This window comes from Xylanibacillus composti (assembly GCF_018403685.1).
Classification (GTDB): Bacteria; Bacillota; Bacilli; order Paenibacillales; family K13; genus Xylanibacillus; species Xylanibacillus composti.
This window is the reverse complement of the sequence record NZ_BOVK01000064.1, coordinates 1-56,604: the sequence shown is the minus strand read 5'-3', so window position 1 is coordinate 56,604 and position 56,604 is coordinate 1. Positions and strand designations below refer to the sequence as shown.

At 53.4% G+C, this 56,604-nt stretch carries 61 protein-coding genes, 1 pseudogene and 2 other annotated features (1 of these 64 only partly in view); of the genes and pseudogenes, 13 read left to right on the top strand and 49 right to left on the bottom strand.

Features of this window, described 5'->3' with window-relative positions; genetic code table 11:
- Positions 1-429, bottom strand: the 5' end (the start) of a protein-coding gene (locus XYCOK13_RS18820; RefSeq protein WP_213413781.1) for an HRDC domain-containing protein. The gene continues 573 nt to the left of window position 1, outside the view; 429 of the gene's 1,002 nt are visible here — the first part of the coding sequence; the start codon lies at positions 427-429; its stop codon lies beyond the left edge, outside the window.
- Between the two features lie 225 nt (positions 430-654).
- Between XYCOK13_RS18820 and XYCOK13_RS18815 the strand changes: the two genes are divergently transcribed.
- Both XYCOK13_RS18815 and XYCOK13_RS18810 read left to right on the top strand, forming a co-directional pair.
- Entirely contained in the window at positions 655-951 is a 297-nt protein-coding gene (locus tag XYCOK13_RS18815) for a DUF3055 domain-containing protein (RefSeq protein WP_213413780.1), read from the top strand.
- Positions 952-1,072: 121 nt separating this feature from the next.
- The gene (locus XYCOK13_RS18810) at positions 1,073-1,366 is read left to right on the top strand and encodes a hypothetical protein (RefSeq protein ID WP_213413779.1); all 294 of its coding nucleotides are present in this window, start codon (positions 1,073-1,075) and stop codon (positions 1,364-1,366) included.
- A gap of 7 nt (positions 1,367-1,373) precedes the next feature.
- Here XYCOK13_RS18810 and XYCOK13_RS18805 read toward each other — a convergent pair whose 3' ends face one another.
- The 12 genes from XYCOK13_RS18805 to XYCOK13_RS18750 all read right to left on the bottom strand — a co-directional run bounded on the left by XYCOK13_RS18805 (position 1,374) and on the right by XYCOK13_RS18750 (position 12,506).
- On the bottom strand, positions 1,374-2,267 hold the full coding sequence (locus tag XYCOK13_RS18805) for a 5'-3' exonuclease (RefSeq protein ID WP_213413778.1): 894 nt from the start codon (positions 2,265-2,267) through the stop codon (positions 1,374-1,376).
- 15 nt (positions 2,268-2,282) lie between these two features.
- Positions 2,283-3,464 carry an aminotransferase class I/II-fold pyridoxal phosphate-dependent enzyme gene (locus tag XYCOK13_RS18800; RefSeq protein WP_213413777.1) on the bottom strand — a complete coding sequence of 394 codons (1,182 nt, stop codon included), beginning with the start codon at positions 3,462-3,464 and terminating at the stop codon, positions 2,283-2,285.
- Positions 3,464-3,829 (bottom strand): arsenate reductase family protein, encoded by a 366-nt coding sequence (locus tag XYCOK13_RS18795; RefSeq protein WP_213413776.1) that lies wholly within the window; start codon positions 3,827-3,829, stop codon positions 3,464-3,466. The genes XYCOK13_RS18800 and XYCOK13_RS18795 overlap by 1 nt, the downstream gene beginning before the upstream one ends.
- A 44-nt stretch (positions 3,830-3,873) precedes the next feature.
- Complete coding sequence (locus tag XYCOK13_RS18790) at positions 3,874-4,851, bottom strand: RluA family pseudouridine synthase (RefSeq protein WP_213413775.1); 978 nt, start codon at positions 4,849-4,851, stop codon at positions 3,874-3,876.
- Complete coding sequence (locus XYCOK13_RS18785) at positions 4,848-5,411, bottom strand: cob(I)yrinic acid a,c-diamide adenosyltransferase (protein ID WP_213413774.1); 564 nt, start codon at positions 5,409-5,411, stop codon at positions 4,848-4,850. The genes XYCOK13_RS18790 and XYCOK13_RS18785 overlap by 4 nt, the downstream gene beginning before the upstream one ends.
- An 80-nt stretch (positions 5,412-5,491) precedes the next feature.
- Positions 5,492-5,752, bottom strand: coding sequence for an aspartyl-phosphate phosphatase Spo0E family protein (locus XYCOK13_RS18780; RefSeq protein WP_244865263.1), 261 nt, complete (start codon positions 5,750-5,752; stop codon positions 5,492-5,494).
- A gap of 83 nt (positions 5,753-5,835) precedes the next feature.
- Complete coding sequence (locus tag XYCOK13_RS18775; protein ID WP_280520919.1) at positions 5,836-7,032, bottom strand: aminotransferase class I/II-fold pyridoxal phosphate-dependent enzyme; 1,197 nt, start codon at positions 7,030-7,032, stop codon at positions 5,836-5,838.
- Between the two features lie 14 nt (positions 7,033-7,046).
- Entirely contained in the window at positions 7,047-7,538 is a 492-nt protein-coding gene (locus XYCOK13_RS18770) for an Lrp/AsnC family transcriptional regulator (protein ID WP_213413773.1), read from the bottom strand.
- An 86-nt stretch (positions 7,539-7,624) separates the two neighbouring features.
- Entirely contained in the window at positions 7,625-8,944 is a 1,320-nt protein-coding gene (locus tag XYCOK13_RS18765) for an MFS transporter (RefSeq protein WP_213413772.1), read from the bottom strand.
- A 147-nt stretch (positions 8,945-9,091) separates the two neighbouring features.
- Positions 9,092-9,571 carry a hypothetical protein gene (locus tag XYCOK13_RS18760; protein WP_213413771.1) on the bottom strand — a complete coding sequence of 160 codons (480 nt, stop codon included), beginning with the start codon at positions 9,569-9,571 and terminating at the stop codon, positions 9,092-9,094.
- Positions 9,572-9,701: 130 nt separating this feature from the next.
- Positions 9,702-10,127 (bottom strand): DUF350 domain-containing protein, encoded by a 426-nt coding sequence (locus tag XYCOK13_RS18755; RefSeq protein ID WP_213413770.1) that lies wholly within the window; start codon positions 10,125-10,127, stop codon positions 9,702-9,704.
- A gap of 15 nt (positions 10,128-10,142) precedes the next feature.
- On the bottom strand, positions 10,143-12,506 hold the full coding sequence (locus XYCOK13_RS18750) for an endonuclease MutS2 (RefSeq protein ID WP_213413769.1): 2,364 nt from the start codon (positions 12,504-12,506) through the stop codon (positions 10,143-10,145).
- A 215-nt stretch (positions 12,507-12,721) separates the two neighbouring features.
- On the opposite strand from XYCOK13_RS18750, the gene XYCOK13_RS18745 reads away from it, so the two are divergent.
- A complete protein-coding gene (locus tag XYCOK13_RS18745) occupies positions 12,722-13,102 on the top strand; it encodes a phage holin family protein (protein WP_213413768.1) in 381 nt (126 codons plus the stop codon).
- 99 nt (positions 13,103-13,201) lie between these two features.
- Here the strand turns inward: XYCOK13_RS18745 and XYCOK13_RS18740 are convergent, their stop codons facing one another.
- Positions 13,202-14,122 carry a hypothetical protein gene (locus XYCOK13_RS18740; protein WP_213413767.1) on the bottom strand — a complete coding sequence of 307 codons (921 nt, stop codon included), beginning with the start codon at positions 14,120-14,122 and terminating at the stop codon, positions 13,202-13,204.
- Between the two features lie 330 nt (positions 14,123-14,452).
- Between XYCOK13_RS18740 and XYCOK13_RS18735 the strand changes: the two genes are divergently transcribed.
- Positions 14,453-14,827 (top strand): cupredoxin domain-containing protein, encoded by a 375-nt coding sequence (locus XYCOK13_RS18735; RefSeq protein WP_213413766.1) that lies wholly within the window; start codon positions 14,453-14,455, stop codon positions 14,825-14,827.
- A 104-nt stretch (positions 14,828-14,931) separates the two neighbouring features.
- Here the strand turns inward: XYCOK13_RS18735 and XYCOK13_RS18730 are convergent, their stop codons facing one another.
- The 5 genes from XYCOK13_RS18730 to XYCOK13_RS18710 form a co-directional block, all read right to left on the bottom strand.
- Positions 14,932-15,495, bottom strand: a complete 564-nt coding sequence (locus XYCOK13_RS18730; RefSeq protein ID WP_213413765.1) for a CvpA family protein — start codon at positions 15,493-15,495, stop codon at positions 14,932-14,934.
- Positions 15,492-16,154: a cell division protein ZapA gene (gene zapA, locus XYCOK13_RS18725; RefSeq protein ID WP_213413764.1), complete on the bottom strand. Its 663-nt coding sequence runs from the start codon at positions 16,152-16,154 to the stop codon at positions 15,492-15,494. Before zapA ends, XYCOK13_RS18730 begins: the two co-directional genes overlap by 4 nt.
- A 104-nt stretch (positions 16,155-16,258) precedes the next feature.
- Entirely contained in the window at positions 16,259-18,703 is a 2,445-nt protein-coding gene (gene pheT / locus XYCOK13_RS18720) for a phenylalanine--tRNA ligase subunit beta (RefSeq protein ID WP_213413763.1), read from the bottom strand.
- Between the two features lie 94 nt (positions 18,704-18,797).
- A complete protein-coding gene (gene pheS / locus XYCOK13_RS18715; protein ID WP_213413762.1) occupies positions 18,798-19,832 on the bottom strand; it encodes a phenylalanine--tRNA ligase subunit alpha in 1,035 nt (344 codons plus the stop codon).
- A gap of 414 nt (positions 19,833-20,246) precedes the next feature.
- Entirely contained in the window at positions 20,247-20,468 is a 222-nt protein-coding gene (locus tag XYCOK13_RS18710) for a hypothetical protein (protein WP_213413761.1), read from the bottom strand.
- 31 nt (positions 20,469-20,499) lie between these two features.
- On the opposite strand from XYCOK13_RS18710, the gene XYCOK13_RS18705 reads away from it, so the two are divergent.
- Entirely contained in the window at positions 20,500-21,423 is a 924-nt protein-coding gene (locus tag XYCOK13_RS18705; protein ID WP_213413760.1) for an aldo/keto reductase, read from the top strand.
- 229 nt (positions 21,424-21,652) lie between these two features.
- The gene (locus XYCOK13_RS18700) at positions 21,653-22,066 is read left to right on the top strand and encodes a hypothetical protein (protein WP_213413759.1); all 414 of its coding nucleotides are present in this window, start codon (positions 21,653-21,655) and stop codon (positions 22,064-22,066) included.
- A gap of 119 nt (positions 22,067-22,185) precedes the next feature.
- Here XYCOK13_RS18700 and XYCOK13_RS18695 read toward each other — a convergent pair whose 3' ends face one another.
- From XYCOK13_RS18695 to pxpB, 6 genes and pseudogenes are all read right to left on the bottom strand, one after another.
- Positions 22,186-22,287: a YjcZ family sporulation protein gene (locus tag XYCOK13_RS18695; RefSeq protein ID WP_213413758.1), complete on the bottom strand. Its 102-nt coding sequence runs from the start codon at positions 22,285-22,287 to the stop codon at positions 22,186-22,188.
- A gap of 110 nt (positions 22,288-22,397) precedes the next feature.
- Positions 22,398-22,784 (bottom strand): DUF2203 domain-containing protein, encoded by a 387-nt coding sequence (locus XYCOK13_RS18690; protein WP_213413757.1) that lies wholly within the window; start codon positions 22,782-22,784, stop codon positions 22,398-22,400.
- 598 nt (positions 22,785-23,382) lie between these two features.
- A complete protein-coding gene (locus XYCOK13_RS18685; RefSeq protein WP_213413756.1) occupies positions 23,383-23,610 on the bottom strand; it encodes a hypothetical protein in 228 nt (75 codons plus the stop codon).
- Between the two features lie 103 nt (positions 23,611-23,713).
- Positions 23,714-24,512 (bottom strand): annotated as a pseudogene (locus tag XYCOK13_RS18680) (LamB/YcsF family protein).
- A 37-nt stretch (positions 24,513-24,549) separates the two neighbouring features.
- Positions 24,550-25,548, bottom strand: a complete 999-nt coding sequence (locus tag XYCOK13_RS18675; RefSeq protein WP_213413755.1) for a 5-oxoprolinase subunit C family protein — start codon at positions 25,546-25,548, stop codon at positions 24,550-24,552.
- Complete coding sequence (gene pxpB / locus XYCOK13_RS18670) at positions 25,538-26,275, bottom strand: 5-oxoprolinase subunit PxpB (protein WP_213413754.1); 738 nt, start codon at positions 26,273-26,275, stop codon at positions 25,538-25,540. The genes XYCOK13_RS18675 and pxpB overlap by 11 nt, the downstream gene beginning before the upstream one ends.
- Positions 26,276-26,436: 161 nt before the next feature.
- Between pxpB and XYCOK13_RS18665 the strand changes: the two genes are divergently transcribed.
- The 4 genes from XYCOK13_RS18665 to XYCOK13_RS18650 all read left to right on the top strand — a co-directional run bounded on the left by XYCOK13_RS18665 (position 26,437) and on the right by XYCOK13_RS18650 (position 30,370).
- Positions 26,437-27,201: a YheC/YheD family protein gene (locus XYCOK13_RS18665; protein WP_213413753.1), complete on the top strand. Its 765-nt coding sequence runs from the start codon at positions 26,437-26,439 to the stop codon at positions 27,199-27,201.
- 64 nt (positions 27,202-27,265) lie between these two features.
- Positions 27,266-28,066: a DUF2935 domain-containing protein gene (locus XYCOK13_RS18660; RefSeq protein ID WP_213413752.1), complete on the top strand. Its 801-nt coding sequence runs from the start codon at positions 27,266-27,268 to the stop codon at positions 28,064-28,066.
- A 98-nt stretch (positions 28,067-28,164) separates the two neighbouring features.
- Complete coding sequence (locus XYCOK13_RS18655; protein WP_280520918.1) at positions 28,165-29,937, top strand: ABC transporter ATP-binding protein; 1,773 nt, start codon at positions 28,165-28,167, stop codon at positions 29,935-29,937.
- A 115-nt stretch (positions 29,938-30,052) separates the two neighbouring features.
- Positions 30,053-30,370, top strand: a complete 318-nt coding sequence (locus XYCOK13_RS18650; RefSeq protein WP_213413751.1) for a hypothetical protein — start codon at positions 30,053-30,055, stop codon at positions 30,368-30,370.
- A gap of 77 nt (positions 30,371-30,447) precedes the next feature.
- Here the strand turns inward: XYCOK13_RS18650 and XYCOK13_RS18645 are convergent, their stop codons facing one another.
- The 10 genes from XYCOK13_RS18645 to XYCOK13_RS18600 all read right to left on the bottom strand — a co-directional run bounded on the left by XYCOK13_RS18645 (position 30,448) and on the right by XYCOK13_RS18600 (position 39,396).
- Entirely contained in the window at positions 30,448-31,041 is a 594-nt protein-coding gene (locus tag XYCOK13_RS18645; protein ID WP_213413750.1) for a sulfite oxidase-like oxidoreductase, read from the bottom strand.
- Positions 31,042-31,135: 94 nt separating this feature from the next.
- Positions 31,136-32,389, bottom strand: coding sequence for an MFS transporter (locus XYCOK13_RS18640; protein WP_213413749.1), 1,254 nt, complete (start codon positions 32,387-32,389; stop codon positions 31,136-31,138).
- A gap of 64 nt (positions 32,390-32,453) precedes the next feature.
- Positions 32,454-33,866, bottom strand: a complete 1,413-nt coding sequence (locus XYCOK13_RS18635; RefSeq protein WP_244865262.1) for an ATP-binding protein — start codon at positions 33,864-33,866, stop codon at positions 32,454-32,456.
- Positions 33,859-34,452, bottom strand: a complete 594-nt coding sequence (locus tag XYCOK13_RS18630) for a SpoIIE family protein phosphatase (protein WP_213413748.1) — start codon at positions 34,450-34,452, stop codon at positions 33,859-33,861. Before XYCOK13_RS18630 ends, XYCOK13_RS18635 begins: the two co-directional genes overlap by 8 nt.
- Positions 34,453-34,509: 57 nt before the next feature.
- A complete protein-coding gene (locus tag XYCOK13_RS18625; protein WP_213413747.1) occupies positions 34,510-34,911 on the bottom strand; it encodes an anti-sigma regulatory factor in 402 nt (133 codons plus the stop codon).
- Positions 34,904-35,281: an STAS domain-containing protein gene (locus tag XYCOK13_RS18620; RefSeq protein ID WP_213413746.1), complete on the bottom strand. Its 378-nt coding sequence runs from the start codon at positions 35,279-35,281 to the stop codon at positions 34,904-34,906. Before XYCOK13_RS18620 ends, XYCOK13_RS18625 begins: the two co-directional genes overlap by 8 nt.
- 16 nt (positions 35,282-35,297) lie before the next feature.
- Complete coding sequence (locus tag XYCOK13_RS18615; protein ID WP_213413745.1) at positions 35,298-36,173, bottom strand: STAS domain-containing protein; 876 nt, start codon at positions 36,171-36,173, stop codon at positions 35,298-35,300.
- Between the two features lie 184 nt (positions 36,174-36,357).
- Entirely contained in the window at positions 36,358-38,040 is a 1,683-nt protein-coding gene (locus XYCOK13_RS18610) for an anti-sigma-I factor RsgI family protein (protein ID WP_213413744.1), read from the bottom strand.
- 2 nt (positions 38,041-38,042) lie between these two features.
- On the bottom strand, positions 38,043-38,840 hold the full coding sequence (sigI, locus tag XYCOK13_RS18605) for an RNA polymerase sigma factor SigI (protein WP_244865264.1): 798 nt from the start codon (positions 38,838-38,840) through the stop codon (positions 38,043-38,045).
- A gap of 133 nt (positions 38,841-38,973) precedes the next feature.
- On the bottom strand, positions 38,974-39,396 hold the full coding sequence (locus XYCOK13_RS18600) for a hypothetical protein (protein ID WP_213413742.1): 423 nt from the start codon (positions 39,394-39,396) through the stop codon (positions 38,974-38,976).
- Positions 39,397-39,626: 230 nt separating this feature from the next.
- Between XYCOK13_RS18600 and XYCOK13_RS18595 the strand changes: the two genes are divergently transcribed.
- Positions 39,627-39,950, top strand: coding sequence for a YbjQ family protein (locus XYCOK13_RS18595; RefSeq protein ID WP_213413741.1), 324 nt, complete (start codon positions 39,627-39,629; stop codon positions 39,948-39,950).
- A gap of 21 nt (positions 39,951-39,971) precedes the next feature.
- Positions 39,972-40,223: an HD family phosphohydrolase gene (locus XYCOK13_RS18590; protein ID WP_213413740.1), complete on the top strand. Its 252-nt coding sequence runs from the start codon at positions 39,972-39,974 to the stop codon at positions 40,221-40,223.
- Positions 40,224-40,272: 49 nt separating this feature from the next.
- Here the strand turns inward: XYCOK13_RS18590 and XYCOK13_RS18585 are convergent, their stop codons facing one another.
- The 14 genes from XYCOK13_RS18585 to XYCOK13_RS18520 form a co-directional block, all read right to left on the bottom strand.
- A complete protein-coding gene (locus tag XYCOK13_RS18585) occupies positions 40,273-42,114 on the bottom strand; it encodes a monovalent cation:proton antiporter family protein (RefSeq protein ID WP_244865261.1) in 1,842 nt (613 codons plus the stop codon).
- A gap of 96 nt (positions 42,115-42,210) precedes the next feature.
- Positions 42,211-42,594, bottom strand: coding sequence for a glycine cleavage system protein GcvH (gene gcvH / locus XYCOK13_RS18580; protein WP_213413739.1), 384 nt, complete (start codon positions 42,592-42,594; stop codon positions 42,211-42,213).
- A gap of 1 nt (position 42,595) precedes the next feature.
- A complete protein-coding gene (locus tag XYCOK13_RS18575; RefSeq protein ID WP_213413789.1) occupies positions 42,596-43,057 on the bottom strand; it encodes a redoxin domain-containing protein in 462 nt (153 codons plus the stop codon).
- 175 nt (positions 43,058-43,232) lie between these two features.
- Positions 43,233-43,781, bottom strand: a complete 549-nt coding sequence (locus XYCOK13_RS18570) for a peroxiredoxin (RefSeq protein ID WP_213413738.1) — start codon at positions 43,779-43,781, stop codon at positions 43,233-43,235.
- A gap of 162 nt (positions 43,782-43,943) precedes the next feature.
- Positions 43,944-45,023 (bottom strand): 3-isopropylmalate dehydrogenase, encoded by a 1,080-nt coding sequence (leuB, locus tag XYCOK13_RS18565; protein ID WP_213413737.1) that lies wholly within the window; start codon positions 45,021-45,023, stop codon positions 43,944-43,946.
- Between the two features lie 138 nt (positions 45,024-45,161).
- Positions 45,162-46,877, bottom strand: coding sequence for an ABC transporter ATP-binding protein (locus tag XYCOK13_RS18560; protein WP_213413736.1), 1,716 nt, complete (start codon positions 46,875-46,877; stop codon positions 45,162-45,164).
- Positions 46,878-47,118: 241 nt separating this feature from the next.
- Positions 47,119-48,786, bottom strand: coding sequence for a 2-isopropylmalate synthase (locus XYCOK13_RS18555; RefSeq protein ID WP_213413735.1), 1,668 nt, complete (start codon positions 48,784-48,786; stop codon positions 47,119-47,121).
- Positions 48,787-48,880: 94 nt separating this feature from the next.
- Positions 48,881-49,154: a binding site (T-box leader), on the bottom strand.
- Positions 49,155-49,196: 42 nt separating this feature from the next.
- Entirely contained in the window at positions 49,197-50,198 is a 1,002-nt protein-coding gene (ilvC, locus tag XYCOK13_RS18550; protein WP_373314452.1) for a ketol-acid reductoisomerase, read from the bottom strand.
- 127 nt (positions 50,199-50,325) lie between these two features.
- Entirely contained in the window at positions 50,326-50,820 is a 495-nt protein-coding gene (gene ilvN, locus XYCOK13_RS18545) for an acetolactate synthase small subunit (protein WP_213413733.1), read from the bottom strand.
- The gene (gene ilvB / locus XYCOK13_RS18540; RefSeq protein WP_213413732.1) at positions 50,817-52,556 is read right to left on the bottom strand and encodes a biosynthetic-type acetolactate synthase large subunit; all 1,740 of its coding nucleotides are present in this window, start codon (positions 52,554-52,556) and stop codon (positions 50,817-50,819) included. Before ilvB ends, ilvN begins: the two co-directional genes overlap by 4 nt.
- A gap of 700 nt (positions 52,557-53,256) precedes the next feature.
- Positions 53,257-53,616 carry a 50S ribosomal protein L20 gene (gene rplT / locus XYCOK13_RS18535; RefSeq protein WP_213413731.1) on the bottom strand — a complete coding sequence of 120 codons (360 nt, stop codon included), beginning with the start codon at positions 53,614-53,616 and terminating at the stop codon, positions 53,257-53,259.
- A gap of 73 nt (positions 53,617-53,689) precedes the next feature.
- Positions 53,690-53,890, bottom strand: coding sequence for a 50S ribosomal protein L35 (rpmI, locus tag XYCOK13_RS18530; protein WP_213413730.1), 201 nt, complete (start codon positions 53,888-53,890; stop codon positions 53,690-53,692).
- Positions 53,891-53,944: 54 nt separating this feature from the next.
- A complete protein-coding gene (infC, locus tag XYCOK13_RS18525) occupies positions 53,945-54,457 on the bottom strand; it encodes a translation initiation factor IF-3 (RefSeq protein WP_213413788.1) in 513 nt (170 codons plus the stop codon).
- Positions 54,458-54,501: 44 nt separating this feature from the next.
- Positions 54,502-54,635 (bottom strand) — a sequence feature (ribosomal protein L20 leader region).
- A gap of 26 nt (positions 54,636-54,661) precedes the next feature.
- Positions 54,662-55,846 (bottom strand): glycosyltransferase family 4 protein, encoded by a 1,185-nt coding sequence (locus XYCOK13_RS18520; RefSeq protein ID WP_213413729.1) that lies wholly within the window; start codon positions 55,844-55,846, stop codon positions 54,662-54,664.
- 204 nt (positions 55,847-56,050) lie between these two features.
- On the opposite strand from XYCOK13_RS18520, the gene XYCOK13_RS18515 reads away from it, so the two are divergent.
- A complete protein-coding gene (locus XYCOK13_RS18515; protein WP_213413728.1) occupies positions 56,051-56,578 on the top strand; it encodes a phosphatase PAP2 family protein in 528 nt (175 codons plus the stop codon).
- Positions 56,579-56,604: the final 26 nt, after the last annotated feature.

The following is a 56,604-nucleotide window of genomic DNA, read 5'->3' as shown; positions in this document are numbered from 1 at the left end:
CGCGAGCAGGTGCAGCAGCTTGTTCGTCGCAACCACGAATGGCGCTCTGCCCAGCTGTCCGGCCTTCTCTCTTCTCCAAGCACGCAGCCTGTCAAACAAAGCTTTGTTCGGATAGCGCTCCGCATAAAAAACAAGCATCTGCGACAAGGAGGCTCGATTGCTGACCGGCACGGATTCTTCGAGCAGTCCTTCCACCACTGGCAAAAACCCTTCTCCCATCTTGCCGGCCAGACGATATTGAAGAATCGCCTTCATCTCTTCCTGCTCCGGCCCTTCATACCAGTCCTCCTGCTTGGACGGATGATCCATCCGATCTTCCGTCCAGACGATTCTCCAATGATCCTCGTCCATTCCGACGCAGATACGCGCCGTGCATAGGATGTCCTGCCCCTCCTCTCTTTGCAAGCTGTTCATGAATAAAATATTCATGTCTTACACCTCCAGATCTACTGTTTTTTTAAAAAAAGAAAAGCACCTCACCAACCCAATACGGTTAGTGAGGTGCTTCCTCCACAATTTTATCGCTACCACGAGATTACCACAAATCGCCAAATGACGCAACCCTTTTTTTTTACATCTGCTGCGCCGCCCTTCCTCATTGACCCGCCAGCATGTATAATGGGTGAAAGCAGCAAGTGAAAGGAGTGGACACCATTGGCCGAGGACTTTGATTTTTTGTCAGACAGCAATGAAGAAACAACAACGCGATATGTTTGTTTTATAGGTCCTTCCATGCATCGATTCGATTTGGCCATTACGACCACGAACCGATTTTACGGGAAGAAGCTGGTGACCGATCTGCAATCCGGCGTCACCGCCATTATTGGACCGGATGATTTGGACGAAGAAGGCTATTTGGAGCATGTCTTCCGCTTGAATGAAGAACAAGCCGAAGACCTGCACAGCTTCCTGCTTCAAGTAGTTGGCGCGATACACTTCTCGGATACCTGACTTGGAGCACCCGCGCATAAGATTCGTCCCCATAGTGAACGATAAGTCTGACCGACGCTTGCATCAAGCACCCCTGAGCGGCGGTTGGACTTATTCTATTTTCGGGGAGGAGTGAAACAGCATGGCTGATGCCAAAGACGGGTTTATCCAAGAGCGCCGCAGCGATTATACAGACGTCTCCACTGTGGAATCCCAGCGGAACGACCTCACCGCAGAGGAATTTCCCGAAGGACCGTACGGTTCTCCGCTGCTTAGCGAGAGTCTCGGCAAGAGCACCCCTTGGCGGGAAGATCAGCGGCCACCCAATCGATTTTCTTATGAAAATCGTGCGCTGCACGAAGGACTGCCGCGCCATGATCCGCCTGAACATCTGACTCATGACGAAAAAGTCGATGAATTTCCCGTAGAAAGATAACCGTTCCTTATCCCGCAGCGAATTGACGAATGAACGATTTGAATTCCAACTCTTCCAGCTTGGCGAGAAGCTTGGGCACATCGATCTTGTATTCGCAAGCGGATAACGAACAGTCGATCTCTACATCGACTTGAATCGTAGCCAACTCGTGGGACAAGTGGATCAGTTCGCGATTTTCGATGAGCCGATCCTTCAGCTTGCCTTTTATTTGACCGATATTCGCAAATACCCCTTCTACCGACCCGAATTCGGCGATCAGCTTCTGCGCCGTCTTCGGTCCTACATTCGGGCATCCCGGAATATTGTCGGACGCGTCGCCCATAAGCGCCTTCATTTCGATCACTTGGGACGGATGGGCAATTCCTTTAAGCTCCTGCAAATTATGCAGGCCAATCACCTCATAATTGCCGAAGCCTTTTTTCATCATCGCCACCTGGACATCTTCTTGTATCAGCTGCAGAGAGTCGCCATCTCCAGTCAGAATCGTAACCTGTATCCCTTCAGCAGCGTAGCGCTTCGCCAGCGAACCAATCACGTCGTCCGCCTCATATCCTGCTTTCCCTACACATGGAATACTGAAAGCTTCGACAAGCTCCCACAATTGGTCGAACTGCGGGACAAGCTCTTCGGGCGGAGCCGCACGATTCGCCTTATAGTCCGGATAACGCTCATTGCGAAAAGTCTTGGCGCCCATGTCAAATGCGCAGGCGACATGGGTCGCCTTAAAGGTGTCAATTGCATGCAGCATATATTTCGTGAACTGATAGAGGCCATTCGTGTACAATCCCGAGGAATTGCGCATATAGTTGCCGCTCATTGCCATTGCAAAAAAACCGCGGAACAATAAGGCAAAGCTGTCTACGATAAGCAGGTGTTGCTTGTTTTCTGTGGTTTCATTCATCGATTCAGAACTCCTTTACCGTTTCCAATTCTCGCTCATAAACTTCCCTATTCGTGCTGCCGCTTCCAATAAACGGTCATCAGATTGGACGAGCGCCATCCGTACATATCCTTCTCCTTCTTTGCCGAACGCATCGCCAGGTATGACAGATACACCGGTTCTCAGCAGCATTTCCCGGGAAATTTGTCGAGATGTCCAGCCCTGCGGGATACGTGCCCATACGAACATTGTCGCTTTGGGCTTGGGCAGCTGCCAGCCCTCCTTAGCCAGCGCATCGATAAACAAGTCTCTCCTGTGTTGGTAGTGCGCGGCGACTGACGGCTTCCCCTCCATATCTTCCTCCAAGGCAGCGATCCCTGCTTCCTGCACAGGTTGAAACACGCCATAATCAATATTGGCCTTCAACACTTGAAGCGCATGAACAGCTTCTGCATTTCCAACAGCAAAGCCGATCCGGCATCCTGCCATGTGAAAGCTCTTCGAAAGCGAATGAAACTCAATCGCTACTTCCTTTGCTCCGGGAATTTCGAGGATGCTCATTGGCCGAAATCCGTCGAACGCCATTTCGGAATATGCCGCATCATGGACGATGAGGATTCCCGAGCGCTCGGCGTACCGAACGGCTTCCTCGAAGAATGCCCTTTCGGCTACTGCTGAAAGCGGATTGCTTGGATAATTCAATATCATCAGCTTTGCTTTTTGGGCGACATCTTCTGGAATGCTCTCGAAATTCGGGAGATAGTCCCCGCTTTCTGTTAATGGCATAAAATATGGATGGAGCCCCGCCATCTCCACGCCTGCCAAATAGACAGGATAACCCGGATCGGGCAATAGCGCAATATCTCCAGGGTCTGCGATGGCGGAAGGCAGATGTGCAAGTCCGTCCTGCGACCCCATGAGCGCCAGCGCTTCCCGTTCAGCATCCAATTGAACGCCGAAGCGATGCGCATACCAGCGGCAGACCGTTTGCCGAAATTGCTCGTTCCCCTTTGACAGCGGATATCCATAACTATCGTCAGCAGAGATGCTGCTTGTGAGCACGTCCCGCACTCGTGGCGAAGGCGGCAGATCGGGGCTCCCGATTCCCAGATCAATCAAATCCCGGCCCAATGCCTGTGCCTCCGCTTTCCAGCCGGCAACTTCCGCGAATATGGCAGAGCCCATTCGGGCAACCCGTTGCGAGAGGGAAAAGCGCATTAAGCGTTCCCCCATCTCTCTGCAAAAAACGCCTCGCGAAAGCCTGCTGTCACATCTGTGCCGTCCGTCACAATCGGCCGCTTGATCAACTTGCCGTTCGAGGAAAGCAGCCGAATTTGTTCTTCTCTAGTCATGCCAGGCAGCTTGTCCTTCAACTGCTGCTCCTTGTACACCTGCCCGGAGGTATTGAAGAATGCCTTCAATTCCAGTCCGCTCTTCGCGATGAGATCCGTCAGCTCTTCCACGGATGGCGGATGTTCGACAATATCGATCGATTCTACTTCATACCCGTGTTCCTTTAGCCATTTCAATGCGTTCCGGCAAGTGCTGCATTTCGGATATTGGTACACCGTCAGTTTTTTCATACATCTTCACCTTTCTATTTATTCGATTCGTATTTGCCTGCTATCTATTTCCCATCCATCGGTTCCGTGAGAGTGCTTGAGGCATAATCCAACAGAGCTTGCATATCGGCAGGCAGCGGCGCCTCGTATGTGACTTCCCGTCCATCTTCCGGGTGGAGGAAGGAGAGTGTGGCTGCATGAAGCGCGTGCCTTTCAATCGGATAGCCCATTCCCCAATCGTCCTTGCTTCTTTCGCCATTCGCTAGCTCCATGCAATCGAAGCCATAGAGCTTGTCTCCCACAATCGGACAGCCGATATGCCGCATATGCACGCGAATTTGATGGGTCCGTCCAGTTTGTGGCTTGACTTCGACCAGACTAAATGCGCCAATGGTGACCATGACGCGGTACCCCGTCACTGCAGGAGCGCCATCCGGCCGGACAATGCGCACATAATCCCCAGGAGCGCGTCTGTCGATGGGTCCGTCAATCGATCCTTCCTGCGGATGCGGAACACCATGAACGATTGCCCTGTAAGACTTCTTCACGCGCCGCTCCTGAAACTGGATGGACAATTGCTGATGGGCATACGGATTTTTGGCAACGGCCAGCACACCCGAGGTTTCCTGATCCAGCCGATGAACGGGGCGGAAGCGATGCTGCTTCCCCAGCTGTTGCCAATAATAGGCGACCGCATTGGCCAATGTATTCACGTAGTGTCCATGCGTCGGATGAACAATGATGTTGGGAGGCTTGTTCAAGATAAGTAAATGGTCGTCTTCGTGCAGGATCTCAATCGGAATATTCTGAGGCAATATGTCGTCGGAAGTTTCTTCCTGCATGCGAACCTCGACTACATCCCCGGCACGCAGCTTCACATTGACCGGACACCGCTCGCCGTTGACGGTAATCCCTTGCGGCGTCCATTTCAGCCGGGAAAGCAGCTTCTTCGAGAGGGACATCCGACCGCGCAGGACGGTCCGCAGCAGCCAGCCGTCCTCGCTGTCCGGCACGATATATTGTAATGGTTTATAGTAGCTCATGAGCGCGTGCGAAACACTTGGCCTCCCCGTACATAATGAATGTCCTCCACCCCTTCGCGGGCATTGGCGGCACGGGCCAGCATAAACAGAAAATCGCTTAACCGGTTTAAGTACGTCCGTACTTCGATATTGATTTCCTCTTGCAGAGCCAGCTCAACCACTCGCCGCTCGGCCCGTCTGCACACCGTTCTGCTGATATGCAGGTGAGCTGCCGCGGCACTGCCGCCGGGCAAGACAAAATGCGAAAGCGCTGAAGTCTCCTTCTCATAACGGTCAATCGCCGCTTCCAGCCGATCAGTCATAGACGCTTCAACCTTGTATGAGCGCGCATGCAAGGTTGCCAAATCAGCCCCGCAGTCAAACAGCTCGTGCTGGATTTCCAACAAATCTGCACGCATATCGCTGTAGCGATCTTCTGCCATAGAGGACACGGCCAAACCGATAAAGCTGTTCAGCTCATCCACCGTTCCGTAAGCCTCGACACGCACACTGTTTTTCGGCACACGTCCGCCGATCACTCCCGTTTCGCCTTGATCACCAGTTCGCGTATAGATTTTCATATGATTCCCCCCATTGTTGCATCCGATCATGATAATGAAGTTTTGGCCTGCCTACACAGTCGCTAAAAAAGAGCTGGGCATTAATCCCCGGCTCTTCTTCGCAACGTCATATATTCATTGATCTTTTCATCCAACCTCATGCTGATCTCGATAACCAGCTCCGAGGAGAGATTCCCCTCATCACCGGCCGCCTTCTCCATCAGTAAGCGCAATTTCTGAATCTCCTCAACCAAAGGTAAACAGGATGCATGTCTTGCTTTCGGAACATCGTAACGCTTGGGCTCTTCCTGGATTAACAGAACGCCTGCTTGTGACAAACGATTAAATTCCAATGCAGTCAAATGACCATCCCTCCCTCAAAATAGCTTGCGAGATTCATACCTATACAACTTAAGTATAACAAAATGTCGAGAAAATACCAATTTTAAATAGGCGCTTTCTCAAATTTGCTTACAAAGCTGCCAATTCGGTCCAGCGCTTCATTTAATTGTGATATCGATGTTGCATACGAGCATCTGACAAAGCCTTCCCCGCCTTTGCCGAATACATGTCCGGGAACGACAGCAACCCTTCCCTCTTGCAGCAGCCGCTGGGCGAACTCCTCCGAACTCAAGCCCGTGGACTGAATCGAAGGAAAGGCGTAGAATGCCCCTTGAGGCTCATGGCATTCGAGGCCGATTTCCCGGAAGCCCTTGACTACCAACCGCCTTCGTTGATTGTAGGATTCGACCATCTGGTCCTTCTCTTCCAATCCGTTGCGCAGCGCTTCGATTGCCGCAATCTGTCCCATAACCGGGGCGCACATGACCGTATACTGATGAATTTTCAGCATCGCTGCAATCAGATCGGGATGCCCGCACGCATATCCGAGCCGCCATCCGGTCATCGCGAACGCCTTGGAAAAGCCGCTGACCAAAATCGTTCTGTCCTTCATTCCAGGCATGGCGGCAAAGCTTACATGCTTATGGCCATACGTCAGCTCGGCATAAATTTCATCGGAGATGACGATAAGGTCATTCTCCTCGACTACCTTGGCAATCGGCAGCCAATCCTCATAAGTCATCGCGCCGCCCGTCGGATTGCTCGGATAGCATAAAATCAGCACCTTGGACTTCGGTGTAATGTGCTGCTTCAGCTGCTCGGCTTGCAGCTTGAATTGGTGCTTGGCGGACGTTTCAATGCCCACAGCCTTGCCGCCCGACAACGTTGCAATCGGCGAATACGAAATATAGCTTGGTTCCGGGACCAGCACTTCGTCGCCAGGACTCACCAAAGCACGCAAAGCCAAGTCGATAGCCTCACTGCCGCCGATCGTCACCATCACTTGATTCGATGGTTCATAAGTGACAGCAAAGCTCTTGTGCAAATAGGAGGCAATCTCCTCGCGCAGCTCGAGCAAGCCGCTGTTTGGCGTGTAGGTTGTCTTGCCCTGTTCCAGCCCATAAACGCAAGCTTCCCGCACACGCCAAGGCGTAATAAAGTCCGGTTCGCCAACACCAAGTGAAATAATATCCTTGCTCGCGCTGACCAGATCGAAAAACTTGCGGATTCCTGATGGAGGAATATCCCGCACTGTTTCGGTCAAATAACGCTGCATGGATGATGAGGATGGAACCGTCATAACTAACCTCTCCCTTACGGCGATATCAGCATGCGGTGATCATCCTGATGGTCCTCCAGGATAATCCCGTCCTGCTTGTATTTCTTCAAGATAAAATGCGTTTTCGTGGAAAGCACCGAATCGATCGTCGACAGCTTGGTGGATACGAAATCCGCCACTTCGCGAAGCGTCCGTCCCTCGATCTCGACTTGCAAATCATAGGAGCCAGACATCAGGTACACCGTCTTCACTTCCGGGTACAAGTAAATCCGCTCGGCAATCGCATCGAACCCGCGTCCCCGCTCGGGAGTAATCTGCACTTCGATAAGCGCCGTCACCTTGTCGTCGTCCGCCTTGTTCCAATTGATCACAGGCACATACTTGACGATAACTTTCTCCCGTTCCATTTCCGTTATGGCCTGCTTGATCTCCGCCTCCTCCTTGCCGAGCATCGTTGCGATCAACGCCGGCTCTCGGCGCGCATCCTCTTTCAAGATATCCAAAATTTTGGATTTCAGCTCAGTCATGGAGTATCCCGCCCTTCTCTCGATTATTGGAAAAAGATTATTCTTACATCATACAATGAAAAGACCTTAGCTGAAAAGGTCGCCGCTTAACTTTTTTTAGTCTTGATGCCCTGGATTTTGCGCATGAATAGCCAAGAGAGAATCGGCAGGCTCCCTACCGCAAGCAGCAAGCTGTTGATTGCAGGCGGCTTTGTGCTCTGAGAGACGACAATGATGAATAACAGGACACCGAGGATTCGTCCGGTGTTAAGACCGAGCTCGCGAAAGACGACATATTCCACCCGGTGTTCCGCGCTTTCCCGATCCCTGCCGATAATATCGAATACCGTGGAAGTCATGGGAATGGAAAACAGCGGAAAAAACAAGGAAGTAACGATGCCGAACAGCAGCAGCGTTGCATAGTTCACGTCCCAAAACAGAGGAAGAATGATCAGCGTCATCACAACGGTTCCCACTAACATCGTGGCTGATCGATAATGCGGCTTCAGAAGCTTCCCGATCAGCCAGAAACTAATGAGCGCCACGCCCGATGTAATCAGCGAGAAATTGCCCAGCTTCTGCTCATCATTGGTGGCGATGAATACAAGCAAGCCGATCACGAACAGGAATACGCCTTCACGCGCGCCCTGTGCCACCAAGGCCGGAATCGCCCTTCGCCACGGGTTGCCTTTCTCCTGTATATTGCGAAAAGCATGAGTCCACTCGTATGTTCCGCACAGCTTGCGCTTGCGCAAAAACAAGCTGACAATTACCCCAAGCACGAATACGCCCAGGGAAATGCTGAAGATCAGCATATAGCCTGCATTATCGGCCATGCTTACAATGATCCAGCCTGACAGCCATGGCGCAATCATGCCTGCTCCAGAACTAAGCAAGCCTGCCCCTCCATTGAAGCGGTCCCGGTTGTCCGGGTCCGTCACCTCAAAATACACTACATTGAACGCCAGCCAATACAAGCCTGCGCCTATTCCTTGTACAGCGCCCAGCACATAGGCATAGTCGATCGCTTTGCTTTTGAGAAGAAGCACAAGCAGATAAAACGCAGCAGAGACCGCTATGCCGAGGCGCAAGCTGATCATCTTGTTTCGTTCCTTTACCCATTTGCCAGACAAAAAAAACGTAAGGGCATTTACGACATAATGAGCCAGTGAAAATCCGCCGATTAATGCGAAGTTGTGACTTTCCTTCCAGAGATACACATTGACAAAAGCCCCCGACAACGCGTTGGCCGCTGCAAACAAACCGTAGACTACGAGGAGAAGCACCGCTTGACCGGGCAGCGATCCGGACTTTCTGGCCGGCTTCTTCTCTTTGCCCTTGTCAGAATGACGATAATAACCGCTCTGGCTGTTGCGCCCGCGAACCCACATTTTTGGAAAATGTGACCGGGTCTGTCCAAATGGCATGTTTCGTCAACCCCCCGCCCGCTTTTGGTCTGTCCTTTAAGCTTCCCCATCAAACGGCGCAGGAAACGAAAAAAACGCAAAAAGCGGTCGAACAAAAACTGCCAGCCTGCAAAACAGCGGCTGGCAGTATGAATGGGCAATACGGAATCAACGAAATTTCTTGTTTTCCAGTATGGCAGTGATTCTGGTCTGGTCACCCGGCGACAGCTTGTTTTTGGTCACAAAGCAGTAGGGACAGACGAACAACGTTAGCGCAAATGGAGGCTGCAGCAAGGGGGGACCGCCCAATTCCGGAATTCTCGGCAAGAACCTGCTGCGGTCCACTTCCATCTCGCCGGCCGCAATCATCGGCTCCTGGCAATGCTCGCACTCAGCCTCATCCTGCTGCCCCTCCATATAATGCTGGACCTGCTTATCGAACTGATCCCAATTTCTCGGCAAGACTCCTCCACCTTCAGATGCAAGCGGCTGATCAGACTTCTCCTCTGCCTCACCGCTTTCCTCGAGTGTAACGCCGAGCGTTCGGTACTCGTTAATCATATTGAAGCAATGCGGGCATAAATCTTCCGCACCCGTTTCCTCGTCCCATACAATCTCGGTATCACACCACGGGCAAACCTGGCGCATAGCAGATTCCTCCTAGTGAGTCATGAAATAATAAATGCCAACGATAATAAAAACAGCCGCCAAGGCAAACAGCGTTCCCCATAAGTACTTCATTGTTGCCATGCCCCTTTCCCCAGCTATTTGGTGCCGCTTATGGGATGCTGGCCCCGATTACGTAAGATAATGCAATAGAAATGATCATTGATATAAGGCCTACTGCCCGATTGTCACGGGCAATCTCTTCATCAATCCGGAAGACAGGCGTCAAGAACTCATATATAAAATATGCAATCAACAGCAGGACGAAGCCAAAGCCTGCCCATAAGAAAGACGCATAGATGGTGTCGCCCTCCGAGCTCATGATGGCGAATCGGAAGATGTTGCAAATGCCCAGAATTTTGCCGCTGACCGCCAATGCGACTGACACATTGCCGCGTTTGATCTCATCCCAGGCGCTGTATCGCGTTACGCACTCGAACAAGGAAAGAAACACGATTAAAGCGAGCACCGCAACCGAGAAAAAAGCCAAGGTCTGGAAGATGGCAATGTCCAGAAGCTTGTCAATATGCTCATTCAATGGCGATCTCCTCCTTTAGTTCAGCTCGGCTACCGTAACCCCCGAGCCGCCTTCCCCGAATTGTCCCAGACGGTACGATTTCACATGCTTGTGCTTGCGCAAGAAATCGGTAATCCCGTTGCGCAGCACGCCCGTACCTTTGCCATGGATGATGTATACCTGACCCAGGTTCGCAAGAAAAGCTTCATCCAGGAAGCGGTCCACCTCAACAAGCGCCTCCTCCAGCGAGCTTCCCCGAAGGTCCAGTTCGGTCCGCACCTGATCCCCCTTAGTCCGCTTCAGTCCGGCAGCCGCCTTCTGCTTGACGGGTTCCGGCTTTTGCTGAATCAGCTCCAAATCGGACAGGGCTACCTTGATCTTCATTATTCCTACCTGAACCATGGCCTCCGCATGGCCGACCAGCTCCACCACATGCGCCTTCTGTCCCAGGCTTATAACCTGCACTTCGTCGCCCGGCTCGACCTTGGCCTGCTTCGCGCCTGCCCGCGGCTTGGCTGTGGCTTGGTCCCGGAGCTTCGGCCTTGCTTCCTCCAAAGCCCGCTTCGCTTCAATAAGCTTGTGCTCCTTGATGGAGCTGCGCTCCTCCATGGCAAGCCTGCGCAGCTCCGAAATAATTTGGTCCGCTTCCTTGCGAGCTTGCTCGACCGCCTGCTGCGCTTCCTGTTCAGCCTTCTGCAGCAGCTTGTCTTTCTGCTGCTCGAACTTCGCCTTCTCTTCACTTAGCCGCTTGCGCAGCTGTTCGACCTCTCGTCTCAGCTGCTCTGCCTTATCCCTCTCTTCTTCCGCACTGATTCGATTCGCTTCAAGGGAAGCGATCATATGCTCCACCTGCTGGTCCTCTTCCTTGATCTGACCGCGTGCCTGATCAATGATCGGTTTGGGCAAGCCGAGTCGTTCCGCAATGGCAAAGGCATTGCTTCGCCCGGGAACGCCGATCATGAGCCGATAGGTGGGGCTCAAGGTCTGCACGTTGAATTCCATGCTCGCGTTAATGATATCCTTGCGCTCGTACGCATAAGCCTTCAATTCGCTGTAATGCGTGGTCGCTACCATGCGACAGCCGATGCGGCGTATATACTCCAGCATGGCTATCGCAAGCGCTGAGCCTTCCGCCGGATCGGTGCCTGCTCCCAGCTCATCCAAGAGCACCAAGCTCTTCGGGGTTATCTCCTTGAGGATGCGAATAATATTGGTCAAGTGACTGGAGAAGGTACTCAAGCTTTGTTCAATGCTCTGCTCGTCGCCAATATCGGCATAGATGCCGTCAAATACGCACATTTGGCTGCCGTCCTCTGCCGGGATGAACAGACCCGACATCGACATGAGACTCAGCAGCCCGATCGTCTTCAGCGATACAGTCTTGCCCCCGGTATTGGGACCCGTCACGATAATGGTCTTGAATGTATTGCCGAGCTCTACGTCAATCGGCACCACTTCGTCAGCCGGGATCAAGGGGTGGCGAGACCGCTTCAGCTTCAGAAAGCCCCGGTCGTTCATGATCGGCAGCGACGCCTTCATTTCGTGCGCCAACCCGGCCTTGGCGAAGATGAAATCCAGCACGCCGCATGCATCTACCGTATCGGCCAGTTCATCTGCCTGCTCGGCCACTTCGGACGTAAGCATGCGCAAAATTTTCTCAATTTCCTTCTCTTCCTTCAATCTCAACTCGCGCAGGCGGTTATTCAGCTGCACAATCGCCTCCGGCTCGATGAACAGGGTCGCTCCCGATGCGGATTGGTCGTGGATCATCCCGCCGAAATGCGAGCGGTATTCCTGCTTCACAGGAATGACATAGCGGTTGTTGCGCAAAGTAATGATTGACTCTTGCAGCATCTTCTGGGTGGAGCTGTTGCGGATATACTGCTCCAGCCTCTCGCGGACACGCCCCTCCCCTGCGCGCATTTCTTGCCGGATGCGAGCCAGATCGGGACTGGCGCTGTCCATTACATCGCCGGCATCATCGATGCAGGACTTGATTCGCTTCTCCAACGACTGCAGGTCGGGTATGCGCTTGGCGATGTCCGTCAACAGCCCGATGGACTGCTCCTCGCCCACTGCCAGCAAAAACTTTTTCAAGCGCAGCGATCCGTATATCGTATTGGCTGTATCAAGCAGCTCCTGCGGATGCAGCATGGCGCCAATGCGAGCGCGCGACAGCGCTTCGCGGATGTCCTTGATGCCGCCAAACGGCGGCGGCCCCTTTAGACGCTCGACAAGCGCCGCTTGATCAGTGGCCTGCAGCCTGAGCTTGACTTCTTCCAAATCTGTCGAAGGCTCAAGCTCTTGAGCCGCAGCTTTGCCGAGCGAAGTTGCAGCATGGCGCTCCAATTTATATATGATTTTGTGAAATTCCAAGGTTTGCAGCGTTTTAGGATTCAAGTGTGACACTCCCTCCATCCCACATTATAAACGAAAAGCCGCTCCAGGTGCTAATCCTCATGTTCGAAAGCGGATGAAGCCGAATGGTTCCCGGCACTGCCGTAAATCGGATCGAACAAAAGCCTGTCCTTCCCGCAGGCAAGAGGTGCCAGCATAAACCGGCTGAACGAAGGCCACAATAGCAAATGCACCGAATAACAAGGAGGCTTGATTCGATGCAATTTCTTGGAGCAGTCGTACGTTTTATTGTTGCTGCACTTGTGCTGATGGTTGTAGGCTGGATCGTGCCGCAATTTGAAATCGGCGGATTCTGGAGCGCGCTTCTGCTGGCGCTGGTCATTGCCGCTGCAGGATGGGTGCTTGAAGGAATTTTTGGCCGAAAGATTACGCCATTCGGCCGGGGGATAGTCGGATTTCTGACTAGTGCCGCCGTTATATGGTTGGCGCAATTTATTGTCGGCGGTGTAGAGGTCAGCGTCATTGGCGCCATTTTGGCCGCGTTAGTCATCGGCATAATCGATTTGTTCATACCGGTCAGCACGCCGTTTGAAGCCGGTTCCCGTAACAAGGACGGAGATCGTGAGAAAGCTCGCTAACCTGATGAACAGCCAAGAACGCCGCCGGACGGGCTCCATACCCGCCAGCAGGCGTTCTTGGTTTGCTGCGGCATCTTTATTCGATCGATGAGCTGCTGCTCAAGAGAACTGCTGCTCCCAGGCTCTTGCAAACTGTTGGGCTGCTTCCCGGGAATAACCGGCTCCCATCAAATAGGAAATCGCCGAAGTTCGGGTCATCGCTTGCGGTACACCGCGGTACATAGCTTCAGAGAGGCCGTCGTGTACCGACGGACCAATCGTCTGAAGCACTTGCTCCATGGTCGGTACATGCGAGCAAGGGGTAATAGAAGCCGGAAGACCCGGATAAGCCCCGGCAGAGTGAGCCGGATGCTTCCAATGGCCATGGTGCTGCATATTCCCGCCAACCAGAGGCGCGGCCGGATTAGGAGAGCCTGAGAAGTACGGCAGGGTCGCGACCGGATTAGCATGGCTGGCTGGAACCGGATAAGCGGGCGGTTCTGGCATGCTGTACATAGCTTGGGCCGGAGCCTGAAACGGCTGTATCCCCGGCATTGCCTGAATGGGCATCGACGCTTGCCAGTTCGGCAGGGACCCTGGCATCGGCGCAGCAGGAGACAATGATCCCGGCATCCCCATAGCATAGCTGCCGGAAGCCTTATGGCTCGCCGTCTGCTTCGGTATAGGCGCGAATTTCACATTAGGCGCGGCGTTAGCTGGCGGTTTGGGCATAGGTTTCGCCAGCGCTGCATTTGGTGCAGCATTTGGCGCTTCCAGCATAGGCAGATTGGGGACTGCGCCTGCAGACGGCGCTTCAAAAATCGGGGCTGTCGGCTTCGGCATGGATTGCGACAGCGGAGATTGGTTCACACTCGGCTGGACGTTGGCAGGCGGCTTCGGCGCAACATTGGCGGAAGGTTGTTCTGCCATTGGCTTCGGCGCGATATTGACGGACGGCGCTTCCGCTGACGGCATCGGCGCTTCATTAGAAGATGGGGCCGACTGGGCAAGAGCGTCTGGTTTCGGCTGATGTTCACTCATAATCTTGTCAAAACTCCTTTTTTTGTGATCCCGTATTCTTCGATAGCATATGCGCCTACAGTTTGTTTGGGCGATGGGCATCTGACTATTTCTTCAAAAAACCCCCGCACTCTCTCCCTAATGCCTGCCGTCCGCGCTTTTATTCTTCCAGCAATTCGCCAGTTGCCGCTAGAACTTGAATCCAACGCCTCCGCCACGAGATCGCCAACGATTCTTCACAGGTTTGTCACTGCAATTTCTTCTCATGTGGTGTAAGATAGGAACCGTAAAACTTGTATGATTATGTTTGTGACAAGGATCACAATACTTTTCGTAACGGAGGGGTCTACCATGAAAAAGATGATCATTAGTGTGATGGCGCTGGCTATGGCAATCGGCTTGACTGCATGCGGAGGCGGCGACAGCAGCGCTTCGGATAAAGCGGTCCAGACGAATGAACCTTCTGCCGCAAGCATTACCATGGAAGCAACCAATTGGGACTTTGACCAAGACGAATACCGCGTGAAGGCAGGCGAGCCGGTCAACTTCTTGCTGACCAACGCAGAAGGCGTGCACGGGGTTGAAATCAGAGGCCTGGGCATTCAATTGGACGCAGACAAGGAAGTGCAGTACACCATTAACGAAGCTGGCACGTATGATATTGTGTGCAACATTATTTGCGGCACCGGCCACTCCACGATGACAGCGAAGCTTGTTGTCGAGTAATCAACATCAGCTAACCCAAAAAAAAAGGGCTGCCCCTTCAGCATCATGAAGGGCAACCCTTTTTTTATTATTGCGCATAGCTTGCAGCTCTGTCGGATTCGCCGTTATGCGCGGCCCGCTTCTGTCCAGAGCTCATGGAGCTTAGAGGCAAAGCCCAGTACGCTGTCAAGGAACCAGGGAGCCAACAAGGAACCGTCCAGCCATCGCTGCGGCGCTTCATACGGCAGGATACTCATCACATTGACTGCGACGGTAATCAGTACTACAGCCTCCAAGCCTGCCAGCAACACGCCGCCCCAGCGGTTGAAAAAGGAAATCACAGGGAGCCCGGCCGCTATGTCCAGCATAGATCCGACGACGCCAAGTGCCATTCGCGTGCCGAAGAACAGGAGGGCAAAAGCCAGCGTCCGATAAAAATAAGATTCCACGTTGGCCAGCTGACTCAGGAATGCCAGCCGTTCATCTGCAAAATCCGGATATGGAATCAGGGGAGGCAGCCACTTCGCGACCTCCTCATAGAAAAAAAAGGCGGCCGCATAAGCTGCGACCAGGCCTGCCAAGGAAACAAGCTGTCTAACTAGGCCATTTTTATATCCGTACACAAGCGCGGCCAGTCCGATGGCCGCGATCGTCCAATCCAGGACATTCCAGTCCGACCAGCCGTTCATTTCCCCGGATGATCCTGTTCTACGAGTTGAATCCACTCGTTATATTCCGTCTGCAGCTTGGCGTATTCCTCCTGCAGCTTGGCATATTCCTCCTGCAATGAGGAGCCTTGCGACAGCTCTTCCCGCAGCTTGCGAATTTCTTCGCTGTGGGCTTCCTTCTGCTCGTCCATCTGCTGCTCCCATTCTGCTTTATCTTGCTGAACCGCTGTTTTCAACTGGTCCAGCTCGCGAAGCAGCTCTTCATTGCGCTTGCGCTCCAACGCGATGCGCTGCTCCCCTTGCTCTTTTTCCTCCTGCAGCTGCTGAACCTGGGCTTTGAGACCTTCCAATTCTTTTTTCCATGCTGCCTGCTCATCCTCATAGTTGCGCTGCTGCTGTGCCCGTTCTTCCTGCCGCTGCCGCTCGCTCATATCCTGCTTCAGCTGCGCCTTTTCCAGCTCCTGCATCAGCTTGAAGCAATCGTCCATCACATTCACAGCAGTCAGAACAGCCAGCCTCGGCATGTCAAGCCGCGGGAAATTGTCGGACAACTGGCGCATGCGGCCATCGACTTCAGCGGCAACGCGCTGGATGTAGGCGGTTGAGGCCTCCGCGCCGCCCTTTAATTTATATTGAGTGCCGTAGATATCTACCGTCACGCTCTTCTTCTCTTCCGTCACAGCCGTTCACACTCCCTACTCCATACACCGGCCGGAAGCCAGTCGATTCTTTCTCTTACCCAATTCGCTGGCCTCCAGCGCATTTCCTGCCTGACGGCAGGAAACTATTTTCGCAGTTCAGCCCCGTGTCCGGAGGCTAACGCATGGACGATGCGCTCATACTGCTCTGTAATTTCCTCGTCTTGCAGTGTGCGTTCCGCATGGCGGAATACAAGCGACAGCGCCACACTTTTCTTCCCGGCGCCAAGATGCTCCCCCTGGTAAATATCGAACACGCTTAAGGACTCTAGCAGCTCGCCAGACGAAGCGCGCACAGTCTCCAGCAAATCGCCGACAGCGACGGATTCGTTCACGACCACTGCGATGTCCCGGCTCACAGCAGGAAAGCGGGGAAGCGCTTGATAGGCAATCTCCTCCGACACATGCTCGTACAGCGCATCAAGCTCCAGTTCAAGCACATAGGTTTCAGCCAGATCCTTCGCCTTTTGCAGCTCCGGATGAAGCTGGCCGACGATCCCTACCAGGGTGCGGGATGCGCTGTCTGACAAGTAAATCCCGGCGGTCCGTCCCGGATGGAAGCCATCCGCCTGCAGCGCTTCGTAGCGGATGCGCGTCTCCAAGCCGAGATAGCGCATTAGCTGGTCTGCAACGCCCTTGATATCATAGAAATCCGCTTTTGCCGGCTTGCCCCTCCAATGCAGCGGCTCGCGATGACCGGTCAGCAGAACGCCCAGCATCTCCCGCTCGCGCGGCAGTTCGGTGAGCTGCTCCTGCTCCGTCAGGAAAATGCGTCCAAACTCAAAGACGGCCAGGTCTTCCACGTTGCGGTTGCGGTTGTAGACCGCCATCTCCACCAGCTGCGGAAGCAGACTCGTACGCATGACCGACCGTTCCTCGCTCATCGGCATCGCCAGCGCAATCGGCTTGATCTGCGGATACAACCCGGGCAGCTCGCGAATTTGATCCGGCTGAACGAACGAATAATTCGTTGCCTCCAGCAAACCGGAGCTCGACAGCAATTCCCTGAGAGAACGGCGGATGCGCTGGCTGGCAGTCAGTGCGCCCGGCGTTGTTGCTCCCTCAATCCAGGTGGTCGGGATCTGGTCGTACCCGTACAGGCGGGCAATCTCCTCGATAATATCAACGTCCAGGGCGATATCGCCGCGGCGTGTCGGCACTTCAATCATGAAGCTGCCGTCTGCTTCCTGATAAGGAAAACGCAGCTTAGCCAAAATTTCTCCAATTTGCTCCGCGGACAAGGAAGTGCCCAGATAGCGGTTGATCTTGTCGCGGGACACGACTACGTGAAGCGGCTCGACTTCCTTGATGCGCTTCTCCGAGATCCCTTTTGCAGCGGTACCTCCCGCATGTTGGCACATCAAGGAAGCGGCGCGGTCCAATGCTTCCAGGACACGGGCAGGATCCACTTCCTTCTCAAAGCGGAGGCTGGATTCCGAGCGCAAGCCAAGCTCGCGCGAAGTCTTGCGTACGGCACCGCCGTCGAACTTGGCGGCTTCCAGCATGATGCGCGTTGTCGCGCCGGTTACTTCCGAATTCGCGCCGCCCATTACTCCGGCAAGCGCCACTCCTTTTTCCCCGTCGGCGATGACCAGCATATGCGGCTTCAGCTCGCGTTCGACATCGTCCAGCGTCACGAACCGCTCCCCATTCCCGGCGAGCCGCACATCAATCCGCCCGCCTGCCAGGCGATCCGCATCAAAGGCGTGCAGCGGCTGCCCGTATTCAAGCATGACATAGTTCGTAATGTCGACCACGTTATTGATCGGCCGGATGCCTGCTGCCATCAGGCGATTTTGCATCCACAGCGGAGACGGCGCAATCGTAACGCCTTCGATTATCCTTGCCGCATAATGGGAGCATTGCTCCTGCGCACTGATCTCGATCTGCACCATGCCGCTTGCGTCTGTCTCCGATTCGCGCAGCCCCTGCTGCACATTCGGCAGCCTGACCTCGCGTCCCAGCAAGGTCGCGATTTCATAGGCTACGCCAAGCATGCTCAAGCAATCCGAGCGGTTCGGCGTCAAATCAAGCTCGAGCACCTCATCGTTCAGGCTGAGCACATCCAGAATATCGCTGCCGACTACCGCCGTGTCCGGCAGAACGAGAATGCCCTCCTGAATTTCCTTCGGCAGCAGCCGGTCGTTCATGCCAAGCTCCTTCGCCGAACAGATCATGCCTTGCGATTCTACCCCGCGCAGCTTCGCGCGCTTGATCTTCAGACCTTCCGGCAGGCGGGCGCCGACAACGGCAACCGGCACCTTCTGGCCGGCATCGACGTTCGGCGCGCCGCATACGATTTGCAGCTGCTCCCCGCTGCCTATATCCACCTTGCACACATTCAGCTTGTCCGCATCCGGATGCTTCTCCCGCTCCGTCACGTAGCCCACTACCACTTGCTCGATGCCTTTGTTTCGGGATTCCACGACATCTACCTCAATGCCTCCACGGGTCAGCAATTCAGCCAAATCCTGCGCGGAATAACCGGTTATATCCACATATTCGGACAACCATTGATAAGATACCTTCACTTGTCATACGCTCCTTTCTTTATTTGCGTCCAAGCCCGGATTATTTCGATCATACATGACCGAGCCAATATGACCTCTCCTGCCGCGCAGCGTGTTAGTGTTTTGCAAACTGCCGCAAGAAGCGCAGATCATTGACATAAAAATGTCGGATATCGTCTATTCCGTACTTCAGCATCGCGATCCGTTCTACCCCCATGCCGAAGGCAAAGCCGGAAACTTCGTTCGGATCGTACCCGGACATTTGCAGCACCCGCGGATGCACCATGCCGCTGCCCAGGATTTCAAGCCAGCCTGTATGCTTGCAGACCCGGCAGCCTTCCCCGCCGCAATTGGCGCAGGACACATCAACCTCCGCACTCGGCTCCGTAAAGGGGAAGAAGCTCGGCCGCGTGCGAATTTTGGTAGAAGGGCCGAACATTTCCCGGGCGAACTGCAGCAGGGTCCCCTTCAAATCGCTGAATCGGATATGGCGGTCGATCACCAAACCTTCTATTTGCGTAAATACATGGGAGTGCGTGGCGTCATCGTTGTCGCGACGATAGACGCGGCCCGGACAAATGATCTTGACGGGCAGCTGACCCTTCATTGCCTCCATCGTCCTTACCTGAACGGGCGATGTGTGGGTCCGCATCAAAATATCCTCCGTCACGTAGAAGGAATCCTGCATATCCCGGGCCGGGTGATTCTTCGGCAAATTCAGCGCCTCGAAATTGTAGTAGTCCTGTTCCATCTCCGGACCTTCCGCTACCTTGTAGCCCATGCCAAGAAAAATATCTTCAATCTCGCGCACTACCCGGGTCAACGGATGCATCCCGCCCTGCTGCGGGGCTCTGCCCGGCAGCGTCACATCCACTTGCTCCGACTTCAGTCGCCGCTCTGTCTCTGCCCGGTCGAACGCATTCTGGCGCTCCTGCACCGCCGCTTCGATTGCCCCGCGCACTTCATTGGCCACCTGGCCAATTACCGGACGCTCCTCCGCGCTCAACGCGCCCATGCCGCGCATGATTTCAGTCAGTGGTCCCTTCTTGCCCAAATACTTGACGCGAAGCTCGTTCAACTCCGCTGCCGACTGCACCTGCTCCAGTTCCTGCAGCGCTTCGTTCTTTAGAGACAACAGCTTTTCTCTCATCGATTTCCCTCCTGTTCAAATTCAACATTGCCGTGCAGCATGTCGTTACTCGGGCTCCTTCCATCGGCAATGCCGCTATGCCAATAAAAAAAGGCCTCCTCTCCCCAAGGGACGAAGAAGCCGCGGTACCACCCTTATTAGCATGCGCCTCCCGCCATCCGTTGCAACGGAAAAGCGGCCGGACCCGGACAATCCTCCGGGCAAAGAGCGCAAGCTCACTCCATGCGAAATAACGGCTCGCTGCCGGAATGCCCCTACTCGTCCGACAAGCGCCGGATGTTCAGAGCCCCGCTCCGGAGTGAATGTTCGGCGATCCGTTGTCCCAAGGGCGTTCTCAATCCATGGCGCCCTCTCCCTGTAGGCCGGTTCTCGCTTACTTGTCTCCATCAAAGCGTTTTGGCAAAGTGTACAATATTACAGGTTATTATATGCAAAAACCATATACAAAGCAAGCTTGCCTGCCCGCCTGGCTTTTCGCTGCGGGATTAAAAACAGGCGAATCCGCCCGCATCCTGCCTCGCCCTCCTGTCTTCCGCCGTGCAGACCCGTAAATTCCTCCCCTTTTGTCCGCAGAAGAGAAGGGCGTATAATGAATGTAGGCATGGACAACCGCATGCCATCGCCGTATTCGGCCAACAACACCACTTCCCAAGGAGGCATACCGCACATGAAATATCGCAGATTAGGGTCTACGGACCTGCAAGTATCGGTTATCGGGGTAGGCACATGGCAGTTTGGAGGCGAATGGGGGCTGACGTATTCGGATCAGGAAGCTGCTGCCGTGCTGGACGCCGCCAAAGAAGCAGGCATCAACCTCATCGACACCGCGGAATGCTACGGCGACCACACATCGGAACGTTTCATCGGTCAATGGCTTCGCTCCCAGAAACGCGAAGACTGGGTGATCGCCACGAAATTCGGACATAAATTCCATGACCAATTCGACCGCACCAACCATTGGTCGGCAGAGGAGGTGCTCAGCCAGCTGGAAGACTCCCTGAGATCGCTGCAGACCGATTACGTCGATCTGTATCAGTTCCACTCCGGGCCTGACGAGATGTTCGACAACGACGAGCTCTGGACGATGCTGGACAAGCAAGTGCAAGCCGGCAAAATCCGCAACCTGGGCATCTCCATCGGCAGCAACCAGAACATTCATCAGACCGATGCTGCAACGAAAGTGAATGCAAAGGCCATACAGGTTGTCTACAATCGGCTGGAAAGGCAGCCGGAGGCAGAGGTATTCCCTTCCTGCATTCACCAGGATTTGGGCGTTTTGGCCCGGGTACCGCTGGCCAGCGGCTACTTAAGCGGCAAATACAAGCCGGACTCCACCTTCTCCGAGAATGACGTGCGCAGCCGCCATGACCGCGAGGAAGCGCGCAAGAAGCTGGAGGAAGTGGCGCGCATTCAGCGTGAGGAAGTGCCGGAAAATATGGATATGGCTACCTGGGCACTGGCATGGTGCTTGAAACATGATGCGGTCACTTGCGTCATCCCGGGCTGCAAAAACCCCGAGCAGGTCAGGAAAAATGCAGTTGCTGCGCAATATGTCAGCGACGATCATCCACAAGCGGCGAAGCTCTCCTGATCATTTTGCATACAGGATGGCGATACCGCACATACCTCTTCTTTCTAGTGGCGGATCGCCGCCTAGAAGCGACCAAGCCTTCTTATCTCCATTCCGGAGCAAGAAGGCTTGTTCTCTATGCAGAGACAACTCGGCGCGGTCTGCGCTATGGCGTTTTGCATAGGCAGGCACCCGCTTCCGTGAATCGCATAGAATACATGGAATCCTATTTCTTGTGGAGGTGCCTACTGTGCAATTTGGAGTAACAGGACAACAGCCGCGTGTTGTGTACCAAGCCGACGATTCGCTTGTCCAGTCTGTGCGCAAAATGCGCGATCACTGCCATTCGGTCGGACGCCATATCGTGAATCGTCCGGTGCGCGTGCAGACGATGGATGGCCAAACTTTTGAAGGGACCGTCGTCAAGTTGGAGGGCGGCATCCTTTATATGCAGACAAACATTAACCAGCCGCAAGCGCCTGCCGCCTACTCAGGCTTACCTGCTTCCGGCGACTACCGGGCTTACCCGGGCTTACCCGGATACGGCGCAGGATTTGGACCTGGCTTCGGCTATGCACCAGGCTTTTTCCCGGCCTACAATCCGTATTATCAGACGATCCTGCCGCTCGTCCTTTACGAACTGCTTGTCATATCCTTGCTGTAACGAAAAGCAGTCCGCTGGCAAGCCGTCCGGGGCAGCGTGTTCAGACAAAAACATACTCCGAAATCAATCGCCCGATTGGAACCATGACTGCCCCAGACGGTATCAGCGCAAGGATGTGATCAGAATGTTTGCAGAATAATCACCAGCAAAATATAAAGAACCAGAATCATCGCCGTGCTCGTGAACAACCAAGCTGTTCCGTATCCTCCTGCAATGCCCATGGTTATGCCTCCTTTGCTCGCCTATTGCCCCCATTCTATGCGCGAATGCTGAGCGCGGTATGGACGGCTGCCCGATAGGCGCAAATCATAGAGCCCTAATACCGCCTCCCTTACCCAATCGGTCTGCGTCCCCGGAACCCGTCGTTCAGCCCGTGGTAATGCGAAATTTCCTTCTCCCCTTGCTTCCAGCATAGGAGGATGTCCTCTCCGTCTTTTTTCGCTGGGAAATCAATCAGGCCCGTTTCGATATCTTTCAATTCCGCTCCTGTTCTAGTGATATTGTCAATGTTCAGCTTTGCTTGCAGCTGCAGAAAATCCATTTCGCTCTCCATGCCGAACAGCACCTCATCCGGCGCGTTGTCCCGCCGCAGCTTGGCATGCGAACGATAAAGCTCAGCGTATCGCGCTTGTACAGCTTGCAGAGCTGTCAATTCCACTTGCACGGCGGGCAGCAGCTTGTTCGCTTCTTCCAATGTGAAGTATCTCTTCTCTTTCATCCTTGCCATACTCCTCCTATCATTCCCAAGCTAGCCTAGAAGATAGACTTGTCTGTACTCGTTACTACTTAGCTCTTACACCTGCCCGGCTTGACGCCAAGCCACTGCAATAGGCCTTGCCGATGACAGCCCTGCTAACGTTGCCGTTTCCGGAAATATAACTTCTGTAACACTATCGGACAGGCATGAGTCTGTCTATTCCATGCTGATGGTTAAGCCATCCGGCAAAATTGTACGATTTCTCATATAAACGCAGTCCAACATGATGTAAATCAACAGCTTTTGTACGATTTGTCGAACAAAAATGAGATACCGCCTCGTACAGCTGTTAATCTTGTATGATTTATCGTACAAAAACTGCCAAACTGATGCTACTGCTACCACTTTTGTACGTTTTTTCGCACAAGTTTCGACTATTCGCGTATTCGACATTCGCATACAGGACCGTTACAGATGCATTCAGCAGGCTTCCCTTTCTGCTCCTCCGCTACTCTTGCCGTCCCAGGCTCCTGCCGTTTTGTCAGCAATATCGAACAGGCAAGCAGCAACCTATATTCTCTGTATTCCCGCTTGTTTCGCGAATCAAACGCGGCTGCACTTAGTTTACCCGAATAATGAGCCTGCCGTCAGGGCTTCTGCCCAGCTTTTCTCCACACTTCGGACATTGGAGCGGCGCGTTCGCCGGCTGCATCCACTGTCCGCATGAAGGACAGCGCTCCTGCTGTCTGCTCGCACGCAGCCAATCGGGTAGTTTCCGGCGAAGCTTCTGCACATAGCGGTAGGCGATCCATACCGCTATTGCGAGCAACAATAATTTCAACCACATAGAAGTCCCCCCCCTATCTTTAAGCATCGTCGTCTGTCTGAGGATCAGCCGTCGTGCTTGCCTCGGTCAGCCTCAGGCATACTTCCACTACTCCACGGCTGCGTCAGGATGTCTCGCCGAACCCGGCATGAAGGGCTTGTACCTGCACTCCCTTTCGACTTAAAGCCTGTCTTAAATAGGCTGCCGCTTCCACTGCGCGTTCGCCGTCTCCATGCAGGCATATCGTGTCTGCCTGAAGCGGCAGCCGGCCTGTGCCCGAGCCATCCCTTGCCCGTGCCTGCACATAGCCTTCTTGCACAATCGCCGAGACCTGGTCCACCATCTGCTCCTTGTCCGTCCATACGGAACCGGGCATGGAGCGGGGCAACAATTGTCCATCCATGTCGTAGACCCGGTCGGCGAAAGCTTCTCTGGCATAGGGAAGCCCCCCCTGCTGCAGCCGCGGACTGCAGCAGGCCTTCGGGAGGTCCGTATACGATGAGGCTCCCGTGAACATCCTTAATGGCCTGGACAAAGGCTGCCGCAAGCTCCTCGTTCGCTGCAATCATATGATAAAGCGCGCCATGCGCCTTCACATGGCGAAGCTGTCCGCCTTCCGCCCGAGTGAAAGCTTCCAGCGCGCCCACTTGATAGACTGTCATCTCATACACTTCCGGCGCAGTGACGGAAATAGCCCGTCTGCCAAAGCCAGCCAAATCGGGAAGCCCCGGATGAGCGCCAATCGCCACACCTTTGGCGACACACAGCTTCACCGTTGCTCTCATTACCTTCGGATCGCCTGCGTGAAACCCGCATGCGATATTGGCCGATGTGACGAAATCCAGCAGCCGTTCATCATCACCGATTCGATAGGCGCCGAAGCTCTCCCCCACATCCGCATTCAAATCAATGCAAGCTTCCATAACGTATGCAGCTCCTTTGCTTCCTTGCATGTATGGTTTACCTTTTCCCAGCTAATCGAACGGCCGTTCGAAGCATAGTCAGCGCATGCTCGCGTTCCTGGCCTAGCTGTTCTGCAGCCGCATGCGAGATGCGATGAAAGCGCAGCTCGTCGCCCGGGCGCAGCTGTGCCAAAATCGGCATATCCGATGAAATCACTTGAGCAATGCGCGGATATCCTCCGGTAGTCTGGCGATCTGCGGCAAGCACAATCGGCTTGCCGTCCGGAGGCAGCTGCACCGTGCCGCAAGTAACCGGCGATGAGTGCATCGTTCCGGCATGCAGCGGATGCATGCCGTGCTGCGCTCCTGCAAGCCTGATTCCCATCCGATCGCTGTCCGGTGCAACGGTATACGTCTGTCCGTAGAAGCGTTCCAAAGCACCTGCGGCGTACCAGCTTGTCTCCGGAGCGTCTATTGTCCGCACTACCGCGCTGTCCGCGTAGTCCGGGCAGATGGAAGGACTGACAGACCAGGGAACGGATGCCGCTTCAACAGGCTGCGCGGGCAATATCGGAAGCAATTGCGGGTCTGACAGGCCGATCGCAAGCTCATCGCCTTCCGCAAGCGTGCTCCCACGCAGTCCGCCGAGACCCGAGCGAGTGTGCGTACTCCGACTGCCGAGCACATGCGGCAGCTGCAGTCCGCCCGCGAACGCGATATAGGTGCGGCAGCCAGCGGCTGCCCTGCCGAGTGCCAATACAGTATCAGCCGGAAGATATACCGGCCTCCACATGGGAATCGGCTTGCCCCCTGCAAGCGGTCGCATGTCGGCCCCGCACAGCGCGACCCAGCATGGCTGAGTCAGGCAAAGCTCGGGACCAAGCAGGGTCGCTTCCAGCACGGCTTCGCCATCGTCATTGCCGACCAGAATGTTCGCTGCCCGCTGCGCGAAGCTGTCCATCGGCCCGCTGACGGATACGCCGTAGCGCTGATATCCCCATCGGCCGCCATCCTGAACCGTTGTATGCAGTCCGGGCTTGATCACTTTAACCGCCATGCTTCTCCTCCTCCAGGCTGCATTCACGCTGATCTACAGGCTCAAACCTGACCCGGTCGCCGGGTTCCAGCAATGCAGGAGGCCGCCGCTCTAAGTGAAATAGCGCGCGCGGGGTTCGGCCGATAATGTTCCAGCCCCCGGGCGAAGCAATCGGATAAATCCCTGTCTGCAGTCCCGCTATGCCGATGCTGCCTGCAGCGACCCTCGTCCTTGGCGTATCCTTGCGCGGAACCGCCAGCAGCGGGTCCAACCCGCTCATATAGGGGAAGCCCGGAGCAAAGCCAATCGCTTGAACCGTGTATTCCCGCGAAGCGTGCAGCTGCACGACCTCCTCCACGCTCAACCCTGTGCTGCGCGCAACTTCCTGCAAGTCCGGACCTTCCTCATCGCCGTACTTGACGGGAATCACCACGAGCTTGCCGGATGCTCGGCCGGTGCCGCGAAACCCTTCCCATGCTGACAAGATGCGCGCTTGGACAAGCGCGTAAGCAGAAACCCGCATGGAAGCGGCGGCTCTTATCCCGCTCCCGGCAATCACCGCCGCCGGATCGTAATAAACAGCAAACGACGCATAAGCCGGCACACATTCCAGCAAGCCTGGCCAAGCCATCTCCATCACTGCTTTGGAAAAGGAGGCTGCCGCGACGGCAGCTTCCCTGTCTCCCGCATCCCCAAGTGTCACGAGCATTGCCTGATCGCCCAGCGGCTCCAATATCGGTTTTTTCAACGGGCACTCCCCTCCCGCGTCATTTTTTTCATTGTACCATGATGTACGACCCTTCACCATTTTGGCAACGGCGAATATATTGAAAGGGCAGTCGTCCGTTACCGGATTACTGGTTTTTTTTGCAAGGGACTACGCTTACTTTATGAATAAAGGGTGATTGCATGAGTAATCGCATGGTGGCCTACCCGGCCAGCAAATGGAATAAATACTTGATCATGGCCAAAGACTCCGAGCTGCGCCCTTACCTGCCTCATACCGCCAAGTTGACCAAGGCTACCTTAAAGTCGTTTTTGGAACGTTTCCCTACAGTATACGCCAAACCGAACTTCGGCGGCGGCGGCCGCGGTGTTATGCGCATTACCTGCCGGCCGAACGGGACTTACTTGCTGCAAAGCGGCAAAGGGAAGAAATTGTGTTTCCACTTCCCGCACCTGACTCGAACGATGGCCAGGCAGATTGGATCGGGCAAGCACTATCTGATTCAGCAAGGCATCGACATGATCCAGTTGGACAATAGGCCGATTGACTTCAGGATTCTGCTGCTGAAGCAGGATGGAAGCTGGACTTATATGGGGACAATGGGGAAGCTGGCTGCCAGAAATCTCCACATCACAAATCGCTGCAGCGGCGGTACGCCGATCCAGTTCAAGGATGCATGCAAAAGGGCAGGGGCCTGGGAGGAGAAGCAAATTGACAAACTGGAGAAAAATCTGACCTCGCTCGGACTGCAGTCCGCCAAAGTGCTGAACAAGAGCTACCCCCTGTTGACTGAACTGGGTTTGGATATCGCGATTGACCGCAAGCAGAACATCTGGGTGCTGGAGGCGAATTCCAAACCGCAGTATGAATTGTTTCGCCACCATGAGAGCAGCCAGCTATATAAGAAAATTCACAGAACCGTACAGCTGCTTCGCGTCAGCCAATAATCACGCTCCTGCTCTGGGCGCATATAGTAAGGTATATGAGCCTAGAACGGGAGGAGTGCCGCACATGACTGCACTGCACATGTCGATTTCGGAAGAACACCATTTTTGGCTGGCCAATCTCCGGGATCACGCCTGCTTGATTCGGGATCATCTGTCCCCGGGTGAGGATACTTGGCTGGAATTAGCCGAACAGTACAGAATGCACTTCGAGCAGTTGTTAGAGGAAGCGCAGTGGATGCGCAGCAAGCAGCAGGAGGATCAGGGCGAAGCTGTCGAGTTTGCGCACCGGGCGCAGGCAGCGGCGTATGGCTACTTTCGCTTTGAGGGACGCATGCAGCATCTTCGTCTCCATAATCAGGTAGAGCTGCAGCTTACTCCTTCCAGCTTAAACAGCAGCTTGAATGAAAATCAGGAATATCTCAGGCTGCTCTATTACTGGTCCCGCGGCGAAAGCGCCCCGCATTTGCCTTTGGCGGATTTGACCGGCCTCTGGTTGGAAAGCTTGCTGGGCGCAGCATCCAGGCTCCATCGCGCCTTGGACGAGACCGAGCATGCGCTTGCGCAGCAGGCATCCCTCATCAAGCGGCAGCTTCAAGCGCAACTGCTGAAAAACGCAGCCATCCGCGGCTACTTGCGCTTTACCCCGGAAGGGTTCCCGCTGCAGCGCAGCTTTATGGAAGAAGTCTCGCAAGCTGCGCAGCAATGCGCCGATTTTTCGGCACATCTGACCCGGTTGCATCGCGAAGGCCGCGTAACGAACAGCTGCTCGCTCCAACACCTCCTGCACGTTCAGCATGAGGTCCGGCATTTCTTGAACAGGCTGTCTGCGTACATGCACGCGGAGCGCAATTCTTTTCCAGGCTAGCCCGAGCTGCTCCCAGCGTACCCGCGGATCTGCATACGAAAACTGACAAGCGCATAACCTCCTCCTATCTGGTAATATGTTGGGTAGGAGGCGACGGCATGAATCACATATGGAAAACCTACTTTCGCATCGTCAAGCCTTACCGTTGGCAAATTGCCGCAACGGTAGCGATAGGCATTCTCAAGTTCGGCATCCCTTTTTTATTGCCTTTTATGATTAAATACGTGGTGGATGACCTGCTGCTCAATGACGCCATGTCCTCGGAGGATAAGCTTCAACAGCTCGGCATGCTCATGGCCGGCGCGCTCCTGCTGTTCGTTGTCGTGCGGGGTCCTGTCGAATTCGGACGCCAGTATTTCGCGCAGTGGACATCGAGCCGCATTCTGTTTGACATGCGCAACCGGTTGTACGACCATGTCCAGAAGCTGTCCATTTCATATTTCCAAAATCGCAAAGCCGGTGAAATCACTTCACGCTTCATGAACGACGTGGAGCAGACACGCAATCTCGTAGAAATTGGTCTAATGAATGTATGGCTCGATATGTTCACCTTAACGCTGGCCCTCGGCCTTATGTTCTACTTGAATCCGACACTGACCTTGGCGGCCATTGCCATCTTTCCGCTTTACGGCCTGGCCGTAAAATTTTTGTACAAGCGCTTAAAGCAATTGACCAAGGACCGCTCGCAAGCGCTGGCCGAGATCCAAGGGTATTTGCATGAACGTATGCAGGGAATTCCGGTTATCCGCAGCTTTACGCTGGAAGCCCATGAACGCGGTCGGTTTCAAAACCGCAACAGCCATTTTTTGCGCAAGGCGATGACCCATACCCGCTGGAATGCCCTGACCTTCTCCATCATCAATACACTGACCGATATCGCGCCGTTGATTGTCATCGGGTATGGCGGTTACCAGACCGTCCAAGGGGACCTGTCAGTCGGGGCCTTCACAGCATTCTTCGTAATCCTGGATCGTCTTTATAACCCTTTGCGCCGGCTTGTCAATTCCTCTACCGCCCTTACCCAGGCAACCGCTTCGTTGGAGCGAGTTGTGGAGTTCATGAATGAACCGTATGACATCACAGATCAGCCGTCGGCAAAGCCTTTGCAAGTCCGCGGCGGTGAAATCCGCTTTCACGATGTTTCGTTCCGCTACCACGACAACGGCGATTGGGCGCTCGAACATGTGGATTTGACTATTCCAGCCGGCAGGACTACAGCCATCGTGGGCATGAGCGGCGGCGGCAAATCCTCGCTGGTCGGGCTGATCCCCCGCTTTTTCGACATCCAGAAAGGAAAAATCGCCTTCGACGGACAAGACATTCGCACTGTGACGCAACAAAGCCTGCGTCAACAGATCGGCATGGTGCTGCAGGACAATATCCTGTTCAGCGGCTCCGTGAAGGAAAACATTCTGCTGGGCCGGCCGGAAGCAACAGACGAGGAAGTCATCGCAGCAGCACAGGCCGCAAACGCCCACCATTTCATTGAACAGCTGCCGCACGGGTATGACACGGAAATCGGGGAGCGCGGTGTGAAGCTGTCTGGCGGACAAAAGCAGCGCATTGCCATCGCCCGCGTATTTCTGAAGAACCCTGCTGTGCTGATCCTGGATGAGGCTACATCCGCGCTTGATCTTGAATCCGAATCGCTTATCCAGCATGCGCTCGCCGAGCTGGCGCAGGACCGCACCACGCTTATTGTGGCGCACCGGCTGTCAACCATCACCCATGCGGATCAAATCGTCGTCATGGAGCACGGACGCATCGTGGAGAAGGGACGCCATGAACAATTGATGCGCAGCAATGGGGCATATGCAAAGTTGTACAACATTCAGAAGCTGGAGCAGCACAAACCGCTTCCGACAACCTGACTCGCCGCCATTCGCCTATTTGACGCTTCCTCAGGCGCAGGCCTATACCGCTCGGCCGTCGCGGCAATACAATAAAGGGACAGATTGCCTATTAAAGCTTGAGGAGGAGATATTGTTGGAATCGATGTTCCCCACGCAGGCTGTTCCGGCCGATTATATCAAGCATCCCGGATCGCTGGTCAATGCAGCACCGAATCTGGCTCATAGCGCCGCCGCCAGCAATTTGCCTGCTTTGACCGCGCCCGCCATGCATGCCAAGGCTGCAGCACCGGCTTTCACTTATCCGAAATCAATCGGCTGTACGCCAGCCTACCCGGCCCTAGCGGCAAAGCGACCTGCGCCCGTCAGCGTCATTCTGGTTTTGTTCGTCTTGCTTGTGATCATTTGCCGCGTATGGCCTGTAGCTCCACTGGCCAAAACTTGCAAAAAGTAAGCAATGCCAAACAGCGGCTCTCCAGAGGGATATGCCCGAGGAGACCGCTGTTTCACAAGTCTGTTATGATTTAAATCTTAATCAAAATCATACCGCTCTTCCTTCCACGGATCACCATACATATGATAACCGTTCATTTCCCAGAAGCCCGGTTTGTCCTTGGCCATAAACTCAATTCCCCGCAGCCACTTGGCGCTTTTCCAAAAATACAAATGCGGCACGACAGCCCGCACGGGATAGCCGTGCTCGGGGCTCAATATCTCGCCATTATGCTTGACGGCCAGCAGAGTGGTATCCCGCAGAAAATCGGACAGCGGCAAGTTGGTCGTCCAGCCGTGCTCCGCGTGCAGCATCACGTGCGTCGCCCCGTTCCGCAGCGCGACTTTCTTCATGATTTCCGAGACCGCGACACCCTCCCACACGTTGTCCAGCCTGGACCAGGTCGTTACGCAATGAATGTCATTGTGAAATTCCCGTCTGGGAAGAGCCATAAATTCCTTGTAAGCGATGACGACCTCTTGTTCCACCAGCCCGAAAATACGCAAGTCCCACTTGCTCATATCGTTGTAGTACGGGATGTCCCCGTAATGCAGTACTGGAAAGCTTTCTGTCAACGTTTGACCCGGCGGGACACGATTCGCACGGTCCCGTTCGCTTGGTTGATCCGTCATGTCCATCCCTCCTGCTCTTATGTTTTCCATAATTCCCGCACGCCATTGCCAATCCGCTCTTGCGGATGGACAGCATTGCAGCTCCCGGAAATCTTCACTTGCGGAAAAGCGGTCGGCCGGCGGCAGCAAGCAGCAGCATGACAGCCCCCGCTGTCACCACTACACCGTAGGCTTCTATCCAATCCGGGAGCGGCTTGACTATCCGGAACAGCACTCCGCCGATAATCGGACCAATGAACCCTGCCAATCCTGTAATCGCCGACAATACTGCAATATACATCGGACGTTCCGATTTGGGAGTATCGCCTATGACAAAGTTAAATTGAAGCAGCATGGTCCCCGCCAAAGCAACGCCCAGCAAAATATGGGAGACAAGCATGACTGCAACAACTGGCAGCACCGGAATCAACAGCCAAATCAGGCACGCAGCCGCATAAACGGGGAACGTCCAGTAGAGCAGCAAGCGTGCCGAAAATTTCCGGTTCATATTGCCCCAGAACAGATTGCCGAACATGATGGCAACCACATGGATGGTAGTAATGATAGAAACCAAATCCACATTGACGCTCAATACATCCAGCATGAGATAGGAGAATAATGGCACGACCAAATTTTGCACCAAAGCAAAGCCAGTCATGAACAGTACCGCTCCAATAAACGGCTTGTCCTGCAATGGCTTTGTCATGCGCTTGAAGCGTTTGGCTTCTGTGGACGGCTCAAGCGGCAAGTCCGGGTACCGGTACAGCATAATCACATTCCAAACCACACAAACAGTACTGATCGCATAGAGTACGGCGAAGCCGGTCCCTCCGGGATAATGTTTCAATATTTGTCCGCCGATAAGCAGCGCCGCACTGCCAGCACCATACAGCAGCATATTCCGAATGCCGAAATATCGCCCCCGCACCCTGGCAGGGACCATATCTCCAACCAAGGACCCCCAGATGACACTGGATACGGCCGCGCTGGCAAAGGAAAATAAATAAATAAGAATATAAGCCGGCACTGCCAGCCCGGCAGGCAGCCAAAGGGGAATCAATCCGGTCAACACCCAAAGCAAGCGATGAAGTCCGCCCGACAGCGCCAAGAAAAAACGCCTGTTGGCGAAGCGATCCATATAGAGTGCGACAAGTACCTGAATCACGTTCGCCAAAGGCGGTATGGCCATCACGATGCCGACCTGTGCAGGTCCCGCACCTAAATACAGCAAGTAGGCGGTCAGAAAAGGACCGCCAATCAAATTTTGAATCAATAATGCGGGAAAACCTTCAATCGTCGCTGTTCGCAAGCTTCGCCGATAGGCGGACGGCTTGCGTTTGGGCTTTTCCCATAGCTGTTCGAGCTCCATGAGGCTTCATCCTTCGCTGTAAGATAACTTAATCTTACTTGCGGCGAAGGGGAAGTCAATACGGTTATTGTACGAAAACTTTACGATGTTTTTCCTGTATCGGCGCCGATTCTTTCATGGGGAGCTTGATGATAAATTCCGTTCCCTCTCCCAAGCTGCTTGTGACGTGAATCGCGCCGCCGTGATTGCGGATAATCCGGTAACAAACGGACAGCCCTAGCCCTGTCCCGCTTTCTTTCGTCGTGAAGAAAGGTTCAAACAGCTTGGCCAGGGTCTTCTGATCCATGCCTGGCCCGTTGTCTTTAATACTGATGATCGCCGCCTGGTCGCTTGCTCTGGATTGGATTTTAATTTTGCCGGGCTTGCCAATATTGTATGAAATGGCGTCAAGCGCATTCTTCACAATATTCAGCAGCACCTGTTTGATTTGCTTGACATCAACCCAGAGGTGAAGATCGTGTCGGCTGGGTACATTTTCCAAGATACAGCCCTTCAGCATGGCTTCGCTCTCAGAGAGCAGCACAATCTCCCGAAGCAGCGAGTTGACGGTAACGTCTTGTTTAACTGGCGACGTCGGCTTGGAAGAATTGAGGAATTCATGTATGATATTATTCGCTCTGTCAATTTCCGATAAGATGATGTCTCCGTACTGCTGTTTATTCAGCTTGACCAAATCTTTGTGCAGCAGCTGGATGAAGCCGCGAATCGAAGTAAGCGGATTGCGGATCTCATGCGCAATCGCAGCGGAGATCTTGCCCAACATAGCCAGCTTGTCATTCTGATATGCCGTCTGCTCGATGCGCTTGAATTCGGTTACATCCTTGACACTGATCAGCATGTCCCCGTTTAGTTCTTCGCCATATGTGGCAGAGACGAGCAGGTGAGCGCCCTCTGGTGACATAATCTCATGAAATGGCAGACGATTATGCCACATGTGCTTGTAAACGTCCAGGATCATCTTCCTTGTGCTGCGCTTCAGTCCGGGATGCAGCAGCAGGGATTTCAGGTTGCATCCGACGAGCAATCGGCGGGGAATCTTAAGCAGCTTGCTCATTTCGATATTGACAAAGGAGAGATAGCCGTTCCGATCGAAAATGGCAATCCCGCTGTCCATGTGCTGCATGATATTCTCATACTTGTTCTTCACGCTTTGGACCGAATGCTGGGACTTGAAGATCAGTCGGCGCATTTCCTCGAACATTTTTTGCTGCTCATTGTTGTCTACCGGAGCCATGCGGTAACTGACCATGGCTTCCATCAGAAATACAAAAGATACCGGATACAAGTGGACAGCTTCAGCCGGGTCCGAGTTGGCAATAATGATTTTCATGCATTCCACATGAAGAGAGAGCATCTCTTCCGGCTTCATTCCCTGCAGCTGCTTTCCTAACTGGGCAGCGCTGTCCAGGTATGATTCATTTTCATTTTGCATATACGCCGACAGCTGCATGAGATATTCCCGTTGAATGTCATGCACGGATCGTCTCCTCCTCAACCTTTACTGCCCGCTGCGCATGCACGGAGCAGACTAGCACCAGCGCATCATCCTGACCGGAATACTGATGCTCACAGATGACCTTCGCAAGTTCGGAAGGCGAGCGATTATGATGCAGCAAATGCTTCATCCCCTCTTTGCGCAGTCCGTCTGTATGCAATATGAGCACATCCCCGTCCTCCCAGGGAAAGCTCATTTCCCGAATGTGAATTTGTCTGTATCCCAATATGCCGGAATTTCCTGTTCTCCATTTCATCTGATCCTGATTGCCGAAGAACATGGAAATATTTCCGATTCCCGCATAACTGGCTGTACGCTTTTTTCTATCCAAATTCACCACCATGCAAGCAGCCCCGGCTGTTCTGCGCATATGGGGGTGGGCGAATGCGAGCAGCCTATGGGGTTCGTAACTAGGAGCGTTCATGCATATGTCTCGAAAGGCTTCTGCGGCACAAACTGCCCGTTCGCCATGCCCCAGACCGTCAAAGACGGCAATGGACAGCTGATGGCCAGAATGTTCGTGTATGACATAACCGTCCCCTCCTTGATGCAGGAACGGATGCTTCAATACTGCGATATGTATAACTATTCTCCCCTGACATTTCAGGTTTTCGGGCCTGCACGATTAGGTGGAGAGCCATTTGCGAATCGTGACGGAGGTCCCTTTGCCGACCTCGCTGCGGATTTCAAAGTCATCCATTAAGCGCTTCGTTCCAGGCAGCCCCATGCCGAGGCCGCCGGACGAAGTATAGCCATCTGTCATGGCCATTTCCAAATCGGTAATGCCCGGGCCCTTGTCTTCGGCCCTGATTTCGATTCCGGTCAAATCGTCGTTCGCTTCGATTTGGCGTATTTCAATCTCTCCCGCGCCAGCGTATATGAGCATATTGCGAGCCAATTCAGATATACTGATGGCGATCCGGGTTTGATCTACTAATGAGAAACCCAGTTGTTTGGCCAAGTCGCGCCCCCTTTGTCGGGCGACTATGGCGTCTTGTTCCTGGAGTATCTGAATTTTCTCAACCATGGCTAACTCCCATCGTTCTGGAAATGCTTAACCATTCCATTCCTTTCTCAACAGTCAAGGCGGTCTGAATGCTGCGGAAATTGAGGCCAAATTCGACCATGGATATAGCCACGTACGGACTCATGCCGGTTATAACCGTTTTCGCTCCCATTAAACGGGACATCTCCGATATTTCGCTCAGAATCCTTCCCATATAACTGTCAATCAAATCAACAACCGAGATATCCAGTATAACCCCATATATATTGTTCTTCTTGATCTGTTGCAGGATATCATCCTTTAACCTGACTGCCTCATCGTCGGTGAGATCAGGCTTTATGGTAACAATGAGCATATCTCCCAGCTGCAGGATTGGCACCTGATTTTGCATACGCGTGTTCCTCTCTTCATGATGAGTGGCCCATCTTCGAGGCAAATGAGCGTGCCGAAGAGGTTTCCATCATCTCCAATATGTAGGCCAAACCATTGCGGAAGTCTGCCTTTGTTTCGATGCTGCCCAAGTCAACGCCAAGCATGACCAATGTCTGCGCGACCTCTGGCCGTATGCCCGTCAATACGCAGTGAGCCCCAAGCAGGCGCGCAGCCTCCACAGTTTTAATGAGGCTTTCCGCAACGCCTGTATCAACAATCGGAACACCGGTAATGTCCAGCAGTACATATGTCGCTTTCGTGTCCAGGATGGCATTCAGCAAATTCTCCATGATTTCCTTCGCGCGCGACGTGTCAATCTCACCAATAAGCGGCATGGCCACAACGTCGTTCCAAATTTGGATAACCGGTGTGGACAGCTCGGCAATCGCTCTGGCCTGGGAGTAGATAATGTTCTCGCGTTTGGAGATATAGCTGCTTATGAAATACTCGTAAGGCGTCGTCAATACGCGGTACATAGCGCTGAACGCATCGGGAAGCAATTGCGGCGTGCTGCTCAGCTGCGTAATCAGCTTATGGATCAGAATATATTTCAAGCTAGACACATACGGATAAAATGCGCTTGCTCTCATGCCGAAATGTGCGGCTTCCGTCGTAAACTCTTTCAGCTGCGCTTCCAGAACAGGCCGATCCTCGACCTTGTAATGTGTATTGCCTGTCAAGATCAGCTCACTAATCTCCTGCAGGAATACTTGACTTTTCTGACGCAGTTGGACAACACTCATATGCTCCAACCATTCGTTCCGTTCTTCTTCGAGTCTGCCCATCCACGAGTCCAAAATCTCGTCCTGGTTGTCCAACAGATGCTTCAGTTCGTCCAAGCTTGCTGACATGATAACCTCCATTAATATGAAAATCTATAATGCTAGGAATGCCTGACTCCTAAATATGTTAGCCTTATTCCTAGATAGCGTCAAGCCTTCTGAACTTTATTAGACGCAATCGCACAAAAATAGAAATAAACCGACAAACTTCGCATTTCTTCAACAATGTTGGCTGAAGTTGTGGCGAATCATCTCAGTCCGCGTGTTGGGGTTTGATTTTGTCATTGCCCTTGCCTTTGGCATCTGAATCGGCATGCTTGTCTTGGCCATTGTGATCCCTCTTGTCAGACTTGTCAGGGCGATCCTCCCGCGATTGGCGGCCTTCCTTCTCTTCGCTGCGGGAAGCGCTGCCCTTCCCATGACGTTGGCCGCCATTTCCCTTCTCTTCCTTTCCTTCCTTCTCGCCTTTTCCTATGCCGTTGCTTTTGCCGTTGCCGTTGCTTTTGCCATTGCCGGGCTTATCCTCATTCTTGTCGCGCTCATTTCCTTTGTCCTTTTGCAAATCGTCCTGATTTTCCCCCTCCTTCTCTCTATCTTTGTTCGGCCCGCTCTCATCTGCCTGCCGGCCCTTCTCGTTCGCGCTTGTGCCGCCGCGAACCTGTTCGGGCTTGACGCCTTGGCTATTCCCATTTCCGCGTTCCGAGTTCTCGTTCTTCTCCTTCCCATTACCGCGTCCCGGATGATCTTCCCGTTCTTCCTTGCTCGCATTCCCCGGTCCGTTCGGTTCTGCATCTGCCTTTTCGTCCCTGTGCTTCTTGGAGCGATGATCGGCCGGTTCAACATGGGAGTTGTTGTTGTTCCGGCCGTTGGACGCACCGGGCCCCTGCTTCTTGCTTTCGCCTGCATCCGAAGGATCGTTTGCCGGGGGAAGGCCGTCCTCCTTATCCGGATCAGCTGGCTTCCCACTCGCCTTATCCTCGCTATGGCCGATTGCTTTACCGCGGCCTGGGGGATTCTTGTCTCTATCGCGATTGTCTGCATCCGGCTCCGATTCATTCGAACGCGCTTCATGGCTTGCTTGCTTCGCTATCTTCTCTCTATGCTTGTCAACCAAATCATTGAGCAGCTGTTCCGCGGTTTTCCCGTCCTCCTCTTGCTCCAGCAGTCCGGATACACCGCCCGCGGCTTTCAGGACTACACCGATTGGCTGCCGCTGCAAATCCTCATATGAAACCTCCATGCCCTTATGTTCGGCCAACAGTTTGACGGCCATCTTCCCCGTTGAGATGCCTTCCCGACGCGCTTCCTCGCGAACGGACAGGGGGGCCGTCATATCGTCTATGCTGATTTTGGCTGCCTGCTCCTGATGCAGATGCTGCAATTCTTCCTGGATCGATTGCTTGACTTTCTCCCGCGCCGCGCTCTCGTTCCATGCATCCGCCTGGGCGAGGACTGTCGTCGTTACGACAATTTCACCACTGTTGTTAAGAATGTGCCGCTCCAGCACCCCGGCTTCATCAGCCGATTTTATAATCGCGGCAGCTGTTTCTCCCAAGCCTTTCCCGACAAGAGCAAGCCTATCAATAATCTGTTCTCCTTCCGGGTTCAATCCTTCGGCACTGCGTACGATATCTTTGCCATCAATGCCCAATTCAATGCTGGGGTTAATGTCCAGCGTAACGTATGCGACAATCCGGTGATCATACGATCCGCCGCTAAAGGGGAAGAAAGAAGCAACGAGCACAATCAGAACGACAGCCGCAGCTGCCATACTGAAATACATCGTTTTGGGGAGGGTCGGGCGTACCGGGATATGTACTTCATCGCCGACCATCCAATGCGGCTCGGCCGAACATTGCTTGAATTCGCCTTCCGCTGTCAGGATGATCGCTTTCTTTTTTCTAAGCTGCATAATGACGCCTTTTTGCCCGCTCACACTCACCCCTCCTTCTCCTCCTTGGCTGTGGCCTCTTCCGAATCCAAACGCAAATAATCTGACAAATATGGATAATGTCCCGAATAAACGAGCGTTAGTGCAATTAAATATTTTCGATTCCGTTCTATCGTTTTCCGTGACACGTCAACCTGTTCAAGCAGCTCTTTTATCGGCATCGTTTTTTTGCTGAAGATGGTCCCAAGCATATTCGGGTCGCCGGCTATCTTCCGGGCGATGCGAAACATCATCTCGCGGGAGTCGGCATGCTTGGGCGATACGCGCACCAATTCCTCGAAGCTAATGTCGAACGCGGCCAGCTCACGGCTGAACTCCGCAATTTCCGTTCTCCGCTCTTCCGCGATCTTCTCCTTTTCATACGCATCAATCGCATGATGCACATCAGCCGTATTGACCGGGAGACCGTCTTCATCCTCCAATTCGAAGGAACTGTACGATGCGTGCCCATTATGACGACGCTCGCGGCGTATATGATCGATCAGCCTGCGGCGTATAACTGTTTCCGCGAAGCCTAGAAACGACCTTCCCTCCTTGGGCGAGAACTGTTGAATCGCCTCGTGGAAGGCATGCATGGCTACCGCAAATTCCTCATCCCGCGACGGCTCTACAAACCGCTTGCAAAATCTGCTTGCCGCCTTGGCGATATACGGTTGATAATCGGTAATGACTTGGTTTAGAAGCCGGACATCTCCTTCTTGTATGCGTGCGATTGTATCTTCAATGCTAGTATCCTCTACGTCAGTTTGAGGGGAACGCAGCCCAAGAAACTTTTTGAATAACACCAGCAGCAAATTTTCCACCTCGCAATAAATGAATTCGCACATACTTACGTTATTGCGGGGGTATTAGTTGCGAATTGATTTTTTAGCACAGCAATGAAAAACCCCTTTCCCGGATATCCGGGAAGGGGTCCTCCTATTGTTCCAGCACCTTCTTCGCCTTAAGCTTGTTTCTTCGCTGGACAAGCACTCCCAGACGCTTCTTCAACTGCTCTTCCCATTCGCGATCATTCAGGCCTTTGGCCATGGTCAACAGATCCAGCGCCATGTCGATTTGATTGCGCACGATGATCATCGGATCCTCCTGGTCATTATTGACGCAATTCTCGAACAAGGCTTCGGCAGGCTTGTGGTCAATGTAATCCTGGAAGTCTACCTCCATAGCCCCGTCGCCATGAGCATACTCCGCCAGCAATTCATACTCGCTCTCCACCAAATAGTGGACTTCAACCTTATGACAAACCGGACAAAAAAGAATAGGTACATTATGAATATGGGTACGCATATGCTTTAATGTTCCTCGCGTTCCCAGCATACTGGCGCCGCAGCAAAAGCTCATGACACGATAACCTCCTCGAGTGACCGAATATTACTTACATAGCTATTCTCTTTTGGGATACGAAATTCCTTTTTTTCGGGCTAAATCGGCCCATATTTGCATATTTTGCATCCATATCCGCGATCACACGTACTAATACTAATCCGCATGATTGAAGCGTTGCTTCGGTGCAGTCATGATTCACTTATGACTTGCACACACTTATAACCATAAAAGGAGGATTCAGCGGCATGTTGATTAGCACAACAGAGAAATTGGCAGGATATGAAGTGACAGAAGTACTGGGAACCGCCTTCGGCGTAGTCGTTCGCGCTCGCGGGCTGGGCGGCGATATTATGGCCAGCTTGAAAGGTCTCGTAGGCGGCGAGGTCAAGCAATATACCCAAATGATCGAGGATGCCCGGCGCCAGGCGATGGATCGCCTTGTGCAAAACGCACATGCAATGGGAGCGGATGCCATCGTCATGATGCGTTTCGACAGCGGGGATATCGGCAGTAACATGAGCGAAATCGTGGCATACGGCACAGCTGTCAAAACGGCTCGCACTCCCTGACGCGAGAGGAGAAGCAGACCTGTGGATACCTTCGTCATCTCTTTTACACCAATCTTGATCGGCTTGCAGGCGCTTTTGTTTTTGCTGCTGTTGTGGCTGGGATGGCGTTACTATGACAGACGCTACAAGAGCGGCAAACAGCCGCAAAACGGCCTGTATGACGGAACATTGGAACGGACTTCTGAGGTTTTCATCGACCCGAAGGACGGCCTTCGCTATCGCGTCTATTTCAATCGGCACACCGGGGAAAGGGAATATATTCGAGAGGACTAAAAAAGCTGTCTCCAGGTCAAGCATTCATGACCCGAGACAGCTTTTTCATTTATCCGAGCTCCCGCTTCATATCCTGAATGTGCTCCACGCTGCCGCTCACGAGCAGGCGGTCTCCCAGCATAATCTGTGTGCTGCCGTGGGGGATGACGAACGAGTCTCCCCGGTAAATGCGCATGACCAGCGTATCGCCGAGCACCGGCAGATCGCGCAGGCTGACAAGGTTGTAAGCCGGGTTATTAACCTCTACCTCCTGTACGGAATCATCATGATGCGTGATCAGCTTCAACGCGCTGGGATGCTCGATCATCGCCTTCAGCAACGTCCGGGAAGCATATAGCGTGGAGATGACGCGAACCCCTTCTTCTCTGGCCAGCAGTTCATGCTTCTCCGGATCTTCGACACGCACGATAATTTGGCGATGGCCGAATTGTTTGGCTGCTTCTGCCAAACGAATATTCACTTCATCATCCATCGTGCCGAATACGACGGTGTCCGCGTCGAACAATCCTGCTTGCTGAAGCGAATCCTTCTCCAGCTTCGGCACTTCGATGAGCGGGAATCGGCTGTACTTCTCTTCCTTCGACTCCACCCGCTCGGTTGGCGGTTGTGAACTGTACAGCAGCACATCGTAACCTTCGCGCATCAAATCCTGCGAGACCGGAAGCGTAATGTGGTTGGCGCCTACGATCGCAATCGCTTTGCGCTCTGCCTCTTGCTCCGGGAACAGATGATTGAAGATAACCGGCGCAATCAGACACGTTATAACAGCCGCCAGAATCAAGGCGCCCTCCATGGACGGACTAATAATCTCCAGCTGGGCGGCGATGGCTGCCGCTGCGATCACCAGACTAAGGGTAGAGGAGACCAGGAAGCCGGAAGCGAACACTTGCCGCCAAGGGTACCATTTGCGCAATATCAGGCTCGGAACGAGCTTGGAAATAAAGATCGCCGCCACCAGGAGCGGAATAAACAACAAAATCTGCCTGTCAGCAAACAGCTCGCCCAGATCCAGCCTAACTCCGACCATGACGAAGAAAATCGGGATCAGAAATCCGTAGCCGAACGATTCCAGCTGATGCTTGAACCGCTTGTTCGGGGCCATCAGCGAAACGATGACGCCGGCAAGGAAGGCGCCGAGAATCATTTCGACTTCCAAAGTTTCCGACATCACGACCAAAAGCAGAATTAAGGCAAATACGGCCCGCGTCCCCATCTGCGACGTGCTCTTGCGCAGAAAGTCCAGACGGTCCCCCTTCGCCAGCCAGCGGATCAGGAGGTAGACGAAGAGGACAAAGATAAAGAACAGCAGAAGATACAGCATCTGAACAGTGTTCTGGGAGCGAACGCTGACGAATACCGCAAGCAAGATCATCGTAGCCAAATCGGACAGCACGGTGATGAGCAGCAATATCTGGCCGAGCGGCTTATCCATCAGTTTCCGCTCCTTGATGACCGGCATGACGACTCCTAACGAAATGGTCGCGATGATCAAGGTCATGAGATACGGTTCCGACACAAGTCCTATCAGAACGAGCCCATACGCCAATCCGAACGATACGATCATAATGCCGACGAACACAAGGAAAGCCGGCAGCAGCGGGTTGACTTCGTCCTTTTTCCGCGATTTCTTGCGCGACAAAGCCTGGAAGTCGATTTCGAGTCCGCTCAAGAACATAAGATAGATGAAGCCGAACATCGACAGAAGACCCAGCATCTCATCTTCCTGAATAATATTAAAACCGCTGTGGCCGATAATGAGACCGACGACAATTTCCGCCACGACAACTGGGATGAGCTTGAGGCGAAACACCCGCAAAAGGATGGGGATTAAAAAGGCTGCCGCTACGACGATCAGCAATGATGTGAGTGAAGCATGTTCCTCTATGGCCAACACCTCCGATGCGGCGCCGTCTGTTCAAAACGAAACAGAGAAGGGCTCCTTGTATCAGAAGGCCTTCTCTGCTCCTTGACTGCTGTCGGCGCCGTATTAGTCTTCGCTATAGGTTTCTTTATATTTCTCCGCGCTCCAAAGCTTATCCAACTCAGAGGCGTCTGCGATTTCAACGACAATCATCCAACCGTCCCCGTAGGGCGCTTCATTGACCTGTTCAGGAGAGCCTTCCAAATTCGCATTGACTTCCAAAACTTTGCCGCTGACGGGCGCATAAAGCTCAGACACCGTTTTGACCGACTCGACACTGCCGAACGGCTCGCCGAAGGACAACTCGTCTCCAACCTTGGGCAGCTCTACAAAAACGATGTCTCCCAGTTCATTTTGGGCGAAATCGGTAATGCCAATTGTCGCCTTTGAACCGTCGACGCGCACCCACTCATGCTCTTCACTGTACTTCAACTGTTCTGGCACATTCATCTCATTGTCCCTCCTGGTTCGTCGACCCCATTATTTTTTGCAGGCGCTGCTCAACCAGCTTCAAGCCCTTTTCGCCCGCTTGGATGTGACGGAGCTGATGCTCAGCGTCAAACAAATAATAAGACGGCACATATTCATTCTGGAATGCATCCGTGATCGCATGCGCATTGTCAATCATGATCGGATGTTCCAGGTGATACTCCTCAATGACAGCTTTCGCTGCTGCAATGTCCGTGTCCTTCTCGGATCGCGGCATATGTACACCGATTACCTGCAGGTCATAGGGCTTGCCATAGTGCTCGCGCCATACCAATATTTGCGGCAGACCTTCCTTGCACATATGGCAGCTGACCGACCAGAAGTGGACAAGCACCGGCTTGCCCGCCAGCTGCTCCTTCGTCGCCTGCCCGTTCACCCACTCAGTGACGCCCTCGAAAGCAGGAAGCGGGGAACGCAATCGCATCGGCATCGTTCGTTTTCTCCTTTCCTCACAAACAAATACCCACGAAAGCAAGAGAACCGCTGAAGCTGATTCCCGGTACTTTCGCGGGGCTCGGTAAAAGGTTGCCCTCCCTATCGGCCATGGCCGGCAAGAGGGTCTTGGTAAGATGACAATTGCGCGATTTCAATAGCGCCCTTTATTTCGCTTCCAGAAACTTCTGCCCCGGCTTCCAGTTGGCTGGACACAGGCCGCCTGATTGAAGCGCCTGAAGCACGCGGACCGTTTCGTCTACGCTGCGGCCGACATCGTTAAAATTGACAACCTGATACTTCAAAATCCCGTCCGGGTCAATGATAAACAGCCCGCGAAGCGCAATGCCTTCCTCTTCGATCAAGACGCCGTAATCGCGTGCGACGGTCTTGTTGATGTCGGAAGCGAGCGGATAGGTCAATGGACCGAGTCCATTGTCATCGCGCGAAGTGTTGATCCAGGCACGGTGAGAAAATTTGCTGTCTGTGCTCACGCCCAGAATTTCCGTATCAAGATCCTCGAAGATGTCCTTCGATTCGGAAAAGGCGATGATCTCTGTCGGACAGACAAAGGTGAAGTCGAGCGGATAAAAAAACATGACCAGCCACTTGCCCTTGTAGTCAGACAGCGAAACCTTGCCAAAATCCTGACCGTTGCCCAGCGCGGTTTCCATCGTAAAATCGGGCGCCGGCCGGCCTACCAGACGTTCTGCCATGCCGTCAACTCCTCCTTCATTGCATATATGGTTGCAGCATCCTGTATAGGATGAACCTGTAAGCAAAGACTGCCACAATGAAATCGTACCATCCGCCCAAATCAAAGTCAATCTTATAACAATTATTTACTAATAATTAATATAAATAAATCTGGGGACGCATTATTTCGTCATGGCTTGCAAGATCTTCTCGCCCATCTGCACGGTGCTGAGCGCCTTTGTGCGGTCTGCCGCGATGTCTGCCGTGCGATGGCCGGCATCCAACACCTGCTTCACGGCGCGTTCAATGGAGTCAGCCGCATCTTCATAGCCGAACGTCAATCGGAACATAAGCGCGACCGACAAAATGGTGGCAATCGGATTCGCCAGTCCTTGTCCGGCAATATCCGGCGCAGAGCCATGTACAGGCTCGTACAATCCGAAGCTGCCTTCGCCGAGCGAAGCGGAGGAGAGCATGCCAATCGAGCCGGTTAACATTGCTGCTTCATCGCTCAGGATGTCGCCGAACATGTTCTCTGTCACAATAACGTCAAAGCTGGACGGACGGCGAAGCAGCTGCATCGCACAGTTGTCCACCAGGACATGCTCCAGCTCCACGTCCGGGTATTCCGGTGCAATTCGGTTGACTGTTTCTCTCCATAGGCGTGACGTTTCGAGAACGTTCGCTTTGTCTACAGACGCCAGCTTCTTGCGTCGCTTCTGGGCAATTTCGAAGCCTTGGCGAACGATCCGCTCGACTTCGCTTACGTTATATACACAAGTATCCACCGCTTCCTGGCCATTAGCCGAATCGCGGCGGAACTTCTCGCCGAAATAAATGCCGCCTGTCAGCTCGCGGACGACAATCAGATCCGTGCCCTTCAGCACCTCCGGCTTGATCGTCGAGGCTTCCATCAAGCAATCAAAGATGACGGCCGGCCGAATATTCGAGAACAGGCCAAGCTCCTTGCGGATGCCAAGCAGCCCTGTTTCCGGACGCAGTTCCTTCGGATTGTTGTCCCACTTCGGTCCGCCTACGGCGCCAAGCAGAACAGCATCCGCATTGCGGCACAGCTGCAGCGTCTCTTCTGGCAGCGGCGTTCCCTTCTCGTCGATTGCAATGCCTCCGAACAGGCCGTGCTCCGTTTCAAATTTGTAGCCGAACAGCTCCTCTGTTTTGTTCAATACCTTTTCCGCTTCTGCCACAACCTCCGGGCCAATTCCATCGCCCGCGATCACGGCAATCTTCTTCACTTCTGCCACGTTCGTCACTCCGTTCCAAGTATTGATCTTGTTTCATTTCCTAACCTCTGTTTTAACATAAAACCGCCCGTTTGACAAAGATGCAAAAGCTATTACCTTCATAGCCCGCTTCTATAGACAACCTCCGTCATCCTTGCCTTATGACTGGAACTGCAGGCGATGCAGCCGGGCATAGAGTCCGTCTGCCGCGAGCAATTCCTCGTGCTTGCCCTGTTCGGCAATTCCGTCTTCGGTCACGACCACAATGCGATCGGCATGGCGAATCGTTGCCAGGCGGTGGGCGATCACAAGCGAGGTTCTATTCTGGGCCAGCTCGTCCAGCGCCTGTTGAATCATTTTTTCCGTTTCCGTATCCAAGGCTGATGTCGCTTCATCCAAAATCAAAATCGGCGGATTCTTCAAAAACATGCGCGCAATCGCCAGCCGCTGCCTTTGGCCGCCCGAAAGCTTCAGGCCCCGTTCCCCGATCACTGTATCCAATCCGTCCGGAAGCCCTGCCAGCATATTGTCCAGGTAGGCTTTGCTTGCGGCAGCCCGAATTTCTTCCTCCGTTGCGTCCAAACGTCCGTAAGCGATATTCTCTCTTATCGTGCCGTTGAACAGGAACACGTCCTGCTGGACGACGCCAATCTGGGCTCGCAGCGACGACTGCTTCATATCCTGAATATCGATGCCGTCAATCGTTATCGTCCCTTCGTTCACCTCGTAAAAACGCGGGATGAGGCTGCATAGGGTTGATTTGCCTGCGCCGGACGGTCCAACGAGGGCAATCGTCTCCCCGGCGCGAATATGCAGATTCACGTTCTTCAGCACTATGGAGTGCTGCTCATAGCCGAACGATACATCGCGAAACTCGATTTCGCCCTTCAGATCCTTGACTGCAATAGCATTCGGCTTGTCTGCAACATCCGGTTCCGTATCCATCAGCTCGCAAAACCGCTTGAAGCCGGCCATGCCCTTCGGGTAAGTTTCCATCAAGGCATTGATTTTATCAATCGGCTTCAAGAAGATGTTGACATACAGCAAGAAGCCGACAAGTGCGCCAATCGTCAGGCTGCCCGTATAAGCGAACCAGGCTCCGCTGACGAGCACAATCAAGTGGATGAGGCGGGTCAGCATATAGATGCTGGACGAGCTGTAGGATATCACTAAGTACGAGCGCAGTTTTGCCAGTCGAAACGCTTTGTTGTTTTGCAGAAAGCGATCTTTTTCAAATTGCTCGTTGCCGAACGATTTTACTACGCGAATGCCGGAGATGCTGTCTTCGACCCTTGCGTTTACTTCGCCGATCTTCTCAAACATGGTTGTGGCCGCCCGATTCAGTCGGCGGTTGAAGAAGACGATCAGCCATACGAGGATAGGAACCGCCACGAACGTGATGAGCGCCAGCTGCCAATTGACTGTCAGCATGATGCCGAATGCACCGACGAATGTCATCAGCGCGATGAACATGTCCTCCGGCCCATGATGCGCCACCTCTCCGATTTCGAACAAATCATTCGTCATCCGCGACATCAGCTTGCCGGTTTTCGTATTGTCGAAGAAGCGGAAGGAAAGCTTCTGCACATGGTTGAACAGCTGCTGGCGCATATCGGTCTCAATATTGATGCCCAGCTTGTGCCCCCAATAGTTCACGACAAATTGCAGACCCGTACTCGCTATGTACAAGAACAGCAAGGCTAGTCCAACCCAAGTAATCATCTTCCAGTTTTCTTCGGGCAACAGCGTGTCAATCATCCACTGCACGCCAAGCGGGAAGGCCAGCTCCAGTAAAGCGACAATGACCGCACAGCTGAAATCCAGCAGAAACAGCTTGCGATGCGGCCGGTAGTAAGTCATAAATCGGCGTATCATTCCGTCGAGTTCCCCCCTGCCAGTCTCGCCTTGCCTGCAAACCAATAACCCACGAAAGCGAAGCGAGGCTTAGAGGCTAATTTCTACTCTTTCGCGGGACCCACTAGCAGACATTTTATAATTTCGAAAATTTGTACTACAACAAAAAAAGCTGGGCCGCCCTGACTATTGCCAGATTCGGTGCGGCCCTGCTGCACAAGGCAACCTTGTCTCGATTGTTTCTGTGCTTTACAGCTTCATCTTACGAGGAACGACGGCTCATATTGTTTACTGCGCAAAACAATGCCTTCACAGATGAGGTCATAATATCCACATCGATCCCCGCGCCCCAATGCGTCTTCCCGTCGTCCCCTGTCATGCCGATGTAAGAAATGGCCTGTGCGCTGGAGCCGATTTCCAAGGCATGCTCTTGATAAGTCAGATTGGTGAACGAGAGACCCAGATGCTTTTGCAGGGCGTTGCTGATGGCATCGAGCCGTCCGTTGCCGTTGCCCACAATCTCTTTCTGCTCGCCGTTCACCCGAATGATGACTGTCGTCTGGTAATCGTCGCTTTTCTCGAATTGGTAGCGTACAAATTCGATAGGCTCGTTAACGTTCACAAAGGATTCCTTAAAGATCGTGAAAATCTCATCCGGCTGCAGTTCCTTCTGAAGCTTGTCGGAGACATCCTTCACCCGATAGCCAACGCTTTCCCGCATGGCCGCTGGCAAGTCGAGCCCATACTTGTGCTGGAGCACGTATCCGATGCCGCCCTTGCCGGATTGGCTGTTGATGCGGATAATGTCGCCCTCGTACTCTCTCCCGATATGATGAGGATCGATCGGCAGGTACGGTACGCTCCAATAGGGCGGATTCTGTTCCTCCCGCCACTTCATTCCCTTAGCGATCGCATCTTGATGAGAACCGGAAAATGCCGTGAAGACTAACTCTCCCGCATAAGGATGACGTTCGCCGACACGCATTTTTGTCAGCCGTTCATACTTCTTCAAGAGATCGGGGAGATTCTCGAAATTCAGTTTTGGATCTACGCCGTGCGAAAACATATTAAGGGCCAGCGTAATGATGTCCACATTTCCGGTGCGTTCCCCATTGCCGAACAGCGTGCCTTCCACACGTTGTCCGCCAGCCAGCACGCCAAGCTCTGCGTCAGCGACACCAGTCCCTCTGTCGTTGTGAGGATGAAGCGACAGGACCACGTTGTCCCGGTACTTCAGATTTTCGCTCATGTACTCGATCTGACTCGCGTACACATGCGGCATAGACATCGAGACCGTCGCGGGCAGGTTGATGATCACCTTATTGTCCGCGGCAGGCTTCCAAACTTCCAGCACCTCGTTGCAGATTTCAAGCGCGAATTCAATCTCGGTTCCGGTGAAGCTTTCCGGCGAATATTGAAATTGGAAGTTTCCTTCGGTTTCGGACGCGCATTCGAGGAAGAGCTTCGCACCTGTTACAGCGATATCGATGATTTCCTGCTTCGACTTGCGGAACACCTGCTCGCGCTGGGCCAGCGAGGTAGAATTATACAGATGCACAATCGCACGCTTGGCGCCCTTGAGTGATTCGAACGTCTTGCGAATAATATGCTCCCTGGACTGGGTCAACACCTGAATCGTGACGTCGTCCGGGATGAGGTTCTGCTCAATCAAGGTTCGCAGAAAGACGAATTCCGTTTCCGAGGCGGCAGGAAAGCCAACCTCGATCTCCTTGAATCCGATATCTACAAGCATCTGGAAATATTCCAGCTTCTCCTCCAGATTCATAGGCACGATCAATGCCTGATTGCCGTCCCGAAGGTCGACGCTGCACCATGTCGGCGCTTCTGTAATATACTCCTTCTGCGTCCATTTCAAGCTTTGCCTCGGGGGCATAAAATAACCTCTGGTGTATTGCTCTACATGTTTCATTGGGTCGTTCATCCTTTCTGTTTGCAGCATTCGGCTTCGTCTACACGGAATGAAGACAAGTTGATCCACTCAAAAAAAGCCTTCCGCCTCCTAATAAGGAGACGAAAGACTCATCGATCTAATCGCGGTACCACTCCAGTTCATATCCTGCGGATATGCGCTCAGCGGAAACAGGATGGGTAACCTCCTGCATTCCTCCTGTAAATAACGGTCAGGTTCCGGCTCCGCTTACTTCGATCCGTACATAGTGCGCAGGGTTCAGCGGGCAACTCCGAGGCGAGTTCAGACGAGGGCTGTGGCTGCTTCACACCGACCAGCAGCTCTCTGGGCACAACCAATGCCATACTTTTCCTCTTCATCGTCTTTTCTTTTATTTATTGTACTTCATTGCATGCAGCGAAATCAAGGGCTTACTTCTTGATCCAAGCCATCATTTCGCGGAGACGGCCGCCAACCTGCTCGATTGGATGCTCTGCTTCGTTGCGGCGAGTTGCAGTCATGAAGGCGTTGTTGGATTGGTTCTCCAGAATGAAGTCGCGCGCGAAGCGTCCGCTTTGGATATCTTCCAATACAGCCTTCATCGCCTTCTTCGTCTCGTCCGTTACGATGCGCGGTCCAGTTACATAGTCGCCGTATTCCGCTGTATTGGAGATCGAATCGCGCATTGTAGCGAGACCGCCCTCATACATCAGGTCTACAATCAGCTTCAATTCATGCAAGCACTCGAAGTAGGCCATTTCCGGCGCATATCCGGCTTCCACCAGCGTTTCGAAGCCTGCTTTAACCAACGCGGTAGCGCCGCCGCAAAGCACAGCCTGCTCGCCGAACAGATCGGTTTCGGTTTCTTCCTTGAAGGAAGTCTCGATAACCCCTGCACGGGTACAACCGATGCCCTTCGCATATGCCAAGCCGATCGCCTTCGCATTGCCCGTTGCATCTTGATGGATGGCAATCAGTCCCGGAACGCCGAACCCTTCTACGTATGTACGGCGTACGAGATGTCCCGGAGATTTCGGTGCAACGAGCAGCACATCGTTGTCACTGCGCGCCACGATTTGGCCATAGTGCACGTTGAAGCCGTGGGAGAACATGAGCGCCGCGCCCTTCTTCAGGTTCGGCTCGATTTCTTCCTTGTACACTCTTGCCTGCGTTTCATCCGGCATCAAAATTTGAACAACGTCTGCGCGAGCAGCGGCATCGGCTACGCTCAGCACTTCGAAGCCGTCGTTCTTCGCTTTTTCAGCAGAACGGCCCTGGCGCAAGCCAATAATGACATTCAAGCCGCTGTCGCGCAGGTTTTGCGCCTGAGCATGGCCTTGGCTGCCATAACCGATTACTGCGATCGTTTTGCCTTGCAATACCTGAAAGTCTGCGTCGTTGTCATAGTACATTGTTACTGCCATGGAATTGATAGCCTCCTTCAAATGGTTCCCCAGAGCGGGTGCTGCAGCGGACCCGACCGTGCCCGATCACCGATCCGTTCCAGCACCCCTCCGGGGTGTTATTCCGATTGTGCTTATCCTTGCTGCGCTGCCAGCGTCAAGCTCTGCCCAACCCGCGCGTCATAGCGGTTACCCCTGTGCGGGACAGCTCTCTGATTCCGTACGGCTTGAGCAGCTCGACTATGGCGTCAATCTTGTCCGTATCGCCAATCGCCTGCACGATCATCGTGCTTGCGCCGATATCCACGACCGAGGCGCGGAATGTCTCAACGACGCCGAGAATTTCCGGGCGCGCTGCCGGCTCCGCGTTCACCTTGATCAACGCTACTTCCCGGGCGACCATCGGTCCTGCGCTTAGATCCACAACCTTGATTACATCGATCAGCTTATACAGCTGCTTGGAAATTTGCTCCAGCGTGCGCTCGCTTCCCGTCGTCACGATGACCATTCTCGACAGCCCGTGTTCTTCCGATTCTCCGACTGTGATGCTCTCAATATTGAATCCCCGCCGACCGAACAACCCGGCTACGCGCTGCAGCACACCGGGCTGGTTGTTGACCAGAACGGAAATCGTATGCCGATGCGTACTCATTCTTCATCCCCCATTATCATCTGATCGATCGTATTGCCCTGCGTGACCATCGGAAATACATTTTCCCCTTTGCGCACGACGAAATCAATCAGAACGGGTCCCGGCGTATTCATCGCTTCTTGCCATGCTTTGCGCGCTTCTTCCTTGTTCGTTGCCCGCAGTCCCTTCACACCGTACGCCTCCGCCAGCTTGACAAAGTCGGGGCTGCCGGCAAGATCGATATGGCTGTAGCGGTTGTCATAAATGATCTCCTGCCACTGGCGAACCATACCGAGCACTTGGTTGTTGATGACCACAATTTTAACCGGAATGTTGTGAATCGCGCAAATCGCCAGCTCCTGCGAGCACATTTGCATGCCGCCGTCCCCGTTGATCGAAACGACCAATCTGTCCGGATTGCCCATCTGCGCGCCGATTGCCGAAGGGAAGCCGAAGCCCATCGTGCCGAGTCCACCCGAAGTTATCCAGGAACGCGGATGGTTAAAGCGGTAGTACTGGGCTGCCCACATTTGGTGCTGGCCGACGTCTGTCGTTACAATCGCCTCGCCCTTGGTCGCTTCGTGAATCATCTCGATCACATACTGCGGCTTGAGCTCCGTATCCGAGTCCTTGTAGCGCAGCGGCTTTTCCTCTTTCCACGTTTGCACCTGATCGATCCAGGCCGCAGATTTCGCCGGCTTCACCTTCTCGTTCACCAGCTCCAGCACGGCCTTCACATCGCCTACGCACGGAATGGCGGTAGGAACGGTCTTGCCAATCTCCGCAGGGTCCACGTCAATATGCGCAATCTTCGCTTTCGGGGCGAAGCCCTTCACCGCCATCGTGACCCGATCGTCAAATCGGGCGCCTATGCTGATGAGCAAGTCGCAATTTTGCAGGGCAGTGTTCGCCGTAAAGGTGCCGTGCATGCCTGGCATGCCCATCCACAGCTCGTGGCCGCTAGGGAATCCGCCCAGTCCGAGCAGTGTGGTCGTTACGGGTATCCTGGCTTTATTCACAAGCTCCAAGAGCTGCTCATGGGCACCTGCATACACGACACCGCCGCCAGCCAGGATGACCGGGCGCTCTGCCTCTTCAATCGCCTTCACCAGCCGTTCCACCTGCAGCTTGTTCGGCTGGACGGTCGGATTATATCCGCGGATGTTCACTTCTTCCTTCCACTCGAACCTCGTTTTCTGTGCAGAAATATCCTTCGGGATATCGATCAGCACCGGGCCCTTCCGCCCTGTATTGGCGATGTGGAAGGCCTCGTGAATGATGCGCGGCAAGTCCTCCACGTTGCGCACCAAGTAGCTGTGCTTCGTGATCGGCATCGTAATGCCGGTAATGTCCGCTTCCTGGAACGCGTCTGTACCGATGGCGGTTGTCGCCACGTTGCCGGTAATGACGACGAGCGGCACCGAATCCATATACGCGGTCGCAATTCCCGTGACCAAGTTCGTGGCGCCAGGTCCCGAGGTCGCAATGCAAACCCCGACCTTCCCTGTAGATCTCGCATAGCCGTCAGCCGCATGGATCGCCCCTTGTTCGTGACGCGTCAAGAGATGGTTGAAGTCCTTGTTGCCGTGCATGGCGTCGTAAATGTACAGTACCGCACCGCCCGGATAGCCAAAGACGCAATCCACACCCTCCAACAGCAAAGATCGAAGTAAAATTTCTGAACCCGTAATGACATCCGGCTTAAGCAGCCTGCTTCGCAAATCTTCATCGAGAACTGCCGTCGTTTGAGCACTCATGAGAAGCTCCTCCTTCCAAAAATTTCATTACCACCTGTGCTTGCCATAAAAAAAACCTTCCGCCCTGAAGTCTTGCTCTACTTCTCAGGGACGAAAGGATCTCTTCCGTGGTACCACCCAGATTCGTTATTCATTTCGCAATGGATAACCTCTGCAGGTTGTCAGGCGGCGGAATCAAGTCAAATGCACTGCTGTATGCCGGTTGCTTGATTGCCAGACTTAGCGCCTGATACCCTGGTACTTAACGCGTACCAAAACGATTCCTCCTACTAGCCGGCAGTTTGTTGCTTCCGCCGCTTTTCAGAGAAACAGCTCCGAGGTGAGCTCGTATCTAGGGGATTAAGGTGAAGGTTTCAGCTAATCCTTCACTCTCTGGCACATAAGAGCCCCTAAAACTTCGTCCTCTTCATAGCCGATCTGTGTATGGGTTATTCCAACAAGTTTAAGGATAATTATAAAATTGCTCCGACCGATAGTCAAGCGTTTTTTCCGATCTGGAGGCGATTTACACGTTCTTCATGTTTTTCCTCCTGTTGCGCGATCTTCGTCGGGCATCATTCTGTTCACCGTTGGGCCGTCCATCGACGTCATGCTTAGTTTGCGGAAAATGGAGCGCCGGTATCCCGCCTATTTCATACAGGTGTCGGAAATATAAAAAGCCGCCAACCGTAAGGCTGACAGCTCTCATACACGCCATGATTTAGGCGTTGATTTTCTGCTTCGCAATACCTGCGAGGTCTGCAAAAGCTTTGGAATCGTTCACTGCCAGATCGGCGAGGATTTTGCGGTTCATGTCCACGCCTGCCAGCTTCAAGCCGTGCATCAACTTGTTGTAAGTCAATCCGTTCAGGCGCGCAGCCGCGTTGATCCGCACGATCCACAATCTGCGGAAATCGCGCTTGCGCTGACGGCGGTCACGGTATGCATACAGCAAGGATTTCATTACTTGCGCATTGGCAGTCTTGAACAATCTGTGCTTGGAACCGAAATATCCTTTAGCCAACTTCAAAATCTTTTTATGACGACGACGAGTGACAAACCCGCCTTTAACTCTTGCCATGATAGTTCCTCCTTCGGGTTATCATCGGGCTCTGGCACTTGCTGCGCACGGAGCTCCGATTGCGGTGATTTCTTTATTTCACGTAAGTGATCAGTTGTTCAATGCGCTTCGCATCGCCCTTGGCCATGATCTCGCTGCCGCGCAGCTGGCGCTTTTGCTTCGGCGATTTGCTGGTCAGGATGTGACGCTTGTACGCTTGGTTCCGTTTGATTTTGCCAGTGCCTGTTTTGCTGAAACGCTTGGCGGCACCACGATGTGTTTTCATTTTCGGCATTGTGCAGATCCTCCTAAACTATTCTGAATATGTGGATCATGTCGGTATCGGACATTATTTCGCGTTCGGTCCCAAAATCATGATCATGCTGCGGCCTTCCAGTTTGGGCTTGCGCTCCATTACGGCGATATCTTCCACTTCCTTCGCCACGCGCTCGAGCACCCGTTGGCCGATGGCCGCATGTGTAATTTCCCGTCCGCGGAAGCGAACCGAGCATTTGACCTTATCGCCGTCCTTCAGAAACTTGTTCACGTTGCGCAGCTTCGTCTGGAAATCATGCTCCTCGATGTTCGCGCTGAAACGCACTTCCTTCAGTTCGACGACCTTCTGATTCTTACGGGCTTCCTTTTCTTTCTTCTGCATTTCGTAGCGGTATTTCCCGTAATCCATAATCCGGCACACCGGCGGTTTTGCTTGTATGGCAACAGCCACCAGGTCCAGATTGGCATCGGCAGCCATTTGCAACGCTTCGCGTGTCGGCTTGATTCCGATCTGCTCCCCGTCTGCTCCAATCAAACGAACTTCCTTGGCGCGGATGTCTTCGTTGATTACATGATCTCTACTAATAGCTTGCCACCTCCAGTGGAATTTTGCGTGAAGCCTTCTTCGTTACGAAAAAAAAGATGCGGGCACAAAATGCCCACATCCTTGTCTCCTGTTCGCTGTTGCAATACGAACCAATTCACCAGTAACCAGCCGGCTTCGCTGCCGGTCAGGTGAGAAGCGGGCGCTTCTGCTTAGAACCGTTATCCAATTCACCAAAATAATATATCACGACAGCATTCCGCTGTCAACCTCCCCTTGCACCGCAGTTGCTTCCACTTCAGTGTACGCTTGCAGCAGTCTGGAGAAAATCTGGTCCCACGTTTGGCGGGATGCGTATTCGCGCGCCCCATGCCCCAACCGGACACGCTGCCAGTCATCCTCGTACAGACGAATTAAAGCATCGGTGAAAGCTTGCGTTTCGCCCGGCGGACACAGATATCCATTTCGTCCATGCTGCACATTGTCTCGCACGCCGCCTGCATCGGCCCCGATTACGGGTGTTCCGCTGGCCATCGCTTCCAGCACAACATTGCCGAAGGTCTCCGTTGCAGAAGGAAAGAAAAAGACGTCGGCTGCGGCGTACAGGTCGCTGAGCGTCCGCCCTTCCTGGAAGCCGAGGAAGTGCACATCCGGATAATCCGCCGGTTCGTAGGTTTCCAGCAGCTCCTTGTACTGCGGTCCGTCTCCCGCGATGAGGAAGGAGCAGCGGCGGCGAATGTGCTCGGGCAACGCCTGATAGGTGTCAAACAGCATGTGCAGGCTCTTCTCCGGGGCCAGGCGTCCGACATACAGCACGACAAAACGGTCTTTGGCAATCCCCCACCGCTCCAGCACAGCCTCGCGATCCACATGCGGCGTAAAGCGGGTCAGATCGACGCCTCTCCCCCAAATATCCATTTTGCCAGCATCAAACCCTTTCCCAATCAAGTGTTCTAGGGTAGACTGAGAGGGGACGAAAATTTTTTTGCAGTCTTGATGAAACCAGTGCATATATTTCCAAAGGACGGATTCAACCCATTGGATTTTGTAATAGGCCAAGTACTGGTCGAAATGCGTATGGTAGGAGGCAACCAGCGGGATGCCGTGCTTCACGGCATAATGATGGCCATACAAGCCGATATTGAACGGCGTTGCCACATGGACCACGGTCGGATTGAAATCGCGCAGCGTCTTCTTGATATGGATGGGGTTCGGTATTCCCAATCTGCACTGCGGATACAATATAAAGGGTATGCTGTATAAACGCTGGACAACATCTCCATCTGTGCCGGCGTCCCTCTCCTGATGATCTGGAGCGAAAATTTTGACTGGAATGTGACGGGATTCCAAATAATCCACCCATCTGGCCAAGGTTTTGGATACACCATTCACATCAGGCAAATACGTGTCTGTAAACAAGGCAACTCTCATCCGTTCGACCCTCCATTCATCTTGCATTCGCCTAGTGATTATGATATATATTGTAATTCCCGTATGTAAGGAGAACATTAACCGAAAATCAAAGTTTATCTGCTTATTATTTTATACTTTATTTAATACTACATTAACACTTATCTTTTAAAATGAGAAACGTGAAGCAGTCAATCTGCCTGCCGACAGAAGGAGGGACACTTGATGAGCCGTGTCGTGATATGGCTACACCACCGGGAGCTTCGCATGTTTCACTGGATCAATCAACGACTGCAACATCAGATAATGGACTGGATCATGGGCAAAATCACGCATTTGGGCGGCGCTACCTTCACCATTTCGGCGATGGCGCTGCTGTGGATTTTGGCTTCCGGCGCGCTTGCGCGAACAGCGATGCTTGGCCTGATTGCTTTGGCAGCAAGCCATATCCCCGTAGCTTTTATAAAAAGAATATACCCGCGCTTGCGGCCATACGACGCATTGCCGGAGGCGATTCTCTCGTCGCTTCCGTTGAAGGACCATTCCTTCCCGTCAGGACATACAACCGCTATTTTTTCTATTATAACACCTTTCGTCCTTATTTTTCCATTGTTTGCCGTGCTTCTGGTGCCGCTTGCGCTGACCGTAGCCATCTCCAGAATTTATCTGGGGCTGCACTATCCGTCAGACGTCTTCGTCGGATTTATTCTCGGCACTTCAGCCGGTATCGCAACGGTCATGCTTGCAAGTTAAGATTGCCCACGAAAGTGACGTCAAGC

What these genes read in the sequence shown, in the direction of transcription:
- XYCOK13_RS18810 (WP_213413779.1), top strand. Translation starts at nt 1,073, where the DNA reads ATGGCTGATGCCAAAGACGGGTTTATCCAAGAGCGCCGCAGCGATTAT.
- XYCOK13_RS18805 (WP_213413778.1), bottom strand. Translation starts at nt 2,267, where the DNA reads ATGAATGAAACCACAGAAAACAAGCAACACCTGCTTATCGTAGACAGC.
- XYCOK13_RS18800 (WP_213413777.1), bottom strand. Translation starts at nt 3,464, where the DNA reads ATGCGCTTTTCCCTCTCGCAACGGGTTGCCCGAATGGGCTCTGCCATA.
- XYCOK13_RS18795 (WP_213413776.1), bottom strand. Translation starts at nt 3,829, where the DNA reads ATGAAAAAACTGACGGTGTACCAATATCCGAAATGCAGCACTTGCCGG.
- XYCOK13_RS18790 (WP_213413775.1), bottom strand. Translation starts at nt 4,851, where the DNA reads ATGAGCTACTATAAACCATTACAATATATCGTGCCGGACAGCGAGGAC.
- XYCOK13_RS18785 (WP_213413774.1), bottom strand. Translation starts at nt 5,411, where the DNA reads ATGAAAATCTATACGCGAACTGGTGATCAAGGCGAAACGGGAGTGATC.
- XYCOK13_RS18775 (WP_280520919.1), bottom strand. Translation starts at nt 7,032, where the DNA reads ATGACGGTTCCATCCTCATCATCCATGCAGCGTTATTTGACCGAAACA.
- XYCOK13_RS18770 (WP_213413773.1), bottom strand. Translation starts at nt 7,538, where the DNA reads ATGACTGAGCTGAAATCCAAAATTTTGGATATCTTGAAAGAGGATGCG.
- XYCOK13_RS18765 (WP_213413772.1), bottom strand. Translation starts at nt 8,944, where the DNA reads ATGCCATTTGGACAGACCCGGTCACATTTTCCAAAAATGTGGGTTCGC.
- XYCOK13_RS18760 (WP_213413771.1), bottom strand. Translation starts at nt 9,571, where the DNA reads ATGCGCCAGGTTTGCCCGTGGTGTGATACCGAGATTGTATGGGACGAG.
- XYCOK13_RS18745 (WP_213413768.1), top strand. Translation starts at nt 12,722, where the DNA reads ATGCAATTTCTTGGAGCAGTCGTACGTTTTATTGTTGCTGCACTTGTG.
- XYCOK13_RS18740 (WP_213413767.1), bottom strand. Translation starts at nt 14,122, where the DNA reads ATGAGTGAACATCAGCCGAAACCAGACGCTCTTGCCCAGTCGGCCCCA.
- XYCOK13_RS18735 (WP_213413766.1), top strand. Translation starts at nt 14,453, where the DNA reads ATGAAAAAGATGATCATTAGTGTGATGGCGCTGGCTATGGCAATCGGC.
- XYCOK13_RS18730 (WP_213413765.1), bottom strand. Translation starts at nt 15,495, where the DNA reads ATGAACGGCTGGTCGGACTGGAATGTCCTGGATTGGACGATCGCGGCC.
- pheS (WP_213413762.1), bottom strand. Translation starts at nt 19,832, where the DNA reads ATGAGAGAAAAGCTGTTGTCTCTAAAGAACGAAGCGCTGCAGGAACTG.
- XYCOK13_RS18705 (WP_213413760.1), top strand. Translation starts at nt 20,500, where the DNA reads ATGAAATATCGCAGATTAGGGTCTACGGACCTGCAAGTATCGGTTATC.
- XYCOK13_RS18695 (WP_213413758.1), bottom strand. Translation starts at nt 22,287, where the DNA reads ATGGGCATTGCAGGAGGATACGGAACAGCTTGGTTGTTCACGAGCACG.
- XYCOK13_RS18690 (WP_213413757.1), bottom strand. Translation starts at nt 22,784, where the DNA reads ATGAAAGAGAAGAGATACTTCACATTGGAAGAAGCGAACAAGCTGCTG.
- XYCOK13_RS18685 (WP_213413756.1), bottom strand. Translation starts at nt 23,610, where the DNA reads ATGTGGTTGAAATTATTGTTGCTCGCAATAGCGGTATGGATCGCCTAC.
- XYCOK13_RS18675 (WP_213413755.1), bottom strand. Translation starts at nt 25,548, where the DNA reads ATGGCGGTTAAAGTGATCAAGCCCGGACTGCATACAACGGTTCAGGAT.
- XYCOK13_RS18665 (WP_213413753.1), top strand. Translation starts at nt 26,437, where the DNA reads ATGAGTAATCGCATGGTGGCCTACCCGGCCAGCAAATGGAATAAATAC.
- XYCOK13_RS18660 (WP_213413752.1), top strand. Translation starts at nt 27,266, where the DNA reads ATGACTGCACTGCACATGTCGATTTCGGAAGAACACCATTTTTGGCTG.
- XYCOK13_RS18655 (WP_280520918.1), top strand. Translation starts at nt 28,165, where the DNA reads ATGAATCACATATGGAAAACCTACTTTCGCATCGTCAAGCCTTACCGT.
- XYCOK13_RS18645 (WP_213413750.1), bottom strand. Translation starts at nt 31,041, where the DNA reads ATGACGGATCAACCAAGCGAACGGGACCGTGCGAATCGTGTCCCGCCG.
- XYCOK13_RS18640 (WP_213413749.1), bottom strand. Translation starts at nt 32,389, where the DNA reads ATGGAGCTCGAACAGCTATGGGAAAAGCCCAAACGCAAGCCGTCCGCC.
- XYCOK13_RS18625 (WP_213413747.1), bottom strand. Translation starts at nt 34,911, where the DNA reads ATGGTTGAGAAAATTCAGATACTCCAGGAACAAGACGCCATAGTCGCC.
- XYCOK13_RS18620 (WP_213413746.1), bottom strand. Translation starts at nt 35,281, where the DNA reads ATGCAAAATCAGGTGCCAATCCTGCAGCTGGGAGATATGCTCATTGTT.
- XYCOK13_RS18615 (WP_213413745.1), bottom strand. Translation starts at nt 36,173, where the DNA reads ATGTCAGCAAGCTTGGACGAACTGAAGCATCTGTTGGACAACCAGGAC.
- XYCOK13_RS18600 (WP_213413742.1), bottom strand. Translation starts at nt 39,396, where the DNA reads ATGAGCTTTTGCTGCGGCGCCAGTATGCTGGGAACGCGAGGAACATTA.
- XYCOK13_RS18595 (WP_213413741.1), top strand. Translation starts at nt 39,627, where the DNA reads ATGTTGATTAGCACAACAGAGAAATTGGCAGGATATGAAGTGACAGAA.
- gcvH (WP_213413739.1), bottom strand. Translation starts at nt 42,594, where the DNA reads ATGAATGTGCCAGAACAGTTGAAGTACAGTGAAGAGCATGAGTGGGTG.
- XYCOK13_RS18575 (WP_213413789.1), bottom strand. Translation starts at nt 43,057, where the DNA reads ATGCGATTGCGTTCCCCGCTTCCTGCTTTCGAGGGCGTCACTGAGTGG.
- XYCOK13_RS18570 (WP_213413738.1), bottom strand. Translation starts at nt 43,781, where the DNA reads ATGGCAGAACGTCTGGTAGGCCGGCCGGCGCCCGATTTTACGATGGAA.
- XYCOK13_RS18560 (WP_213413736.1), bottom strand. Translation starts at nt 46,877, where the DNA reads ATGATACGCCGATTTATGACTTACTACCGGCCGCATCGCAAGCTGTTT.
- XYCOK13_RS18555 (WP_213413735.1), bottom strand. Translation starts at nt 48,786, where the DNA reads ATGAAACATGTAGAGCAATACACCAGAGGTTATTTTATGCCCCCGAGG.
- ilvN (WP_213413733.1), bottom strand. Translation starts at nt 50,820, where the DNA reads ATGAGTACGCATCGGCATACGATTTCCGTTCTGGTCAACAACCAGCCC.
- ilvB (WP_213413732.1), bottom strand. Translation starts at nt 52,556, where the DNA reads ATGAGTGCTCAAACGACGGCAGTTCTCGATGAAGATTTGCGAAGCAGG.
- rplT (WP_213413731.1), bottom strand. Translation starts at nt 53,616, where the DNA reads ATGGCAAGAGTTAAAGGCGGGTTTGTCACTCGTCGTCGTCATAAAAAG.
- rpmI (WP_213413730.1), bottom strand. Translation starts at nt 53,890, where the DNA reads ATGCCGAAAATGAAAACACATCGTGGTGCCGCCAAGCGTTTCAGCAAA.
- XYCOK13_RS18520 (WP_213413729.1), bottom strand. Translation starts at nt 55,846, where the DNA reads ATGAGAGTTGCCTTGTTTACAGACACGTATTTGCCTGATGTGAATGGT.
- XYCOK13_RS18515 (WP_213413728.1), top strand. Translation starts at nt 56,051, where the DNA reads ATGAGCCGTGTCGTGATATGGCTACACCACCGGGAGCTTCGCATGTTT.